Raw genomic sequence first — 55,903 nt, 5'->3', positions numbered from 1 at the left:
AGCGAAGGAGGAAAGATCATGAATTTGGTTGAGATGAGCTGGGTGCATGAACACCTGAACGACCCCCGGGTTTTGCTCGTTGATTGCCGGTTTACGCTCGGCAGTCCGGAAGCGGGAGAAAAGGCTTACCGGCAGGAGCATTTGCCGGGTGCCTTTGATCTGGAAAAGGATCTGTCCGGCAAAATCCAACAGCACGGAGGACGCCATCCCTTGCCGGACCCCGAAGACCTGGCCAAGACTCTGAGCGCGATCGGAGTGGACGAGAACATTCATGTCATCGCCTATGATGATCAGGGAGGATGTATGGCTGCCCGCTGTTGGTGGCTTCTGACATATCTGGGCCATCCGAAGGTCAGTGTGATGAATGGCACGTTTCAGCTGTGGAAAGAACGCGGTTACCCCGTTACCGCCGAGGTTCCCTCCCCCACACCGCGCAGCTTTAAACCGCACATCATAGCGGAAATGGCTGCGGATCAGGACGAGGTAAAACAAAAAATGAACCGTCAAGATACTCTGCTGATCGACTCGCGGGAACTTAACCGCTATCTCGGTCTGGAGGAACCGATTGATCCCGTCGCCGGCCATATTCCCGGGGCCGTAAACTTCTTCTGGAAAGATGTTTTGCGTCCGGACGGGCAATGGAAAAGCAAAGAGGAACTGAAACATCATTTTTCCTCTTTGCCCAAGGATAAGGAAATGATTGTTTACTGCGGTTCCGGTGTAACAGCCACGCCCAATGTGCTCGCACTGAAAGAAGCCGGATTTACGCGGGTGAAACTCTATCCGGGGAGCTGGAGCGACTGGATTTCCCATAAAGAAAATCCGATTGCGACAGGGCCGGAAAAAGGCAACGGTTGAGGCAGCCAATGAAAACGCCAAGAAGGGGCATGATCATTGCCCCTTTTTTACTTCATCATCTTTTTCAGCAACTTCAAGCCGCTTTGGCTGAAGTGGTAACGAAACGGGAAATCGATTTTCGTCGATTGTTTTACAATGCCCTTTTGGTGCGAAAAACAATCAAAACTGAATTTGCCGTGATAGCTTCCGATTCCGCTCGGGCCCACGCCACCAAACGGCAGGTACGGCGTTGCCAGATGAACCAGTGTATCGTTAATCGCCCCTCCGCCGAACGAAACGGATTCGATCACTTTTTTCCCGGTTTCCCTGTTTTCCGTAAAGAGATATAAAGCCAGGGGTTTCGGCTTCTCACGAATCACCTGAATAACCTCGTCAATCTCCTGATATGAAAAAACAGGCAAAATCGGCCGAAAATTTCTTCCTGCATCACCGGCATCTCCCATGTGACTTCGTCCAGTAAAGTAGGGGCGATCAAAAGTTTCTCTTCATCCTTTTGCCCGCCATAAATCACTTTCCCGTCGTTCAGGAAGCCGGACAGACGGGCAAAATGCTGCTCATTGACAATGCGCGTATAATTGGGGTTGACCAGGGGGTTTTCGCCGAAAGCACGGGAAATTTCCGTTTTCATCCGAATTATCAACGCTTCTTTCACTTTTTCATGAACATAGAGAAAATCCGGCGCGACACAGGTTTGCCCTGCGTTGATGAATTTCCCCCACACCAGCCGTCGCGCCGCCAGATCAATATGGGCGTCCTCCGTGACGATGACCGGGCTTTTTCCACCCAGTTCCAAGGTGAACGGAGTGAGCGATCGGGCCGCTTTTTCCATCACGATTTTCCCCACACGGGTACTGCCCGTAAAAAAGATATGGTCAAACGGCAGATCCAACAATGCCGAACTGGTCTCAACGCCACCTTCCACGACTGCGACGAACTCGCTCTCAAAAATGCCTGTCAGCATCTGGTTTATCACTTTGGCGGTATGCGGCGCCAGCTCGGAAGGCTTCAGCACGACACAGTTGCCGGCAGCGATGGCACCGATCAGCGGGGAAACCGTAAGTTGAAACGGGTAATTCCAAGGAGAAATGATCAGGCTGACCCCGTACGGTTCGGGACAGATATAGCTTCTGGAACCGAACAGCATCAAAGGAGTTTTGACCCGTTTCGGCTTCGTCCACGTTTTCAGATGTTTCATCACATACTTGATTTCTTCATAGATGACGCCCAATTCCGTCAAATAGGTTTCATACTCGGACTTATTCAGGTCTTTTCTCAGTGCGGTGATAATATCCGGTTCATAGCGGCGAATCGCATCACGCAAGAGGCGGAGTCGTTCATAACGAACCGGTGTCTCTCTTGTCTTCCCTTCGTGAAAAAAAGCCTTCTGTTTGGCAAGCAGCTCCCGCAAATGATCCACTGGCCGTACTCCTTCCCATTCCGAATTCTCTCCAACCATGCAAACGCAAACCGGAACTATGTTTCCTGCAAAAAATCGGAAATGCCGAATTTGCTCGACCATTCCCCCGCCAATCTCGTCCGGTAGGCGTCGCTGAGAAAGCGGGACGCTCCGTTGTAAATCAGCTGCAAATATTCTTTGCTCGGCTTGATCTCTTCCTGTTCTTTGTTCACAATCGTATAGGTCATTGCGCGAACCAGCTGCTCCTGAAAGCAAACGTGGACATCCATTCGCTTATATTTGCCGCTCGGAACCCCCTCCCGCTCATCCAACGGTTCCAATGCTTCAGGCGTGATCCGATATAAGACGCCTTCCACCTCTTCGCCCGGCGCAAAAACCAGATCGGCCACCCCTCCATTCCGTTTCTTGCTGAATGCACTAAAGACCAGCTGATAATCCTTCAGGACTGCTGCTCCCGCCACTTCATAATGATCCTTTCCGACCGTTTGGGCAAAGCTCTGCTCGTCCATGCACGAACCATAGGCAAAGTAATAAATCACCTGAATTCCTCCCTTGTAAAACAAACCATCATCGTTTAAATTTAAGAGAAGATTAAAAGGCGAACCCTATATTTTGAATTTTAATTCATTTCATTCGAAAGGTGAATCAAATGGTTACAACGGAAGATAAAATTTTTGCGGTTTTATGCCATGCCAGCCTTTTCTTCTTTCCTTTTCTGCTTCCTGTCATCTTGATGATGGCGAAAAAAAATTCGCCTTTTGTGCAGCACCACGCCAAAGAAGCGTTCGCATTTCATCTGTTCTCACTGGTCGCCGTGGCGGTGAGCGCGGTTCTGACGCTGGTGCTGATCGGATTTTTGCTGATTCCCCTCATCTCGCTCTTTGCCTTCTGCGCAACCATCATGGCCGTCATTCGCACGATCGGCGGGCAACTTTACCACTACCCCGTCACAAGCGGAATCGTGCATCGCCATTAGAAAAAAGCGGGCATTCCCAAATGGGTGCCCGCATGCTTCCACCGCCTTCAGGGACGGCCGGCAACCTTCTTTACCATTTCCCCCGTTCCGACAGGTACATGCCGGATGGCCAGCCAGGCCAACAATTGCGTAAATCCGATGATCAGCACAAACCAGCGAATCTGAAAAAGATTGGGGAAGGTACTCATCCACCAGATAAAAAAGAGAATCCCCGTGATCCGGCCAAGATTCAGGGCCAATTCCCGTGAAACCACACATTCAATCCGCCGCCGCGCCGCTCTCTCCGTGGCACCGATCACATCAAAGACGGAGGCCATGAGCGGAGCCGCATAAAAAGGATAGAAAAAGGCAGCGCCGACCCCCAAAATCCACAGGGATCCACTGCTGAGAGAGACGACGAGGGGAAGGATGAGAATCCCCATCATCGCCGCCCCGATCAGGAGAAAACGGTAACGAAGGGCCGGTTTCATATAACGGCTGACAATAAAAAATCCAAGACAGGAAACCGCCGATTGTACCGTAAAAAAACCGCCCAATTCCCATTCATTTTTCGTCACCACAAAAACGAGCAAACTGATCAAAAAGGTGAAAATGCCTTCGCGCAACCCTTGCGCCGCCATGGCCAAACTCACCCAGTACCAATTGCTGCCCCGCGTCCCGGCCAGTTTCAGAACGGGAAGCAACTGATACTCCCCGCGGGTGCGGCGGGATTTAAAAAAAAAGCTGACCATCACGGCACTGATGAAGATGGCTAGCGAAACCGCAAAAATGATGCGGTAACCCGCAAACTTCCCCATATGGCTGATGATGTAACCGGAAATAAACGGGGCCACGATCCCGGCAACCGATGTGAGAAAACCATTGACTCCGTTAAACACATCCCGATTCTTCCGGTCGGTGATTTCAAAATAGAGAACATTAAACGCCAGCCAGAAAAACCCCGATCCCACTCCCATCAGAATTCCCAGCCAGAATATATAATCGACGGCTTTCGTGCCCAACCATAAGACAGACAGATAAAAAACTGACAAACCGGCTACTCCCAAGCGAATTGCAATCACCCGCTCGATATGCTTGGTCATCCAGCCGGCCAACACAAAAGTGGTAGCGGCTGAGCCATAATGAATGGTATTGAACCAACTGATCAGAATCCAGTCGTTTTTTAGTTTCCATAAATAAATATTGACAAACGAACTGGACAGAGCGGATGCGATGGCAAACAGACCACTCATGAGCAAAAGCAACCAAGCTTCCCGATCAAGCCGGTCAGTTCTACCAAAGATGTGCATTGTCTCTCACCAGTCTTAGCTTAACCAAGAACTCTCCTGCACCATGCACTTTTTTTGTAAAAGCGGATGACGGCCAGGCATGTCCGGTTTTCACCACCATCATGCCGGCCGTCTTTTTTACTGCTCGGAATCTTGATTTTCTTTCATCTGCTTATATTGAATAAAGATCGCGGCAAACACAAACCCGCTTAAAAGGGCGAGGATATGGGCAAACAGAAAATGATAATCGAAGACCAGATTGATGATCAAGATGACGAGCAATCCCCTGCCGAGGAGCGGATGAATCATCCCGCGGATATACAAAAAAAGATAAACACCGACAAGGCCGTATATCGATTCAAAAGCGCCGGTGTAAACCCCTTCGGTTCCCATCAGATAAACGCCCAGATTTCCAAAGAAACCCGTCACCAAAAAAAGAAACAAGAAGGGCAGCTTTCCAAAAAACCATTCCAACTGCGGAGCCAATATGTATATGGAGAGCGCAACCACGAACAACTGCATGAAATCCACATGAACAAACAGTGAAAAAATTAACCGCCAATATTCCCCTTCATCAATCCGCCAACCGACAAAAGCCCCGTATCGTCCCCAGGTCGAGGGATCGTTCGCTTTTCCTGACAGGAGGATCATGACAAAAACAATGGTTTGAACAAGGATGATGCTGGTCACAACGGGGAAAACCTGCGGAAAGCGCTTAAGGGGAATCAACGTGTGGCGAAGCATCCCGGTCGTCCTCCTTTTTTTTGACCGCTTCTGCAATGGCCTGTCCCATCTTTAATTTGATTCCCGGCTCAGGCGAAATCATCCATTTGATGCTCTTTGGTTCAAACAGCAGAATGACGGTGGAGCCAAATTCAAACCGGCCCAATTCCGCTCCTTTGTCCAGCACTTGCGGTGACTGATAACACTTGTGGAAAGCCGCGCACTTGCAATCGGGGTTGGTGACGATATTGTCATCATATTCCACCTTGATGCTGCCGACGTTGGTTGCGCCAACCTTGACAAGCGCCATCCAGCCGAATTGGGTTTCTATGTAAGAAACGATTCGTTCATTGATCGTAAACAGACCCGGAAACAGGTTGACTCCTGTTTCATTCACCGGATATAATTCCCCCGGAATATAGGAGCATTCACGAATGACACCTTCAACCGGCATATGAATCCGGTGGTAATCGCGCGGACTTAAATAGATGGTAAGAAACTGTCCCCCTTGCAATTTGCGGACGAAGGAAGGGTGATCATTCAAAAGCTGATCAAGCGAATAGTCTACCCCTTTCGCCTGAATCAGAGTGCCTTTCTCAATCTGCCCGGCCTGGGAAACGGTTCCGTCAACAGGGCTCACGATCACGTCATCCCCTGCGGCAATCGGCCTGGCTTCAGGTGTCAGTTCCCTGACAAAAAAATCAAGCAGGTTTTGGAATTCATGCAACGGTTTGCGAACCGGCTCGAGATCAATATCAAAATAACGGATGTAGACAGGTATGAGATGGCGGCTGAGCGGATGCCGGGCAAACTTCCCCATCAGCCGGGATATTGCTTTTTTCGGTAAGCACCGCCAAAACATCGTTGATACCGTTTGCTTCATAAAAGCCTCCTTTGGTTTTGATGAGCTTGGCAAAAAAAGGGAGAAATAAATCACCTGCCCCCGGGCACTCTATCTAACAGGAGGTGATACGAATGGATCAACAAAGCAAAACCAATGCACAACAAGTTCGTGCCCAAAACCAGGCATCCAAACAAAGCCCGGGTGGATATCAAAGCTATAAAAATGAGTTTGCTTCCGCTGCCGGTACGAGCGCAAGTGCTGCAGGTGCTGCAAACAAGGGTTTCCAAAATGAGTTTGCTTCCGCTGCCGGAGCAAGCGCAAGCGCTGCAAACAAAGGTTTCCAAAACGAATTCGCTTCCGCTGCCGGACAAAACACCAAAGCAGCTGCTTACAAAAACGAATTCGCTTCCGAAACTAGCGCACAACAAGTTCGCCAACAAAACAGCCAATCCATGGCTCAAAAAAACAAACAATAATTGCGTATCACTTCTTTACAGATAAGTCCCATCTGCTCAGGTAGATGGGACTTATTTCTGCTTGTTGGCACCGTTCCATTTGCTCTTTTTGGCACGAATGCAAGTATCTCTGCGGCAAATAAACACCGCGTATTTTCCGTCTTTGCTCCGAAATTGCCGGTTGTTCCTCAATTTAAAAGCCCATCCGTTTCATTTCTCCCAGGTTGACCAAAGCAAATGTGTCAATCGACATTCATCACCGTTAAAAAGTAAGTCCCGAACGGGGAAACAGGCGAAGTCTCTTCTTCCCATACACCCCGCTTATTTTTTCATAAATTGTTCGTAATAGGAAGTGATCAGATACTTGGCGATCGGTCCGGCTGCAGTGGCTCCGTATCCGCCTTCCGGGACAACAACCGCCACCGCGATTTTCGGATCCTTTGCCGGAGCAAAAGCGATGAAGACCGAGTTGTTCACTCTTCCTCTGCCGGGAATGTCCTGCTCTGAAGTTCCCGTTTTGGCGGCAACTTCAAACGGCAGATCATCAAACAATCCGGCAGCCGTACCTCCGGCATGCGTGACATCCATCATCCCTTTTAAGACGGTATTGTAATCCTCCGGCTTGATGTTAACCTTATTCAACACCTTCGGTTTGATCACTTTCTCTTCATGGGTATTGGGGTTGACAATTTTATCCACCAGCTGAGGCTGAAGCCGCTCTCCTTTATTCGCCAGGGTTGCCGTATATTGGGCCAACTGCATCGTCGTATAGCGCTGGGCTTGACCAAATGAAGCCAAAGCCATCGCGCCCAAACCCGAATATTTTTTGGCCGTGAGCAGGTAGTCTTCCGAACCGTCCTGCTCTCCTGGGAGAGGAACACCTGTTTTAACCCCCAAGCCAAATTGATGTGTAAAGTTGCGAAACTCCTGAATCACCTTCATTCCATCCCGTTTGTACCACCGGGTTCCCAACCAGGCCATAAAGGTATTTGAGGATTTTTGCAACGCTTTTTCCGGTGTGAGATATCCGTAATCGTGGCCGCCCGAATTATGAATCGGCGGCGTCGCCTTAGCGTAATAAAATGAAACGGCATCCCGCCATACGGTTTCCGGGGAAATCAATCCCTTCGACAGCCCCATCAGCACCATCAGCGGTTTAAAGGTTGAACCCAAAGGAAGAACCGATAACGGATGTTTGGCATACTCTTTATCCGGATGACTGGAATTACGCGCATCATACGGTGCCTCGCGGATAGTGCCATTCCGGATCACATAGCTGAGATTGCGGTAATCTTTTTCCGTTACCCGATCATTCCATATGTTGGGGTCGTAATCAGGGTAACTGACCATGGCGCGGATTTTCCCGGTCTTGACTTCCATTGCGACAGCGTAGGCATTTTTGGCGTACGGAGCCCGGTTTGAACCACCAGACGTTTGCAGTTTCTTCAGTTGGTCGGCGATGAACTTCTCCGCCCCCAGTTGCATTTTCTCATCCAGGGTCAGATAAAGATTGTCTCCCGGCTTCGGTTCTACCTCTTTCAGCACATCGACCAGTTTGCCGGTCGAATTGACCCGGACCAGACGATAGCCGTTTTGCCCGCGCAATACATCTTGGTAACTGTACTCCAGACCGTCTACCCCGACCTGTTCCCAGTCCACATACCCGCCTTGATTTGACTTGCCATCCGCTTGTTTGTATTTGTCCATCGTTTCTTTCGCGCCGGCGTAGGGGCGTACATACCCGATCGTCTGTACAGCAAAGGTATCGTTTCGGTATTGGCGAAGCGGCTCGGTGAAGATATTGACTCCGGGGAACAGATCCGGATTCTCCGAGATTTTGACCACCTCTTCGGAAGTGAGCCGGTCCTTGATTTTTTTCGGATAATACGGCGGCTGTTTCCGCATCACATGCTTGCCGTGAGCATCCCGGCCGATATCCATTGCACTTAAGACATCGGCGAGCGGCATGTGCAGCGTTTGGGCCAGATGTTTCGCCGTGGCCATTTTTTCTTCGGGGCTGCTGTCCGGTTCCAGATAAATGGCGGAATAGAGCGACTGGTTTCCGACCAGAAGCTTGCCTGACCGGTCATACATTTTTCCCCGCGGAGCCACGATGGGAATCTGTTTGAAGTTATTTTCCACAGCCAACTGGTTGTACTTTTCTCCTGACCCGAGTTGAATCCAGCTCAGGCGCAGGGTAAGGATGACAAAAAGCAAGACGACGATCAACCATAAACTTTGCAAGCGCTGTGAAAACAGCCCATTTAAAGCTGATCTTTGCTTTAATTTCTTCATTGCAATGATCAACCCTTCATTTGTCTAATGCTTAATTTAGATACGAGTATTAGTTTATCACAAAAAATGCCGGGACAGAGAAGCGGTTTTCCAACCTTCTTTGACGATAATGTCCCGCAGTCACATATGGTGCAGGCTGCGGGACAAACGAATTTTTCAGCTCCAGAATTTCCGGTAAAACTTTATGGCCTGATATGAGTTGATCACACCGATGCCGATTTTTCCCGATTTGATTGAAGTTTGTGTCAGAATGTAGCGGATCTGTTCCGGATTCAGCGATGGATTGAGATGATATAAAAGTGCGATCGTTCCGGTAACATGCGGAACTGCCATTGACGTTCCACTCATTTCCCGTTTGGAATTGTTTAACCAGGCAGAGGGAATTCGATCTCCAGGAGCAGCGAGGTCAACCCCTTTGCCGTAATTGCTGAAAAAAGAGAGATTTCCGTCTTTTGAGACAGAAGTGACCGCAATCGTCTCCGGATAGCGCGCCGGGAAATCAATTTTCGCCGTCAATCCTTGGTTTCCGGTTGCGGCCACCATGATAATCCCTTTACGATGGGCAATTTGTATTGCTTGTTTCAGTGATTCGCTTAATTTGTCCATGCCGAAACTCATGTTGATGATTTGCATTTTATTTTCAATGCACCAGTTGATCGCGCTCAACAGATCGGACAAATTGGCACTTCCCTTGCGGTTGAACGCTTTGACCGCGTACAGATGCGTGCGCGGGGCCACGCCCACAATTCCTGTTTCCGCCATTCTGCCGGCGATGATCCCCGCCACATGGGTGCCATGGCCATTATAGTCTGTCGGGGAAAAATGCGGGGATAAAATATTGATTCCCCCCTTGTAGTTATCGCGGATTGCCGGATGATCGGCAGCAATTCCCGTGTCGATAACCGCTACTCGCACCCCGCGCCCCCGGCTGATCGGCCAAACCTTCGGGGCATCAACCATGGCTACCCCCCAGGGAATCTTTTGTTCATAGGGGGGAGTGACCGTCCCCACAATCGGTTCGGTTATGGTTATGCGAATATCCTGTTCTGTATACTCCACCGCCGGATGTCCATCCATCACATGCGAAGCGGAAGGCGTAAAATATTCACCGATGACGATCCCCAAATGAGTGAGAAAACGAATCGGCCGTATCCCTGACCGTTTCATATCCTCCACATAACGATCGAGCTGGGTTCCGTCCCGGAGATAAAAAATTTTTCGAACCCGCCGTCTCCGATGTATTGCTTGATCTGATGAAGGGAGCAGCCATTTTGGATTAGACATCGCTTTTCACTCCCATCTTCACTCATTGCCCAAAAAGTGAATATATTTTTTAACAGGCGGAAAGGGAGGTGGCATGAGATGGATAAAAAGAAGGAAATCCCCCCGTTGCCTGAAGAGCTCCTCAATCTGATCGCTGGCGATGATCCCGCCGATTATTGGACGCAAATCCACAAATGGGTGGGCAACCTTTCCAAAACGACAATGAACGTGGAAGAGATCTTGCATGCACTCCATTCTTTAAACACGGCGCTAAGTGACAAAGGTGCCTTCATGAAGATGATCCAATCTTTGGCGAATCTGAATCGGACACAGACGCAAAAAAGCACCAATTCTCAGGGAGGAAACGCCGGTTCAAACAAAAACAACGTTACGAAAACTCCGGCTAAACAAGGGCAAAACAGTAATGACAACAAGATGGAAAGCGGGCAAAACCTGACGGGGGACAGTCTCTACGATATTTTCAATTCCCCGGCGATGAGGGAAATTGTCAGAGAAGTGATGAAACAAAAAGGAAAGAAGAAGTGGTAAAAATTATTTTTTCTTGTTGTTTTTCTTGGTGGCCTTCCGGATCTCTGCCGGAACATTTAATTGAAATTCCTGAAATAATGCAGATGCTCCGTCCGGCGAACTGAGACGTTCAAGAATATGCTGCATGAATTCATCCGAGATCGGTAAACCCAGCAACTGGCGCATATACTCAAACAGACCATTCATCCCCTGTTTCTGCACGCTCTTTTTTGCATTAAACAAAATTTGATCCAGTTTCTTTTCGGTCATGACTTCGGAACCCGTCAAGGTATTGATCCAATCGGCAAACTCTTTTTTTGAAGGACGTGTAGCCAACTTGCTTCCCTCCCATCCCAGCGCACGTTTATCTTAGTAGTATGAAATGCGCAGCAACATTCACACGTTATTCACCCATGCAAATAAAAAAAGGGCAGAAACCCTGTCGGCTTCTACCCTTTTTTTATTCACACCCGCATTCTCTTGAACAGCCGGTCATCGTAAAATCGACATCCCGTCCGATGTCAATCACCTGCTGCCAAAATTCGGCCACGCAGGCAAGAGGCTGGCTGACCCCGTTGGCATCAGCGAAAAAATAACTTGTTTCCCTGTCCTCACCGTCTTCCAAAAAGGTGACATAAAGCACGCGGTAACCTGTGCGTCCCTTTTTCTCATCGATGATGTCGAAGTGGGCTTCCTGGCTTAACAGCAGCTGATCAAAAGGATGTTCCTCCATCCCTTCTCCCTGTTCGGAGCGGTAACGGAAACGGCAGCGGTCTCCATCCTCATTGATCACCGCTTCCTCCAAAGTGCCGTATACATAAATTTCGCTTTGTTCCAAATCAATTTTTCCAAACAGCAGCTCACGGTACTCCTGTTGGTACTCGTGAATCAGGCGTTCCAGTTCACTTCCGGTCATCTCCCGGGCCGAACAGGCAAAGTTGATATTGCTGCCGTGTGTAAACACTTTCATGTCTTTTTCTCCTTTTAAAGTCCAAGTCCCACTTATTATATCGAACTTTCAGATTTCCCATCAAGCCCCGGCATTCTTTCTCTGTTTCTCCAGTTCCCGCAACTCCACCCTGCGGATTTTTCCGCTTGTCGTTTTGGGCAGCGAGTCGACAAATTCGATTTCCCGCGGGTATTTATAAGGAGCGGTCACCGTTTTTACATGGTTCTGCAAGGTTTTGACCAATTCTTCCCCCGGTTCCACATTTTCCTTCAGAATGACAAACGCTTTTACAATGGAGCCGCGCACGGGATCAGGGCTGGCAACGACGGCGCACTCTTTCACGGCCGGATGTTTGACCAGCGCATCTTCCACTTCAAACGGCCCAATCGTGTAGCCGCTGCTGATAATAATATCATCGGCCCTTCCTTCAAACCAGAAATAACCTTCCTCATCTTTTCGCGCCCGGTCGCCGGTGATATACCAATCCCCGATGAATGCCGCTTCTGTGCGCTCGGGATCCCGGTAATACCCTTTAAACAACGCCGGGGAAGAACGATGCACGGCGATATGCCCCACTTCTCCCGCCTTTACTTCCTCGCCCTGATCATTGATGATTGACACGCGGTTTCCCGGAGTCGGTTTTCCCATCGATCCCAGTTTCGGGGGAATATCTTTCAATGTCGCGATGAGCAATGTATTTTCCGTCTGCCCGTATCCATCACGCACCCGTATACCGAAAACTTTTTCAAATGTGTCAATCACTTCCCGGTTTAAAGGTTCCCCTGCGCTGACGGCAACCCGCAGATGCGAGAGATCAAACCTTTCCAGCTTTTCCGTTTTCGCCATCATGCGATATTCTGTCGGCGTGCAGCAGAGTACATTCACCTTTTGATCCTGCAATAACCGGAGATATTTTTCCGGATGAAACGCTCCTTGATACACAAAAGCGGTCTCCCCCGCCCCCAGCGTCGAGACGAACGGGCTCCAAATCCACTTGGCCCAGCCCGGCCCGGCAGTGGCCCAAACAATATCCCCTTGGTGAAGATCAAGCCAGGATCCGGTCGCTGTCTGCTGGTGGGCGATCGCCCAGCTATGGTGGTGAATCACTCCTTTTGGTCCCCCTGTCGTGCCGGAAGTATAGGAAATGAAAGCGATATCATCCGGGCGCGTCTGCGGCAGCCGGATTTCGGAATCGCCTTGCAAACCGCTTAAGGAAATCCAATCTTTATGCGCCTGCCCGCGCACATACCGCTTAAAGGACAAACCAGTATCTGACGCAGCTTCATCAACTCTCTCCGTCAAGCTTTCATCGGCGATGACCGCTTTCACTTCAGCATGCTTCATCCGATACGCAATATCACCGGCCCTGAGCATTTCGGATCCGGGCAAAATCACCAAACCTGCTTTGAGACAAGCGAGATAGGCGATATACGCTTCGGGTACCCTCGGCAACAAAATATGAACCCGGTCGCCTTTGACCAATCCTTCCTTTATAAATGCAGATGCCAATTCATCTGACTTTTCTTTCAATTCCTGATATGTAACGATTCGCTTGTCCCCATTTTCATTCATCCAGCGAATGGCCACCCGGTCTTTGTCAGCATGCCGGTCAATATCATTTGCAATGTTATAAAATTCTGTCATCCTTACCCCTCCCGAGTAATAAAAATCTGTGATCATGACATCGAACAATCAAAATTATTCTATTAAAAAACCAAAAATCCCTTCTTGCAGCAAAATAATTGCGGTGACCGGACCGGCCACCGCATTCAGAAACCAGCTTATTCAATTGAGATTAACCAACGAAGCCTCCGCCAAGTTGTTGCTCAGCCATCGAAACGAGGCGTTTGGTGATTTCTCCCCCGACAGAACCGTTGGCGCGGGAAGTGGTATCAGGACCAAGTTGAACACCAAACTCTTGAGCAATCTCAAATTTCATTTGATCAAGAGCTTGAGCAGCACCAGCGACCAGCAATTGGTTGGAACTACGGCTGCGAGATTGTTGTGCCATGTGTTTTCACCTCCTTGGCTTTGTTGTTCTTATCATGCGTTTTTTGCTTCAATCAATACGTAGGAAAAATTGGATAAGATGGAGGAATTGCACCAGAAGGCCATCATTTGAAGGTGCTCCGCAAACGCTTTGCAAAAAAAGAAATCGAAGGCAATGGGTCAATTGAAACACAACCATTACGAATAAAATGCAATGTAAATCATATATTTTTGTAAGAAACTTTTCATATCGCCAGAAAGGTGGGTCGGAATGAGCAAATTCAGGCGCATTCCAAATCCTTTTACTCATCAGGAACGAGTGTGGTGCCCCTATGTCAGTCCCGATGACCCTTGTATCCCGATACGTAAAAAAAGGTATGTCGTACCTCCAAATCTGTTTTTAGGTTTCCAACCACCCTGCCTTCCCCAATTCCCTCCAAGTGAAGCACTCATCCACGGAACCCTATGGCCGATTCTGTACAGCCCCTACCATAAACCAAAATGGCAAAAAGGTGATGATTCATGAACCAAAAACACCAGCGTGAACTGCTGCGGCAGTTACAGGAGATCGATTTTGTTCTGGTGGAACTGAATCTTTATCTCGATACGCATCCCAGCGATCTGGAAGCATTGCAGCAATTCAACTGGTACGTGAACGAACGGAAAAAAATAGCACGTACATATGAAGAACACTACGGACCTCTGCGCAACTTCGGCCAAAGCATGAATCAGTATCCCAACGGCTGGAATGAAGGTCCCTGGCCCTGGGAAATCTAAGGAGGCTGATTTTTGTGTGGATTTACGAAAAAAAGTTGCAATATCCGGTTCGCGTTAGCAAATGCAATCCCCAACTGGCCAAGTACCTCATTGAACAGTACGGAGGGGCAGACGGAGAACTCTCAGCCGCCCTTCGTTACTTGAACCAACGCTATACCCTGCCTGACAAGGTGAAAGGGCTGTTGACCGACATCGGCACAGAAGAGTTTGCTCATTTGGAAATGATCGCCACCATGGTTTATAAATGAACGTATGCATTATGGATACCTTTGAAAACGCTTGTTTTTCCGCACACGGGGAAAAAATGCACAGACATCCGACATGTCATTCTGATCGCCTCAATCCAGATGGAACGATTTCAATTCCTGCCCCCACTGATTTTCATAGATCAATGACTTCAAATCCATCCGCGACTTCCAACCCAATTCTTCCAGCATCGGCTTTTCACGAAATTCCACCGGATATCCGATGCACAGATAGGCCACCAGCCTGATTCCCGGAGGAAGCCCTAAAATTTCTTCGACTCTCTCACGGTTGAGAATGCTGACCCAGCCAACGCCGACGCCTTCCACCCTCGCAGCCAGCCACATGTTTTGAATTGCCAAACAGGTGCTGAACAAATCGGTTTCCGGCATGGGCCCCCGCCCCAAAACAAACGGGGCATCCCGGTTTCGGTCACAAGTGACGGCCAGATTGACAGGCGCCTCCATGATTCCTTCCAGCTTCAAACGGCTGTACAATTCTTTTCGATCTGTTTCGGAAATCTGTTTAAGCTGATCAGCGTTCATCTCTTCAAATGAACTCTTAATCTGTTCGCGAATCTCTTTTGAATGAACCAGGATAAAATTCCACGGTTGCATAAACCCGACGGAGGGGGCATGATGGGCTGCTTGCAAAATCCGCAGGAGCACCCTTTCCGGAACCGGGCGGCCCGAAAAGTGGCGAATATCCCGCCGGGCACGAATCACCCGATAAACAACTTCCTGCTCCGCTTTGGAAAAAGTATCGCTCAAGAAAACGCCTCCCCATCCAAAACTGGTAATGACCGACAAACCCGGCTTTCTTGCAGAATACATTAAGCGGCATTAATGTCTCGGTTTTCATGAACACCTGCATTCCGGACATGTCCAATCCATCACCTGTTGCCAATTTTACAACGAACATTAGATAGATTCAAAAAAGGCGCAAAGCTCGCACCATAAGTGGAAAGCCCGGAAAACTTTGCGATAAATCGAACCATCCCGGGCTTTTTAGCTTGTATCCCTTATACGTTCTCCTTATTGGACAGGATGGCGGCAAAAGCAGTGCTTTCTCCCCAGCCGCTTAATGCACTCCTTGATTGAACTCATTGAGGCATTTTTGCAAAAGGGTGACTCCTTGGCTCATCACTGCCCCTCCACCGATGGCAGCCGCCACGCCAACTGCTTCCAATATTTCCTTTTCCGTGCATCCTTGATCAATGCACCCTTTGGAATGGTAAACCATGCAGTACTCATCCTGAGCATGGAGACTGATGGCCAATGCGATAAGATGCTTGTATTTCAGGGGAATTTCCCCCTCCTGAAAACAATGCGACGTAAATTCATTGTAAGCCCGTACAAGATGCGGCATCTTTTCCGCGAATTTGCCAAGCCCTTCCTTATAATGGATTAAATGCTGTTGAACCGAATCATGTTGAAATGTTGATTGGGCATTCATGATCTTCACTTCCTTCGCTTTGGTATCCTTATTTAATGTGAGAAATTAACCCTCTTTTTATCCTTTGAATTGGTCAGGACAGTACCGGACCATTATTCTTTTTCGGCATGGAAAACGAACTGTGCAAATGCCAAAAAACCTGCCTTTTGTTATAAAACAATTATGAAATTACCAGGAACAGCGTTGTACATTCGCGCAATCCAGTCCCCGTTTGTTGGGGTATAATAAAAGTAAGAAAGAATAAACCAAATTTTTTCAATTTTTTTATGGCAGATTGGTAAAACAAAGAATCTTAATTAAATTTTGCGGGAGGTAGAGCGGATGGGCGCATATGTGGTGATTGATCCCGGCCACGGCGGTAAGGATAGCGGGGCCACAGGCTTTGGTTTAAATGAAAAAGACGTCGTTTTGGAACTATCAAAAAAAATCAATGACCATTTCGGAAAGTATCAGGATGTAACGGTATCTTTAACCAGGTGGGATGACCGTTTCATAGAATTGAACGAACGAGCGGATTTTGCCAATAAACGCAATTGTGATCTGTTTATCTCGATCCACAATAACTCAGCCAGTCCATCAGCCAATGGCTTTGAATCTTATATTCATCCGAACGCCTCCAGTTCAACAGTGCGTTACCAAGACGAGATCCATAAACATATCATGCAGTATCTGACCCAATATCAAATTCATGATCGAGGCAAAAAACAGGCCAATTTTGCTGTATTGAGAGAAACATCGATGCCCGCCATCCTGCTTGAAAACTTATTTATATCCAATCAAAGAGAAAACGAATTGCTCCGGGACTCCTCATTTTTGGATGGTTTAGCAAATGCCATTGTTGAGGGTGTCGCTTCAGTATTTCAATTGAGAAAAAAACCGGCGATGTACCGGATTACCGTGGATGGCCAAGCTGTTTATGATACAGCCTATGAATCCAAGATCGTTGATGCCGTATTGGAAGCAGTTCGCAAACATGCACAAGAGATCCAGTTGAAAAAGCTGTAAAAACCGGTGTTGGTGGCAATCAAAAAAAAGCCGCCCGGAATCATTCTCATCCGGGTGGCTTTCTGCAATTCTTCTTGATTTCATGACGAAGGCAAAACCGGGGGCCGGATCCGGAAGATCACCAACATCGCGAAACAGAAGCAAACACTGTTCGGTTGCGCAGGATCCCGGCCGCAGATGGCACGCTTGCCGGCCTGTGAAGCAAACAGACTTTGTCAGCAAGCGATGGGCGTATTTCCCACAAGCGGAAAGAATCAAATCCCCTACTCTTTGTCAAGCAAGGAAGCTCCGGCGATTACGGGATGCGTCATCTCATAGGGGTCCAGGATCAGATCCAATTCTTCTTCAGTTAAGACATCATATTTCAAGCATAATTCACGAACGGATTGGCCGGTAAGGATGGCCTCCCGTGCAATTCTTGCGGCAACTTCATAGCCTATATGGGGATTGACTGCGGTAATCACACCGACGCTGCTTTCCACATATTCCCTTAGCTTTTCCTCATTCGCTTCAATTCCCGCCAGGCAGTAATCAGTGAAAACACGGAAAGCATTATTCATAATCGTGATGGATTGAAGCAAGTTAAATACGAGAACAGGTTCCATGACGTTCAATTCAAGCTGACCGGCTTCAGAAGCCAGACAAATGGTATGGTCGTTGCCAATGACCTGAAATGCCACCTGATTGATGACTTCAGCCATCACCGGATTTACTTTGCCGGGCATGATGGATGAACCGGGCTGACGGGCCGGCAACCTGATCTCGGAAAATCCCGCACGAGGTCCGGAAGCCATCAACCGTAAATCATTCGCGATTTTGGACATGTTCATCATACATACTTTCAATGCCGCAGAAACTTCCGTATAGGCATCCGTATTCTGCGTGGCATCCACAAGATGTTCAGCACTTACCAATGGGAACCCGCTGATTTCAGAGAGATGTTTCACTACACTCCCGATATAGCGGGGATCGGCATTTAATCCTGTACCGACCGCAGTCGCCCCCATATTCACCTCATATAAATGTTGTCGTGACTGTTTAATTCGCTTGATGTCACGCTCCAGCATCCGGCTGTACGCTTCAAATTCTTGACCCAGACGGATGGGAACGGCATCTTGCAGATGGGTTCGCCCCATTTTTATGACATGGTCAAATTCTTTTGCCTTGGATTTCAACACACCATGCATAGATTCCATTGTATCAAGCAGTTTTTCCAGGAGACTCAGTGTTGCAATCCGAATGGCAGTGGCAAATGCATCGTTGGTGGATTGGGACATATTTACATGCGTGTTCGGGCTTAATATAAAATAATTCCCCTTTTGCTCGCCCAAAAGTTCGAGTCCCCGATTGGCAATCACTTCATTGGCATTCATGTTGATGGAGGTTCCGGCTCCCCCCTGAATCGGATCAACCACAAATTGATCATGCCACTTCCCGTCGATAATTTCTTGAGCCGCGGTGAGAATGACTTTTCCCAAGCGCGGATTGAGCCGGCCGATTTCCATATTGGCGAGGGCGGCAGCTTTTTTTACCATCGCAATGGCGCAAATCAAGGAGTGGTGCAGGTGATATCCGGTGATCGGAAAGTTTTCTTTTGCCCGCAATGTCTGAATGCCATAGTAGACATCGGCGGGAATTTTCTTTTCTCCGAGAAAATCTTTTTCCGTTCGATAAAGCTCTTGATCACTCATCCGCCTATCAACTCTCTTCTTCGTATTTAAGGGTTATGTCATTTGCAATCGGCGATTCCATCATCCGCTTCACCTCTTGCAAATCATTTGTCTGACCAAGAACCCACATCATTTTCGGAACAATGGCCTCGGTATTCATATCTCCGGAAAGAATAATTTTATTTTGAGCCGCTTTTCTGTCGACTTCATACAGGGTCAAATCTTCCCCTTCTTCCAGACATTGAGTGGTGATCACAACCGCAACCCCTGAAGCGATCAGCTCCTGCAATTTCGGAAGAAGGTTTCTGCCCTGAAAGGGGATTCCCCCGCTTCCGAAACTCTCAATAATAACACCCTTGTATAAATGCTTCAGATAATCAAAGAGCTCCGGTTTCGCACCAGGAACCAATTTCATCAAAAACACATCCGGACACAGTGAAGGATTAAACTGAAGTTTACCGTGCCTTGGCGGACGAACAGGATTGTTATAAGTCACTTTTGATCCGTTTATATAAGCGATATAAGGATGATTAATGCTCTCAAAAGCATCATAACTCTTGGTTCTCAATTTAACCGCCCTGGTTCCCTGGATAACCCTGCCGTCAAAAACAACAAAGATTCCCCCGATATCTTCACAGGCGAACCGGATCGCATCGGCAATATTTTTCTTGGCATCGGTTCGATTAAAACTGATCGGAACCTGGGAGCCGGTGACCACAATCGGTTTTGCCGCGTTTTGCAACATATAGGAAAGGGCTGCAGATGTATAGGCCATTGTATCCGTTCCATGGGTGATGACAAATCCGTCGTAGTGATCGTAATGATCAGCGACGGCCTCTGCTATTTTCACCCAGAACTCAGGTTGCATGTTGGTACTGTCAATATTCATCAAAAGTTTGCTTTCAATATGGTAATCCGGGTGTTCTTTCGGCAAGAATCCCAAAAGTTCTTCAGCTTTCATTCCGGGAGCCAGCCCTTCTTCCCCTTTCAGGGAGGCGATGGTTCCACCGGTGGCCAGCAACAGCAGTTTTTTCATATCCTCCACCCCGATCTAAAAGACAGCGTTCAGGCTCCATCCTTAAAACAGGCAAAGATAAACTTTTGAATCGCAGTCTATAATGTACGCTAAACGCGAACTCCAAGAGTAATTATAGGGAGAGTATCCGGGAAAATCAACAAAACTTTATTCATTTCGCGTACTTTTGTGGTATCTTAACAAAAGAAGAAAATTATAATGAGGTTCGATATAAGGGGGAAGGCCATGATTTTAAACAGAGTGATAGAATTGAGAAAGCGAAAAAAGTGGTCACTGCAATATACGGCCGACCAGCTGGGAATCGCCAAAAGCACCTATGCCGGATACGAATCAGGATATCGCCGTCCCTCATTGGAAGCGATCAAATTAATGGCTGATCTGTTTGAAACCTCGGTCGACTATCTGCTCGGCCGTGTAGATACAGAAACTTTTCATCCCGAGAAAGAAAACATACAGGAACTCGAACTCACCCAATTATCCGAAATCAAACTGACAGTAGACGGCAAACCCCTTTCGGACGGGGAAATAAACCAGTTAATTGCCTTTATCAGATCAAAGCGGGAAATCGAAGGCTTGCAGACTCCTGATGCGCAAACGCAAAAAAATTGGTAAATCCCTCTGTCAAAGACGCATCTCCACCGCTAAGCAAGGGTTTTACTGCTCGCAAAAATCTAAATCGTTCGCTTTTGTCCGTCAATGATCCTTTCAAAAAATTCCGATGCAACGCAGCTGCATCCGCCCTGTTCAAGAAGCGGCGGTACAGGAACCCTTCCCGCGTATGTTCTCTGGAAATAAAAAAATGACTTGAGCCCAAAAAGGAGTCTCAAGTCATTTCGTGTTTATAACGGAAATCCAAGAGCGGTTTTACCGGAAAAACCCGGTGACCCCCCTGAAGGGGGCATCACCAACCTACGCGGATAATCAAGCCTTTGGGATCATTTACTTCAAGATAGGAAGCTTGTCCGTTCACATCGTCGTAGGCAAAGCCGTAGGCGAGATGATCAATGCTGTGATCATGCCAAAATTTGGCGTAGTAGTTGGCCGGAGCTGCCTGATAATAGCGGCTGACATTGTTCCAGTCGCTTTCCGTGTAGACATGGCGGTTGATGGCAGCACAGGTTTGCGCATCGGAAGCAGCTCCGTCGCACCGTAAAATATCTTGTGTGGGTAAGTTGGAATAGCCGGCAAAGTAATTGGCATTGGGCCCGCCCGCTGCAAAGGAGCCGTGAATGGGGGCCACGATCCGGTAAGGAGCTTGCACCGTAGCGAGCGACTTGAATTCAGAAGGAACTTCATTGACAAATTTTTCGAACAATCCTGAACGGGTTTCCGTTTCCAATTCGCCCACTGTCCGGTCATATGAGCCGGATTTGTTCACAAGGCGATGCTGAATGGGGAAGCCGAATCCATCCACCCGCGTTGTGTTTCCATGATATCCCGAATCATTGACGGTAAATTCGACAAAATCAAAATAAACATCACGGTTGGGATCAGTTGGATTGTTGATATCGGGACCGGCAAATCCGTTGTCATATGTTTTGATGTAGCAGGGGGAGCCAACACACAAGAACATTCTCCCGGAGGTGATTTTGGGTAGATTTATCCATTCTGCGTCACTGATTTTATGGTAAATGTTCGCATAATTGTTCCCATTTTTCGTCAAGTGACCGGGAGCATCATTCAAGGCAGTGGAAATAGGTTGCAGGTTGCCGTTTAAATCCAAGTAACTCCAACGGCCGGTGGATGGATCGATGCCCAGAACCCCCCAATAGATTTGGTCATCGGCATAAGCTCCGTTCGTTCCATTCATGACCTTGACGGACAGCACCCCGTTTCCGGTCGGGAACGGGATGGACGAGGCGGGAATCGAGTAGATGGAATTGGAGACAGCCGCGGTGGACTGCGGTATGGACGGGAATATTACCAGTGAAGTGATGATCGCACACAAAGCAACGATTTTTTTAACCATTCGCAAGACCTCCTGTCGGACATGGATTTAAGATGCATAACGAGGACGGCCGGGAAACTCTCAAATCCATAATGTTATTAGAAAAAAACGAACTTCCACACCCCCTTTCAGGTTGGAAAATTAAATTAATTAATAATATTATTTCATATAATTTTATTTATTTCAATAATTAATTTATGAATTTAACCCCAATTCGGTCTTTGTGCATTCATGAAGAGCTTAAACAAGCTGTCCTGACCCTACAGACAGCTTGTTTCCTTCCCGCACATCAAAAAAATGTTCAGGAAATCATTAAGGCATTTAAAGCGTCATTTGTTTATGTACAGGACATCCGGCACATTTTATTGAAAATTCACGATCATCCGGCCTTATTGATCTTCCCTGATGGGAAGCCATCCCGGAATTGCTGAAAAACCTTCCCACATGGGATCGGGAATGACCAATTTTTCTTTATCTTGAGCGGACAAGCTTTTACGAATTGCATTGACTCTCCCTTTTTGCACTTTTTGAACCCATTCAGGTTCGACAATCAGTGCACGGCCCAGCGCTACCAATGGAATCCCTTTTTCCAATGCTTGCAGGACCTCATCCGGATGCCAGACAGACCCCACGCCGATCAACGGGATCTTGTCACCAATGCGCTCATGGATACGAAGAAGCAAAGGTTCAGTTTCTTCTTTGTTGCGGATTGAACCTTTCCACAGTTCTCCGATCGAGAGGTGAATATAATCGAGATTTTCCTCTGCCAATTTATCAAGCAATTGAAAGGTATCTTCAATTGTAATCCCCGGCTCTTCCGCTTCCTCCGGTGAAATGCGATACCCGACAAGAAATGGATTTTTCGCATGTTTTTTTACCGTGTTTAAAACGGATTTCACGACGGCTAGCGGAAATCGCATTCTTTTTTCCAGCGTCCCTCCCCATTGATCTGTCCGTCGGTTTGAATACGGAGAAAAGAATTGTTGTATAAGGTACATATTGGCTCCATGAATTTCAACCCCGTCAAAACCCGCTTCAATCGCCCGACGTGTTGCTTCCCCGAAAGCTTTGATGACATTGTCAATTTCTTGTTCCGTCATTTCTCTGGGGGTAACGGTCCAATCCCTTGCTGCCCGAACAGCACTGGCACTTACCGGCGTTTCTCCTCCAATCGTCTGAGGTGAAACCATGCTCCCGCCATGAAAAATTTGCAAGATCGCTTTGGAACCTTTACCTTGAATGGATTTGGCCACTTTTCTCAGGCTGGGAATCATTTTGTCAGAATCCGCACTGAAACCTCCGGCAACGGCTTTTCCTATTTTTTCGACATAAGCACAGGCAGTAATGAGCGCGCCCGCACCGCCTGAACGTTTTTCATAAAACGCAAGCTCGTCCTGTGTAACCATTCCGTTTTCAAATGCCGAAGCAGTTGTCAACGGAGCCATCAGAATACGATTGCGAATGGTAATTCCGGAGGGAAAAGTAAAGGGTTTGAAAATCGGCTCGTATTTTTTTATCAACTGTTAAACCTTCCTTTCACGAGTAACGGAGTACATCCCCTGAGCAAACAATAAAGGGTTCAATGTACCGAACATTGAACCCGCAGCCTGTTGACAAAGATCCAAAGCAGGGGTCCCAATGTATTTGATGCTTCTCTTTTCTCCCGCTTCTTCGCCGCAAAGGTCGCAGCTGAAAAGCACTCGTCCCCTCTGCTTAATGGTGTCATCCTCCCCGCGGGGAAGCAGGGAACTTCCCCACAGGGAATTGAGAAAACCGGCAAAGGATTGGCCTATTTTTGCACGAAGTCAAATTGCTCCCATGTACTGGCCGTCGGACGGTTTGCCACCAGTACCGAATCCAGATTCAGATCCGCACTCAGATACTCGTTATTTCCAATATTTTTAAGTGCCTTTTTTCCGTTTGCCTGGGTTTCCACCTGGAAAGTTTCCCATGGTCCGACCGTTTCTTTATCGGCGTAGACGGAGCCATCCGGCTTGACGGAAACGTATTTGTAATCGGTCGAGGACAACAGCGCCACTTTGCCATTCCCCAGATCTTTGACTTCAAACATTTCCCACACGCTGGCACTATCGCGGTTGGCGCGGAGCTTGTGGTCACCGACAAACTTGTCCACTGTCACGAACTTTCCGTTGGCAGCCGCTTTCAAAGCAATGAAGTTTTTCGCGGGAGCTGGCTCATAATCATTGTTTTGGCGCTGATAAACCCGGACATAATCAATTTTGTAATCTTGCGGGAAGATGGTGGTGTTATCCGGGGAACCAGGCCAATCCCCGCCCACGGCCAAATTCAGGATGATAAAGAAATTATGGTCAAAGACCCACTTGCGTCCATCGAGATCTTGCGGCGTCCTTACCTGATACAATTGGCCATCCACATACCATCTGATCACATTTGGTTCCCATTCCACCGTATACGTATGGAACTGGGTGCTGATCGTGTCGGACGTGTCATGATAGGCGCCGATTCCCGTCGACCCGAAGTAATTGGGTCCATGCAGGGTTCCATAAACCGTGGATGGGGTTTTTCCCACGTATTCCATAATGTCCAATTCCCCGCAATCGGGCCAGCCTGCCTGACTGTAATTGCTGCCCAGCATCCAAAAGGCCGGCCACATTCCCTGCCCCTTCGGAAGTTGCGCTCTCATTTCGATTTTGCCGTATTTGAAATCAAATTTGCCTGAAGTGTTCAGTCTTGAGGAAGTATAGTTAAAGGTCCGACCATTGTATACCTGGTTTTCCCGTTTGGCTTCAATAACCAAATATTTGTTTCCGCTGTTGTTAGGATCACTTTCAAAATGAACGTTATTCGGGGTATAGAGTTGGAGTTCGTTATTGGGTCCGGGGCCGATTTCAAAATTCCACTTGGAACTATCAACGCTGTTGCCGTTAAATTCATCTCCCCAGACTTGCACCCATGAGCCGGCCGCTTCCGTCTGCTTGGGTGAAGTTGTCATAAACCCGCATGACAAGGTGGTTACCAGGGACAGGAAACATATTCCTGCAGAGAATGCCTTCTTCAAGAACATGCGTATACCTCCTTTTATGCCGGAAAAAATCAGAAAACAAGAAACAGGGTATTCCGAAAAGCGACTTGGATGTCAAACAGACGCATTCCCAAGTGGAGAAGCCTTCTTTGAAGATTGCAATTTCAGGTTGAATCGCATAAATATTCAAACAATCGCATCTGATCAACTTTCCGCGGGCATACGCGCTGCCACCCGTAAAACGTCTCTGACAAACGGATCATCAAAGCCTTACGGAGCCACCGTTATGGTGAAAGACTCCCAAGCGCCACCAACCGAACTGCGATTGGCGATCAACTCCGGCGAAGACTGGTTCAGATCAGCACATACATACATATTGTTCGCCAAAGCCCTCAGGGCATAGGTATTGTCACCCAGAGGCTCCAATTTGAATTTCTCCCACTGTTGAACGATATCTGCTGATGCGATCAGTTTTCCCTGCTGATTCAAATCCGCTTTCACATATTTATGGTTGGCCATCGACAGGAGGGAAACGGTTCCGTCCGGATTGTTGATGATTTTGAATTCTTCCCATTCCTTTACGGCATCGCGATTGGCAATAAGCGGATTGTTCCCGTAATTATCGGCACTCACATATTTGCCGTTGGCAACCGCTTTGATACTGTACACGGTTTCCGGAACGGGAGGTGCGGTTGTGTATTTTTTAACGATATTTTGGAGCGTTGTGTTGGGAGTGAAATTGTCTGTGCTGAATTTTTTCCATTTTTCGATGATGGTGCTTTTGCTGTCAGTATCCAAATTGGGAGACGGGTTGTTGTTGTTGATATAATAACCCCAGTTTCCGCCGCCCTTCACTTTATAACTCCAGTTGGTCCAAGATGCATTGAGGGCATTTAACCTGGAAAGCCATTTTTCATACAAATCGTTTTGACCGAATGAAAATTCACCGGCATATAAAGGTATGTTCCATTTGGCTTGGTAATTGGCCAGATCGGTCAGCCATCTCTCTATTTCAGAATTGGTCAAATTCCAGTCATCATAATTTGTAAAGTTATAATGATGTGTCTCGTAAACGACGTTGGTCCATCCATAGGTGGACGGCGGATAAGCCGCATACCAATCGAAGAAAGCCGCAATAATGAGAATGTGGTCCGGGTCGACCGCACGAACTGCTTGATAGAGCCGATTATAGAACTGCATCTTTTGCTGGATCTGGCTGGAGTTTTCTCCCTCCCCCATCGTGACCAGCGGTTCATTCAACAAGTCGTAAGCAGCTACAGTCGGATTTCCTTTATAATGCGCAGCCAGTCGCTGCCAAATTTGAACGGTCCAATCCTGGAAGGTGGCGTTCTTCCACAATTGATTGTAATTTTCGCGACCGCAGGATTGCCACGGACAATCGGCGCCGGGTGTACCATGAAGGTCCAGGATGACATAAATTCCGCGGCTTCCGGCTTCAGAAACAAGCCAGTCCAATTTTCTGAATGTGATGCTGTCCGGTTTCATCGTACCGTCCGTATTCATGAAATCTTCCCAATACATCGGTACGCGAACCACATTCATGCCCAAATTCTTGATATTGTCAAGGTCGCTCGCCTGAATCCAGGTGTCGTGGTATGCGTTCAGCAGCTCTTGCGTATCCGCCTCTCCGAAACGGCTAATCAGTTTGCGCCGCAAGGTGTACTCGTCAACCGCTCCTGCTGGCGACATCCAGTCTTCCCGCAACAGCCAACCTCCAAGGTTCGTCCCCCGCAAGTTGACTATGTCACCGGTACCGGAGTGATTCCGGATTACTTTCCCGCTGGCTTTCAGAAAGTCATCGGAATCAATTGCCGCGTTAGCCTTCGGGATTAAAGGCACTCCCATAAACGTCCCAATCAATATCGCCAGGCAAAGAATGCCCAATAGTGTTTTTTTCAACATTTTTCTCCCTCCCTTGTATAAGCTGGGCTGATGCTCTTTCCCATCGTCAATCTTTACCATGTGACGGTATAGCTTACTTTTTGATCACCAAACTGAATCGCATTTGGAACCGCTTGGGGATTGTTCTCATAGTCGAAAAAGATGTCAACCCAATATTGGGATTTTTGGGAAGCGAGATCCCCTCGCCCGGTTCTGTCCTGGTTTGACATGGAAATGGCGCTTCACTTTTACAATGACATCGGTTGAATCGAGCTGAATGAGTTGGGTGGGAATTAAAAACGCTTGATCCGTCTTTTCCGTGGAAGGTATTTCTTTTGTGATAAGGCCGTCGTGCATTGTGATGGCAAACGTTTGTTCAGAGGATAGATCTGCAAAGATGAAATTCCAATTTTTCCTTCTACCTTCAGACCCGGCTTTTTGCTTCTCGCCGTCATCCACGCTGGACATGACGAGGAGCTCCGCATGACGATCCCATGCTCTTGCCTTTTTCCGGGCAATTTGGTAAGCCTCTTTCAAGGAACACAACCCGTCCGTTGCACAAGGGTTCACTGACTTCTCCGCTTTCAGTTTTTGGCTGTACAGAAAACCGGCGGGAAGAACGGTCAGCGCCATTGCCGCCAACAGAATTCGTTTAACGCAACGCAATGCCCCCTCCTTTTATTTGTCTAGACAACATGATATTAGAATATTATCAATTATTATTATTTCAGTCAATATAAAATTATAAAAATTATAAATGTTAAATTCTGTGATTAATTACGAATCAAATTAATAAATGGTATTTGACCATTGACATCGGTCGTGCTTTATCATATTATTTGTTTGCGCAAACAAATATGCAGGAAGTGATGGTACATGATCGAGAACCTTTTAAATAGATGCCTCTACTTTACGACTCAAAGCCTGGCTCGCGAGATCAGAAAGATGGCGGAGGAAACTTTTGCTCCGATCGGCTTGTCCCCGACATACGCTTTTATCGTCCTTGTGGTGATTGAACAACCCGGTATTACCTCAACTGATCTGGGAAAAATATTACATGTCTCTCCTTCGACCGTCACGCGCTTTGTCGATAAATTGATTTTAAAAGGCCTGGTCGAGAGAAAAACGGGAGGGAAACTGTCGAAACTGTACCCTACCGAAGCCGGGGTGCAATTTCAAAGCAAAATTCAAGAATGCTGGGATGAGCTGCATAAAAGATATTCAGAAGTTCTCGGAAAAGAAACAGGCGATCTGCTGAGCAGTCAAATTGTGGAGGCAATGCGCAAATTAACCGAGTAAGATTTTTAATCACATATTTGTTTGTACAAACAATAAAAGATAGAAGGAGGAGACATAGATGAAAACGCTGGTGATCGTTGTTCACCCGAACATCGAATCCTCGCGAATCAATAAAAGATGGAAAGAAGCGGTTTTGAATGAACCGGGCATAACCGTTCACGATCTCTATGAAAAATACCGCAATCAACCCATTGATGTGGAATTTGAACAGCAATTACTCCTCGCCCACGATCGTATCGTGTTCCAGTTTCCGTTGTATTGGTACAGCAGTCCCCCGCTCTTAAAACAGTGGTTTGATGAAGTGCTTGCCTATGGCTGGGCTTACGGCCCCGGCGGAACCAAATTGAACGGTAAAGAATGGGTATTGGCCATTTCCGCCGGTGCACCTGAACATGCTTATCAAGCCGGAGGTTCCAATGCATTTTCAATGAGTGAACTGACCAGACCGTTCCAGGCATCTGCCAATTTTGTAGGCATGACCTTCCTGCCTTCCTTTGTCCAATATGACGCAAACAGAATCACTGACGAAGAAATTGCCCAAAGCGCAATCCGCTATGTACAGCATATTACCAATGTCGAATTAAACCCAAAGGCTCGCCTTCGCAACTAATAAAAATACTGAAGGAAAACCCGGAAATTAAGCTTACCAATCGAGCCCTCACCAGAGGGCTCTTTTCAACCAAATCATCTCAATAATCTCAATGATTTCACTCAACCGCCGATCCTTTTCTTCCTCCGTTTGCTTTGCGGCAACAATATGAATGGTCGTATTCCCGATCCGGTAAGTTCTGTCAAAGCCCGTTTCCCTCTCCCTCACATGGATCACCTCGGTAAATGGTATGCAAGAATGGCAAAGGGACAGCCATATAAATTAGAACAGAAAGGGAGGGAATCGTATGGATCGGGTTTGCATGTATCTTCGCAAGAGTCGCGCCGACTTGGAAGCCGAAGCCCGCGGAGAAGGGGAAACACTGGCGAAGCATAAAAAAACGCTGCTCCAGATCGCCGAGCAAAAAAGCCTGAACATCGTGAAGATCCGGCAGGAAATCGTATCCGGAGAAAGCTTGATCCATCGGCCCGAAATGATGGAACTTCTCAGAGAAGTGGAAAGCGGCTGCTACGATGCCGTTCTCGTCATGGACATGGACCGGTTGGGGCGCGGCAACATGCGTGAGCAAGGGATTATCTTGGAAACCTTCCAAAAGTCCGGGACAAAAATCATCACCCCCCGGAAAATATACGATCTTCAGGATGAATTTGATGAAGAATACAGTGAATTCGAAGCATTCATGGCCCGCAAGGAATTGAAAATCATTACCCGCCGGCTTCAGAATGGCCGGATCCGCTCTGTTCAGGACGGAAACTATGTGGGTACCCGGCCGCCGTATGGATATCAAATCAAAGAGGATCACTCCGGACGCTACCTTATACCAGATCCGGAGCAAACCCCCATTGTCAGGCAAATTTTTAATTGGTATACCGAAGATAGGCTGGGAACCGTAAATATTGCCAAACGACTGAATGAGATGGGCATTCCTTCTTACAACAAGACAAAGTGGAACTCAAACGGTGTTCTCAATATCATTCGAAATTCAGTTTACATTGGGAGAATTCAATGGAGAAAAATGGAGAGAAGAAAAACACCGGATCAGAGCGGTCGCAAATACCGGAAACGACCATATACCGAATGGATCGATGTGGAAGGAAAACATGAACCGATCGTTTCTATCGAAACTTTTAACAAAGCCCAGGAAATCCGGACCAAAAGAAGAAATTCACCCTATCATTATTCATTTAAAAATCCTTTGGCCGGTCTTGTTATTTGCGATCAATGCGGCGGTACGATGCTGTTGAAGTATTCGCGTTATAAGGTGGCTCATCTCATCTGCGACAATAAGAAAAGAGGAGGCGGTTGCAATAACAAAAGCAGCCGGCTCGATTATGTTGAATCCCGCCTGTTGGAGGCATTGTATGACTGGTTAAAGGCGTACAAGATCGAATTGAACCTGAACGAGGAATCTGCAAACCACGAAACGACGGCTTATGAACTGGCGATTCAAAACCTGTCACTGCAGCAAAGAAAACTGGAAACGCAAAAAAGCAACTTGCATGACTTATTGGAACAAGGCGTATATGATGTGCAGACATACATCGAGCGGTCAAACAGCATTGCTAAGCGATTGAAAGAAATCCGCGAAAAAATCCGGGAAAACAAAATGAAATTGGAAATGGAAAAGAAAAGGGAAAATGCAAAACAAAACGTTATTCCAAAAATCACTCATCTCCTGGATACGTATCATCATGTGGATGACCCGAAAGAAAAAAACATCTTGCTGAAAAGCGTCGTCGATCATTGCCTGTATCACAAGGAGAAGCATCAAAAAAACGATGAATTTACACTGATCGTTTATCCCAAACTGTAGTACCCATCGTACATACGTCAATAAACTCACGAAAGATGCAACGCCCGAGCAATTGCGGGAGGCGGGATTGGGAGAGCATTTTGTCGATCACGGCTATTCGCTTTTTTACCACAATGCGGCCGGCACCCCTTGGACAGCCACCATCCAGGCCAAAGGCGATCCGATCGCCGATTTGTACGAAGATATTGCGGCCGAGGAAAAGGCGCGGGCCACTTATCAGTGGTTGATCGACATCTCGGATGATCCGGATATCAACGACGCTCTCAAGTTTTTACGGGAACGCGAAGTGGTTCACTCGCAACGTTTTCGCGAAGCAGTAGAGCTGATTAAGGAGTATCAGGGGCAGAAAAAGTTTTTTTAGGTTCCTGTGCACACAGGTTCAAAAGAAATCCCCATCCGTTATGTGGATGGGGATTTGTTGTGTTCTGATTTCATCGTGCAAAATCATCCGGTCCACCAATTCATTTTTGGCCAACTGACATTAAAGGCGATTGCTTTCATTCATCACAGGTCAGTATTAGCAGTCATGATATCATAATATTCAGTAAATAAACAAGTTACGGCATTCCCTTGATTTGCCCTTCCATTCATCCTATAATAAAAAGGTAACAACGAAATGCAAAAACAATAAAAACCCAATATACATTATAATATATAAAATCTGCTGTGTCAAGGCTAAAAAGGTTAGAGAAAGGAAAGAAAAAATGGACAAACACGAGCAAGAATTGAGAGCCGAACAAAAACGTGTCCGCCATGTTGCAGAGAAAGCCGGACAGCGCCTCCGGCTTCTGAAAAAACAAATGGATCAGGTTAAGTCCAATGTGGTGGAAATCCGTAAAGGTTTTTGGGATGATGTGCGGGTTAACTTCGACGACCCGGAGGAAGCATTGGAAACAGCAACAGCCATCAAGCAGCAAGCTGAAGTGCCGGGACAAAGAGAGCGGTCGCACCAGCATATGCAAAAGGAACTGGATAAGCTGAAGCGGCTATGTTACTCCCCCTATTTCGGGCGCATCGATTTCCGCGAAGATGGAGAAAACGAAACCGATCGTGTATACATCGGCATCGGGTCGTTCCAAGACGAGAACAACCGTTTTCTCGTCTATGACTGGCGTGCCCCGATTTCCAGCCTTTATTACGATTTTTCCCCCGGGCCTGCCCAATATGAAACACCCGGAGGCATCCTGAAAGGCACGATGGAACTCAAGCGACAGTTCCTCATCCGGGACGGGGAGATCAAAGCGATGTTCGACACCGGTGTCATCATCGGAGATGAGCTTTTACAGGAAGTGCTGGGCAAGCAAGCCGATCATCAGATGAAAAGCATCGTCGCCACCATCCAGAAAGAACAAAACCGCATCATCCGCAATGAACGGAGCCGGCTCCTGATTGTTCAAGGTGCGGCGGGAAGCGGAAAAACTTCGGCTGCCTTGCAACGGGTTGCTTACCTCCTGTATCGGTATCGTGATCACTTGCGTCCGGAACAGATCGTCCTGTTCTCCCCCAATCCCCTGTTCCAGTTATGTTTCTACGGTTCTCCCCGAACTGGGTGAAGAAAACATGGCACAAACCACATTTCCGGAACTGCTGGAGAAGCGTCTGGGGCATTCGTTCCGTCTGGAAACCCCGTTCGAACTGATGGAATACATCCTGACCAAGGAAGGCGAGCCCGGCTATGCCGCCCGGATGGCAGGGATTCGCTTCAAGTCGTCGCTCCAGTTTATGGAATTGATTGACCGCTATGTTTCCCATCTCGGCCAAACCGATCTGCTGTTCCGGGATGTGAAATTACGCGGCGAAATCATTATTCCCAAAACGAAGATCAACGAGCATTTCACCTCACTGGATCCGAAGCTGCCCATTCCCAACCGGTTGCAGTTGGTAGCGGAACAGCTGCTCGCCGCATTGGCGGAAAAGGCGAAAGAGGAACGGCACAAACCCTGGGTGCAAGAAGAAATCAACTACATGAGCCAGGAGGAATACCAAAAAGCCTATAACCGTTTGCAACAGGCCAAACGTTACAGCGAAGATACGTTTGATGACTTTCAGCGCGAAGAGGAACTGTTGTCCACCCGGGTGGTCGACCAACATTTCAAACCCTTGCGCAAATCGATCAAACAACTGCAGTTCGTTCGCTTCCTTGATATTTACAGACAGTTATTCACAGACCCGGAATATGTCCGCTGCTTTTGGCCCGACTTTCAGCCCCCGCGGCACTGGACGGAGATTTGCCGGCAAACGTCCAGTCGATTGCAGAAGCGAACCCTGGCTTACGAAGATCAAACCCCTTTTCTCTATCTCAGGGAACAATTGTCAGGGTTTCATGTCAACCGCTCCGTCAAACATCTCTTTATCGATGAAGCGCAAGACTATTCCCCGTTTCAATTCGCCTATTTGAAAAAACTGTTTCCCCTGAGCAAAATGACCATACTCGGGGATTTGAAACAGGCCATCTTTTCTCACACTGACAGTGAACTGGAAACTTTCCAAAGTTTAACTTTCCTGTCGGACGGGGAGGAAATCGAGACCATTGTGCTGAACCGGACCTACAGATCAACAAGGCCGATCGTGGAATTCACCCGGGCGATGATTCCCGGAGGCGAGGCCATCGTTCCTTTCAATCGGGCCGGAAAAAAACCGACAGTCACCCAACTGGCTGACAAGGCTGCGCTTCGGGAAGCGGTCCGAACACAAATCCGGGAACTTCTGTTGGCACAGCATCAGACTATCGCTGTCATCGGAAAAACAGCCGCCGAATGCCAAGAGATTTATCAGTCGCTCAAACCGCACTTTGACATCCAACTCATCCGTGAGGAAACTGCCGCCTTCAAGCCCGGAATCATCGTCATCCCCTCCTATTTGGCCAAAGGGATCGAATTCGATGCGGTCATCATCTGGAACGCTTCCGAACAACAATATCATGCCGAAAGCGTGCGAAAACTTTTTTACACCGCGTGCACTCGGGCCATGCATGAACTGCATCTTTTCACACCCGGCAAGCCCAGCCCCTTTATCCTCGATGCGTCGCCGGAAACTTATGATCTGCGCATTAAGGCATAAAAAAGCAGGCTCCCTTGCTTCAAAGAGGAGCCTGCTTTTCCACAACACTCTTTTCTTATTATGTAAATACATGTTAAAATAAAATATCCAATTGCATATTTCAACCTGCGATGGAATGGTTCGTCGCTTTTTTTATCCTCTTAAACCAACTATCTTGATCGGAAAGGGTGAGAAAATATGTCAATGCCGCAAACTTCCCTAAAATCAGCACCATCCATCCACTCGCGCCTGCCCGGACTGAAAGCTCCGCTCGTTTGGATTGCGATCCTTGCCTTTATTGTCTTGGGAGCTTTCGTGTACAGGTACGGCTGGCAAAAGGAATTATTATTCATCATCGGCGTTTTGCTCGGTGTTGCGCTCTACCACGCGCGGTTCGGTTTTACTTCCGCTTTCCGCGAACTATTATCCGTCGGACAAGGGCAGGGATTGCGCGCACATATGCTTATGCTGGCGATCGCCAGCGTATTGTTCGCTGTCATTTTCTCGACCGGCACGACCCTGACCGGAGCAGCTCCGCAAGGAAATGTGGAACCGATCGGAATCAGCCTCGTTTTCGGTTCATTTTTATTCGGAATCGGAATGCAATTGGGCGGGGCATGTGCCTCCGGCTGCCTTTATCGTGTCAGCGGCGGGACTCCGTCTTTCATTTTAACCTTGATCGGTTTCATTGCCGGTTCGGTTTGGGCGGCTTATCACTGGCAGTTCTGGTCCAAAGACCTGCCCTCTCTTCCGCCCGTCTCGCTGGCAACATCCACAGGTCTGGGTTACGGAGGAGCCGCTCTTCTGCAACTGATTCTGTTTGCTGGCATCGTCCTCTTCACCTATTGGATTGCCAAAAGGAAAAATCCGCCGCCCCGTAAACCGGTGCCAACCGCTCAGGGCTGGAAACGAATTATCCGCGGATCATGGCCGCTCTGGGTTTCAGCCATCGTGCTGGCTGTTTTGAACGCACTTACCTTGTTCATCAGCGGCCAACCCTGGGGCATTACCTCCGCGTTCGCTCTATGGGGTTCCAAAATCCTGCAATCCTTCGGTGTGGACGTCTCTTCCTGGGTTTACTGGTCCGGTGCCAAAGCAAAGGCGCTGCAAAGCCCGATTCTGGCGGATAAAACATCCCTGATGGACTTCGGCATTATCATCGGCGCCTTTTTTGCCGCAGCGGCAAGCGGTACGTTCAAAGTGCAAAAAATCCCGTTCAAAATCCATCTCGCTTCGCTGATCGGCGGGATCATGATGGGCTATGGAGCACGACTCGCCTACGGGTGCAATATCGGCTCCTATTTCAGCGGCATCGCCTCTTTCAGTCTGCACGGATGGATTTGGGCCATTTTTGCTCTTCTAGGAACCTATGCCGGCCTGAAACTGCGTCCTCTGTTCGGATTAAAAAACCCGAAACAGAGCGATTCATTTTGCTGAAACGAAATACAATGATACAAACCCCAGGCTTGCATACCGCAACGGCCTGGGGTTTTTTCTTCATGTTGAAGACAGAAAACCTTTCTTTTTATCGTTTATCTATTTCAATTTAATCCAAGTTTCATTTTTAGCTCACGGCGCTTTTTGTTCAATTGTTTCAATTCTTCATAAAGGTCGTATTGCGCCAAAAATTCGTGACGTTCTTTCGCCAATAAATATTCTTGCTTAACGGAACAGAGCCGTTCTTCCAGTGCTTTTAACTGCTCTAACATAACGAAGCACCTCAATTCTTTTAAATTGATATCAAAATGCTCGTTCGGAGAATAGTTACCCTGATAGATTTCAATCTAAACCCAAAAAAATTGTCCCAACGCGCAAAAATATTTGCTGAAAAATTGTAAAACGGCGAATCTGAGTCAAAAAACTGACAAAAACTGGAGCATACTTCCTTTTATCAACATTGACCCGCGTCGAATTTTTGATAAAATGAAGGAAGTCTACCTTGAGCATCTCCTGGCGGCCGATCAGACAATCAACTATTGGCAGAATCACAGGGCGAAAGGAGTTTTTTCTGTGTCTGTTAATCCTCAATACATGCCATCTTTTTTGGAAGAATTTCGGTCGATGAAACTGGAAATGATGATCCGTGATCTCCATAAGTTAACCCACGAGGAGCTCATGCGAATTCAAAAGGAAATTGACCAATTACTCCATTCCGATAAAGAGTAGGATGAGCCGCGATGAGTCAACCGACAGAAAAGCTCTTAATCCAAACCTACAAACATATCAACGAATCCCGGAATCTGATTGAACAATTGATCAATCAACTCGGACAGCAGCAACAATTTATCCATCATTTACCTGACGACATTCAGCATCTTATTCATGTCGCCATGGAACTATCACCGGATCAGCGAAAGACGTTGCGACGGTTCCTGGAATCTTTGAAATTTGATTAACCCCAACCCTTTCAAATTGTATTGAAAGGAACTGGGGTTTTCATTTATTCCTGCGGCTTCTCAAGCTGAAACATTTTTCTGGCCAATACGGAAGCGCGAAAATAGCGGTACATTTTGGCGGCATCGACCGAAGCGAACAAACCGGTTCCAGGAATGATTTCCTCATTTCTCTTTATTCGTATGTAATCATGTTTTTGCAAACGCTTAAGTATCTTCAAGCACTGCTCGCGATCTCCCACATAATCCCGAAACAAACAGGTGAGTTGCTCTATATTTACCCAGTAAGTCCGTTTTTCCCGTTTCAAATCAGGGTCCAGTTGCGGATAGACCAGCAATCCCCATAAAATTACAATCGCCGCACGATCCCTTAATCCCCATGCGCGGTGAGGAGGTTCTTCCCGGGCTTGAGCCGCTTTTGGAACGGCAATTCGCGTCATTAAAAGGGAACTCATTTCTTTAACCGAAATACGGTTCAATGATAACTCCCCTTTCTGCTATTTCCTATCAAAAATATCCAATTTTTGATCTTAATAAGGGTTATAGTCAAAAATACGCTTTTTCATACACACTCCCCAGAAAATGATTTAATATATAATTTCATGATCATATCATTAAATTTTCTTATTCTAACGCTTTAATGTGACCTTTTTCGTTGTAAATATCATCAAATAAAAAAGTTTTTAAGAGGGATAGTGGAAAAGATTATGTCTTTTCTGTTATATTTATAAGTAAAGATTTTCAGGATAATTATGTTTAAGAAAGGAGTTTCTATCGAATGATTTTTGAAACAAAAAAAGGAAAATATACAAAAGAAGAAAATGAAACGATCATTCGTGCGCTGAATGAAGGGCTGAAGGAAGGAAAACGAGAACGTGAAATCCTTAAAGAATTATCGATTCAATTAAAACGAGGATATTCGGGAATCATGTCGCATGCGCGTAAGCTGAGATCAGAATACCCGGAGCGTTTCCATTCTTATGAAGATTCAGGGGAAAGTAGCAACCGGTTGAACAGTTGGAATGAGGAAGAGGAAGAAATCGTGATCAACACGGTAAATACATTTTTGGAAGAAGGCAAATCCCTCTCAGCGGCGATCATGGAATTGGAAAAAAAACTTTCCCGAACCCAGGGGGCCATCTATCAACGCATCTACACACTGCGCCGCAAACATCCGGAGCGGTTTAAGCACTTACCTGCCGAGCGCCCTCGCCGCCGCCGCAAATTCAATGAATGGGGCTCACAGCATCCCATGATCCGTTCTCTTGATGAAGCGTATCCAATCCATCCGAAAGAACTGGCATCGACCGCGGAAAAACAGCTGGCAGCGGCAATCGATCATTTACATAACTACGGTTCGACGCCCGACTCCTCCCTTTCATCCGGCAAAAGGGAACAGCCCAGCACATCTACATTGGAGGAAGAGATGCTGTTAAAAGCATTTGAGGAACGCTATGGCCGCCCGAGCGGGGAAGCGAGAAGCAAACTGATCGAGCTGATGAGAAAGTTTGGCTGCACCCGCGTTTCCATCGCCATTTTCACCTTGGCGGAAGACAAGGCATTTCCGGCGCATATCATTGAATTTTTGGAGCGCAGGCTGCATCATCACAAGTTTATCTGACAAAAAACACGAACCCGATCGGTCCGTGCATCAGAGAGGCTCTTTTAAGCGTACCGGAATACTGGCATTAATGATGGTAGTACGCTCTTTTGACTGTGGAATCACTTCGACATGTCCGACAACATCATAACCGAAGTCATCGCACAATTCAATCAGCCGGGCTCGAAACTGCTTCAGTTTTTTTTCGTCGATATCGGAACGTTGATAGCTGAGTACCAATGACAAACGGTCATCGGCGGTTACGGCGGTAGGTTCTTCTTTCTCACGATTAAACATATTTAAAAAGGCCACCTGATTCACCCCTGTCCAAGTTTAGGCGATGTGGAACAAACGCTTGATTCTTGTGATCAACGTAGTAGAATCCAATTCCAAAAACGGTACGTCTTCACCGGTCAGTCTGCGCGAAATATTGCTGAATGCTTTTCCAGCCAACGATTTGCTGTCAAGAATGACTGGTTCTCCCGTATTGGAGGAGCGAATAATTCGCTTATCTTCGGGAACCACTCCCAGAAGATTAATTGCCAGGTGGCTTTGCACTCTCTCAACGCTCAACATATCTCCGTCACGCACCATGCCCGGCTGGACACGATTCACGATCAAGTCGATCATTTTGACATTGGCTGATTCGAGGAGACCAATCACCCGATCCGAATCGCGGACAGACGGAATTTCCGGATTGACGACCAGGATGGCGCGATCAGCCGCGGCAATCGCGTTGCGAAACCCTCCTTCGATCCCGGCGGGGGAATCGATCAATATGTAATCAAATTCATTGCGGAGCTCATCGACGACAGCCTTCACCTGCGAAGGTGTCACCTCTTCTTTGTATCGCGTCTGTGCCGCCGGGAGCAGGGCAAGATCCGGATATTCCTTGTGCCGAACCAGAGATTGCCTTAATTTGCTGACTCCTTCGATCACATCGACCAAATCGTAAACGATGCGGTTTTCCAGGCCCAGCATCAGATCCAGCTTGCGAAGCCCGATATCGGTATCGACCAGGCAGACTTTGTAGCCAAGCTGAGCCAAGCCCAATCCGAGGGAAGCAACCGTGGTCGACTTGCCAACCCCACCTTTTCCACTTGTCACTGTAATTGCCACTGACATGCGGTTCATGCTCGATACCCCTTTCCTAACCCTCTTTTTGTTCTTATGTGTAAACGAGATGAAATCGGTGTTTCTCCTTTTTTTCGTGATATAATCCCCAGTCATTTTTCCGTGAAATCGTGTTGCAACGGGTTATGGAACCTCACTGACCTCCCGGTTTTCCAAATGGTCGGCCGGCAGAGTCCTCACGCCTTCCCGAATCTGCTATGTCTTTTTCGCCGAGTTGTGCCAAAAAACATAAATATTCAGGGTTGACCTTCCCAAAACCCGCGGTTTTCAACAAGTTTCACCATTATTGTAGCAAAACCGCAAGAATAAAAAAAGTAAGAAATCAGCTTTTTACCAACTTTATCCTAAAAAGCTGATTTCTTACCGTTTGGCAGAGTCATTTTGGATCGATTTTTGCGCAAAAAGCTCCAGTTCCTTCGAAAGCAAACGCCAAACTAAGAGGGCTGCCGTCATATCATCCAGGTAGCCAGCAACGGGAATCCAGTCTGCAACCACATCCGTCGGCAAAATAAAATACAAAAGGGCCGCACCCACCAGTCCCTTTTTCGTTTTGCTCACATGCGGATCCCGAAAATATTGATACATCACCTTCAGCTTCTCGATCAACGCTTCAATGCCACCGGCGCGCTCCACTTTTTGATTAAACTGATCCAGGACCGTCCGTTCCCCTTCATCGGTTAACGAACGCTGTTTTAATTTCTTGAGGGTTTGGACGATCTTCCGGTTCTTTCCCTGCAATCAATCCGCCTCCTTTGCTCAATAAAACCTCTCGTTGCAATGGTTGCAAAAAGTGGCCTCATCGGATACCTGATGGGCGCAAAACGGGCAAAGAAAGACAACCGCAGGGATTTTCCGTTCATCGGCGCTCGGCTGAATCGGAGAAACAGGCCCGAGCAAGATCGTTTCCTCATGAGGCCGTACAGCTTCAGGCCGTACAGCTTCCACTTCCGTTTCGGCGATCACCAGGTTCACTTTCTCTGCCTGTCTGCGCGGAACGATATCAGCCTTTTTCACTTCTTCCAGTTCTTTTTGCAGTTCAAAAAGCTGCTCTTGCTGACTGCGGATTCCCTGAAGCGAAAGATGAATCGACTCGTTCAGTCTCAGTTCCCCCGTCTTTTCCCAGTGTGTATACACTTCCCAGCCCAGCTTTTGAACCTGTCGTTCAATGTCTTCTTTTTTCCCTTTGATACGCAGAGCTAACCGGCTGATTTCAATCATTTTTTGCGATTTTTGGCCGGCGGTTTCCACACCTTTTTCCAGCTTTTGTTTCAAATCCTGTAAAAAACTCAAACGAATCGCTCCTTATCCAGACATCCCTGATGTCTATTTTAAGGACTCTTCGGCTGGCCCACAAGCAAAAATCAGGTGAACACTTCTTCAAGCTGACGACTTCATTAAATTTTTCTTCGACAGCGACATTTTTTCTTTAAATCCGTGCTTGAGCCATAGCGCATTTAACAGCAGGAGAATTCCCGTCAGCAGGAAAGTGGCTGGAATACCGATCGGCCCCGACAAAATCCCGTAGGTGACCGGACCGAGCATATTTCCAAGGGCTACCGCACTCTGGTAGAATCCGTACGCGGTGCTTACCTTCTCTTCCGGAGCATTTTTGCGGATCAAGGTATTGAGAGAAGGGAGCAATCCTCCGACGAACAGCCCCAACAGGAAGCGCAGGAGCAGCAATTCCCACACATTCTGTACGAACATATGCGGAATAAAGATAATCCCCGCACCGATCAGAGCGACAAACAAAACCCGTTCTGAACCGAACCTGTCGCCGAATTTGCCCAGGAATGGGGAGGACAGCATATTGGCAAATCCGGTCATCGCCGTCACCAAACCGGCAAAGAAGGAAATATAGCCTCCCGGAACCTTCAGCTTTTCAACGAACAAAGACATGAGCGGCGACGGACCGATCATGGCAAATTGCAACAGCATCCCAACAGAAAACAAAATCAGCAGCGGTTGCTGCCGCAAAATGAAGGCTCCGTCTTTAAAGAAGCTTTCATTTTTCTGTTTCGGACTTGCCTGGAACTCTTCTTTCACCTGGAAGAGAACCACAAAGCTGGCAATGGCCAGGACTGCCGAAGTCAGGAAGAAAATATCGCGGTAACCGATCAATTCTGCCAACAGGCCGCCGATAAACGGCCCCAGGATTGAACCGGCCACTTGCCCGGCCTGCATCATCCCCAATACGTAGCCCACTTTTTCTTTCGGTGTATTGGTGGCCATCAGAGATATCGAGGCCGGAATAAAGCCCGAAATCATCCCGTTGAGCATGCGCAGGAAAAAGAGCTGGATGGGTGAGGTGGCCAATCCCAGCAAAAAGATGGTCACCGCCATCCCAAACCCCGAGCGGAGAATCATCGGCTTGCGCCCGTAACGGTCAGCCAGACTCCCCCAGATCGGCGCGACAATAAATTGGGATAAAAAGTTGACTCCAAAAATGAAGCCCGCCCAAAGCTGAACGGTCTTCGGATCCTTTAGCCCCATTTGCTGCAGATAAAGCGGCAAAAAGGGCATAATCATGGAAATGGCACTCATCACGAGAAACTGCGACACCATCAAAATATATAGGTTTCTTTTCCACCAGGCCATGGAACCTTCATCTCCTCAAGTCACTATTATATATTTCGGTGAACGAAATATCAAAAGAAAAAAAACTGCCTTTGGAGTTGGCAGTTATCAACAAATTTATCAGGCCTTTACGAATGAACCGGCCTGCTGAACTCAAGCGAAATGTTCATGCGCTGTGACGGTTCCACGCGTTTAACAAACGGCAGTTTCTCGATCCGGCGGATCACTTGGTCTGACGTCTTTCCGTCCACATAAAGATAAACATATTTTAATCGTTTGGAGATATAATGAATATTTCCCAGGCGTCCCAACGAACGAGCTGCTTTTAAATCTTTTACCCAAACAGCTAAACCTAATCTTTCCACAATATCCATTGATTTTGTAGCTCCTTTTCTAAAAACATGTCCGAAAGGGCGCTTACACGTTGGTTTGGGGTAACAGGCGAAAAATTCACCCAATATTATCGTACCATTCCGGAAAACGGAATTCAATCAACAGACCACCAAAATTAGAATGGACAGGTGAACAGGAGCGGCCATTTACCGGCCGCATGCGCGCCGCAGTTTCTTTACACCCGGTTCGGGATCATTGCCCGGAACCTTGATCGACGGGGAGACTGAGCGGGCGATCGTCAGGGAAACCGCGTGGAGCAATTGATCCAATCGTTCTTCCGCTTCGAAACAGTCGCGAACAACGGGGTACTGGCGCAGTTTCTTCTGGTAAGAAAGCGCCGCCTCCTTAGCTTCATGATAATTGGGATGAAAAATGCCAAAGCGCTGTGCTTCTTCGTATCGGTCTTTCAGTTTCTGAAACTCCCTGATCATTTTTTGCGCTTCCGGATCCTCTTCCATCCTCTTTTTGCATTCCAGGTAATGCTGCACTTCTTGGGAATTATTTATCTGATCTGCCAAACGATAGGCTGCCAGCAATATTTCCGTCATGTCCAGTGTATTCATCATCGATTCCCTCCACCTTTATTGTATAGCAGTTTCCGGATGAATCCCACTGTTTGGCAGAAGGAAAAAATAGAACGGCTTCCCTGCCCGGCCATGAACGGCAACCTGCCAACTGCCGGACAGCTCACATTTCACAAGCACGCAAAGGGACAAATCCATCCATTCACTGCTCCACCATGACTTGTACGCGGGAAATCCTCCCAAGCGGATAGAACTTTTTTTCCTTTCCCACTTTTGCGTGCATCAGCCAATCTCCCCCGCAGTACTCAACCTTTTGCGGACTGACTGTGATCAGGTCGCCCTGATATTCCATCTTCAGCGCAAAACCATAATGAATGCTTTGTTTTACCATCTCTTTTACCATTTCGCGCCCGTATGCCCGCAGGCCGCTCGTCCAAATTTTGGGCAGTTTGTCGGCATTTGAGCGCATATCCAGCCCGGAAGGCCAATGCGTTTCCACACGCCACTCCTTTAAGGGAGACAATAACCGGCCCCAATCCACATGCTTGATGTTTCGTTCATCGTTGCCGTGGAGGGAATGGTGCATTTGTTGCACTTCCTGCCCGCTCTCCTGCAAAGCAGCCTGCGCCGCAGCAAAATCGGCAGCGGAAATGATCAGCCGCTCCCCGGTAAACTCCGGTATGTTGATTCCTTTTTTCTCCAATATCCGGCGGCATCGGTCCAGTCTCTCCGGCGATCCATGCAGCAGGAAAGCAGACTCAGCCAGAATCGACGGAGCTTGGCGAAACCAGTGAATCACCTGTTCCTTTACAGGTTCGGGCACCTCCGTCCCGCTCCAGGCGGCCAGCAAGCTGAGCAAATCCTCTCCGGTCAGGCCATACCGCCTTGCCCGTTGAACGGAACGCTCATTCAACTCATAGATGAGCATCCGGTCTCCGCCCATGAAGTCAGCGGCCTGAGCCAAGACATAACGTTGCGGAAGAGGAAAGTAATAAGGAAGGTATATTTCCATGTGGGGTTCAATGTAAAAAGGCACTTCATCCGGCACCTGACCCTTCGGCGGGAGTTCCAGCCAGCGAAAATAAGTTTCGCCTGAGCCTGATTGTCCTTTTTCCATCCAGCCCATGGCCACGAGCGGATCGATCAATTGCTTTTCCAGATGCTCCAGGAGCGCAGGAGAAAAAAAGGGGAGATCCCATTCGGACAAAAAGCAAATGATCTCTTTCAAAGCGTACCAGTTCTCCGCCTCCAGGCATTCGAGCAGTTGCAAATAACCATGCAAGCCGTTCCTTTCGGCGGTGAGCAGATTAAAAACAGCCTGATAGAGGATTCTCATCATTTGGTCAAAAGAGAGCTGAAGCCACTGTTGCCAGTTCATCTGCCGCACTCTGACGGATTGGCTTGTTCGCTCTGTCAAACCGAGCAGCTGACTAAGTTCGAGCAAAAAGGAGATCCATGGCGGCAACTCATCCTGTTTCCCCCATTTTGTCTCCTTCAGGGAAGATGCATCCAAATCCAGCTCCACATCCAGCTTTTGCGCCTCTTTTTTGGGAATCTGCCCCGTTTTTGTCAACAACAGCGGTTCCTGTTCCAGCATAAACAAAAAGTGGAAAAACGCCTGCCAAATCCCTGCCGACGGTTCGGAACAATGCATAACGGAAGCGGCGTTTACCGGCTTTGGCAGGGAGCCGGCAGCAAGCGCCGCAATCCATGCCCGCCTCAGCTCAGCCGGAAGATAGTACAACCGTTCGTGAAACTGATTTCGCACGGGAAATATCCAGCCTCCCCGAAAAAATTCCGATATTTTCCTCCGGCAGGCTTTGAGCCCGAACTTCTGCTGCTCCCTGGGAATCTCCCTTTCTCTGATCACCCCGTTTTGGCTGGCGAACAAAAAATAAAGCAAAACGGCCCGCTTCTCCGACGGCATCTGCTGGAAACAGCGGCGCAAATAAGCCGGATCAGTCATGCGCCCGGCGAGAGCCCCGGGGTCAGGATCGGCCACCGAATGGAGATTGCCGATCCGCCTGATTTCTTCTTCGTTCAGCGATTCCAAACAAATCCGCAAATCATCTGACATGCCGGCACTCCCTTTCCATATCGATCACCTCATACCGGTATCCCTGCTCGGCAAGATAGCTCTGCCGGCGCCAGGCATATTCCTGGTCGACCGTATCCTTCGTCACCAAATGATAAAAATAAGCTTTACTCCCTGTTTCCTTGACGCGCAATATGCGTCCAAGCCGTTGTGCTTCCTCCTGCCGGGAGCCGAATGTGCCGGAAATTTGAATCGCGACACTGGCATCGGGAAGATCAACCGCCATATTGGCCACCTTGGAAACGATCAGCACCCGGATACGTCGCTGGCGAAACTGGCGATACCACGCCTCCCTTTTATCTGCGGGCATACTCCCCGTAATCAAAGGAAATCCGTACCGTCTGGAGATTCTATCCAGTTGACGCAAATACTGTCCGATGATCAGGATCTGCTCATCCCGGTGCCGGTTGATAATCTCCTCGATCAACGGAATTTTTCGCGGATTTTCCGCCGCCAATCGCACCTTCTGCCGCTGGTCCGCCTTTTGATAAGCGGTTTCCCAGTCAGGGTCAAAGGGAATGCGAATCTCCCGCAGCACCGCCTCAGAGATCCATCCGTTTCTCTCCAATTCTTTCCATGATCCTTCGTAAAGCTTCGGCCCGACCAGGGAAAACACATCCTCTTCTTTCCCATCTTCCCGCACGAGTGTCGCCGTCAGTCCCAACCGGCGTTTCGCCTGAAACTCGGCGGTCAGGCGAAAAACCGGAGCCGGCAGCAGGTGAACCTCATCATAAATCACAAAGCCAAAATCACGCGAACGCAACAGTTCCATATGCGGAAATGATGCATCCTTTCCATCCCGATGAGTCAACATCTGGTAAGTTGTCACCGTCACCGGGCGAATCTGTTTGACCGTCGCCGTATACTCCCCCACCTCATCCGCCCGTAAATCCGTCTTATCCAATATCTCACGCACCCATTGTTTCGCCGACGTGCCATTCGGCGTCAATATTAGAGTCGCCTTCCCGACCCGCTGCATGATCGCCAGCGCGACAACCGTTTTTCCCGCACCGCATGGCAATACGATTACTCCCCCGCCATACCAGTCCGCTCCTTCGGCAAAATACGCTTCGAGCGCATCCTGCTGATAGGGACGCAAACCGCGAAAACGATCATGTTCAGAAAGCGAAAAGGAAAGCGATTCCCCTCCGGCAAAGCCGGTTTCGTCCAGTGGCGGATATCCGGCGGCAACACATGCCTGCTTTACGGCTCCAAGTGAATGCATGGGAAATATGAATGCCCGCTCACTTTCCGGTACGGGTACAGTTTCCCGCTTTAAATGCGTCAGGATTTGTGGGAAAATGGAAGGAGATGCACCAACCAGTGCAAAGGTGTGCTCTTTTCTTCGTTGCAGTCGAATCTGCCCAAACCGGTTGATCGTTTCTTCCACCCGCCGCTCAAATGCACCAGTCAACGGAAATTTGCTGTGCGAGCGCAGCCATTCCAGCAGACTTTTGGCCGACATCCCGGAGGCTGCCGCTTGCCACAGGGTAAACGGCGTTAAACGAAAAGTGACAAGCTGCTCCGTTTCTCGTACCTTTTGCGCAAAGCGGTTGAGTTTCAAACTCAGTTCACTTCCGCTGTCCGCTATTTTTTCCAATAAAACGGTACCGTCGTGCTGAATGATCAGCCCCTTTTTCAGCAAACTTTTTTCTGACATTCTTTTCCCTCCATCTCTATTTTTTCCTAACGGCTGAAAAGCTATTGATATTGCAAAATACTCTGTCGAATCATGCAACTTTTTCTCTTCTTCATCGTCTATTTCATACAACAAACCAAGCTTGGAGGAGAAAGGATGCGCAAGCTGATCGCTCTGATGCCGATTCTTTTGCTCATGACCAGTTGTCAAATCGCAGATGCCCCCGGACTAACAGGAGGACTGAAAATGGAAGAACCCAAAGAAAATATAACTTTTCATACCATCGAACCTTCCGGGCTGCCGGAAGAGATTCAGAAGCAAGTGAATCAAAAACTGGCGACACCGAAGAAACAGGCTGTTCTGTTTCACGAAGATAGCCGACATTTCGCTTTAATCACCCTGGGCGAACGGAAAACGGCCGGGTACACCATCACCGTTGACCAAGTTGTCCGCCGGGGAAATACCGTAACGGTATATGCCACGGAAAAAACTCCGGCGAAAGGAAGCTTTGCCGCACAGGTGATCACCCACCCTTCGATTATCATCACTTTTTCCGCCAAACAGCCGGTGCAGCATTTGGAAGTGAAATGGACACAAAGCTGACAAAAAAAGGAGGCGAATTCCCTGTGAAAAGGGTTCCGCTTCCTTTTTTCAAGCAGTTTTATATCCCTTGCATCCCTAAAAAAGCGATAAGTACAAATGATCGATGATGTCATTTTTTCGGCTGTTCAGGCTGATGCGGTTGTTCATATGGATCCTTGACCGGTTCATATGGTGTCATGATTTCCGGAAAATACGGCTGGGAAATTTCAGGTTCGTGTGTTGGATACGTTACATCCGGTATCTTAAAACAAATCATTTCAGCTTCCCTCCTCGTTATCCGTATTGTTCCCACTCCTTCCGGTTTTACGTTTTCACTTTTTCCCATTAAAAAATCCCTCCGACCGGCAGCCGGGGGGGGAACAGTTGGGAGGGGAGGAAGCGTGCATGCTTCCCGTATGATCGATCCATGCATCGCAAACGGTATATATCTCTTTCCGAAAAACGGAATTCGGGTCAACCTGTCACTTTCCGGCTGGAGCCCGTTTGTTGCGACGATCCATCATGACCGCTTTTGATTTTCATAAGCTCTCAGCCATGGGGACTCCGGCGATTCCGGCGACTCCCATACCGGTTTTTCCGTGCCGGAATACGCTGGTTGTGGAGGAGGAGGCATCATCCCCGGGCCTTGCGGAGGGATCGCCGCTCCCGGAAAACCTTGTGCGTGAACCGGAGGTGTGGGAATCATCCAGGGATGCCATGCACCATAAGGCGGCAGATAAGCAGAGGTCATGCTTTGCCCTCCGCAACATCCGGAACCGGCAGGCGTATAATGGTAATGATAATACGGGATAAACCCGTATGTGTAAGCAGGATAATTTCGGAAGCCAACCGGACCCGGTTGGTAATATCCGTAATCCATGTCTGTCCCTCCTTTGATCTGACGATACACCACCAATATATGCCCGCCCGGCCTGCCTTATGAGAGAAACCCTCTTCCTACAGCCCCTGCACCAGTCCTACTCCGGTAAGCGGATCCCGCCCCGCCGGCGGCAGATCGATCGCCCGGTGATACAGCATGGCTTTCAACTCGGCCGAAGTCGCCCTGGGAAAAGCAGCCCGATAGATGGCCAGAACTCCCGTCACATGGGCTGCGGCTATCGAGGTTCCGCTCAACACCGCATAACGGCTGTAGAAATAAGTGCTCAAGATCCCCGTTCCCGGCGCTGCGATATCCACTTTTCCGGTGGCTGAATACGAGTCCCGACGGTTTAACTTATTCAGCGCCGCCACGGAAATCACCGGGGATATCCTTGCCGGGATCGAAACGGTATCGCCTTTTCCGGACGCATTTCCATTGTTCCCTGCGGCAGCGACAATCAAAATCCCCCTGCTTACGGCCGCCGCAATCGCTTGCGCCAAGGCCGGGTGAATCGTTTGCCCGCCGCTGATGCTGATATTCAGGATATGCATCCGATTGGCAATCGCCCATTCAATTCCCTTAATCAAATTGGAAATCGTTCCGTGTCCTGCAGAATTCAATACCTTGATCGCGTAAAGAGATACCTTCGGGGCGATCCCGACCACGCCAAAGTGGTTGTTTAATGCCCCGATGATTCCGGCAATATGGGTCCCGTGGCCGTTATCATCTTGCGGAGGCAGAAAAGGTGAAAGAACATTTACGCCGCCTTTAATGTTTGAAACCAGATCCGGATGATGAAAGTCGAGCCCGGTATCAATGACCCCCACCCGCACTCCCGTACCGTTGTTCAATCTGCGTTTCCCGAGGACCCTTGCGACATTCCAGGTCAGCACCTGGCTGTTGACGGCCCTTTTGTCATTGATCCTGCGGGAGGCTGAAAACACTTTTTCGATCTTGAAAAAAGGCAGCCGCAGCAAGCGGTCTTCCTGTATACTGATTAAATCCGGGTCCTTTTTCAATTTGAAGGCATTTTTCGGGGATTTAAACGATGCCGTAACGGTGGAAGAATATTTTCCGACATGGTGAACCTGTCCCCCGGCTTGTTTCACGATTTCAGGTTTGGCAACTGAACGAAAAACAAACGTATAACGTCCTTCCGGTGAAACAGCTGACATAAAATCACCCCTTTATTCTAGTTATGAATAAAAGGGTGATTTTGCTTGGACTAGATTGGTAAGTATTTAGTTGATTTTAAGTTTCGCCATCCGGCTTCTTTGACTTGCTTGAGGGAATTCTGCCCGCCCTCTTCACCGCATCTTTTAATAGAAATTCAATCTGTGCATTTACACTTCGAAATTCATCGGCCGCCCATTTTTCTATCATATTGTAAAGCTCTTGATCGATTCTCAGCAAAAACCGCTTTTTGTTGGTACTCATGTAAACAAGGTTCCGGTATTAATTACCGGAGTCGTCTCTCCTTCAGATACCAAGGCGACCATCAGATTATTCACCATCGCAGCTTTTCTTTCCTCATCCAGTTCGACGACGCCCTTCTTTTCGATGTGGTCCAACGCCATTTCCACCATGCCGATCGCACCTTCTACGATTTTCTGCCTGGCTGCAATCACCGCCTGCGCCTGTTGGCGGCGAAGCATCGCCTGGGCGATTTCGGGAGCATAAGCCAAATGGCTGATCCTCGCCTCCAAAATTTCCACTCCGGCGATTTTCAGCCGCTCTTGCAGCTCGGTGCACAGATTTTCCGCCACTTCCTCCGGCGCTCCCATCAACGAAGGAAGCGACTGGTCATGGCGATCATAAGGGTAACGGCTGGCCAGGGAGCGGATGGCGGTTTCGCTCTGGATCGCCACAAAAACGTTAAAATCCTCCACATCGAAAAGCGCTTTAGCGGAGTCGACCACTTTCCATACAATCACAGCGCCGATCAGAATCGGGTTTCCATCAGCATCGTTTACTTTCAGTTTATCACTGTGAAAATTGCGTACGCGCAGGGAGATTTTCTTTTTTGATGCGAAAGGATTCGCCCAAAAAAACCCATCTTCCGCAATCGTACCGGCATACTTGCCAAAAAAGGTGAGAACGCGGGCCTCATTCGGCTGAATCATAACGAATCCGGGGAGAAGCAGAACGGCCACCACCAGAAAAATGATCCCAATCCCGTAGATGACGAGTCCGGCTCCGGCCAAAAGCAAGAAAATTTCGAGCAACAAAAACAAAAATCCATTTGCCTTCCATGCAACTCTCTCTTCAGTGCGTGTCATGCGCTGCCCCCTTATCAATTTGTTATCTATATGATATCATTATGATAATAAAAAATCCATTCCTGCGGCCGAAAAAAGCTCGGCGAAGGAATGGAAAATGGTCATTGAGTAAGCGGTGTCAGAGATGGCAATGCATCAGTGCGGGTTTGGACAGTTGAGATGAAGAGTTTGGCAAGCTCATCATATCCCGTCTGGTTCGGGTGTACTTCATCGCTGAAATATTCTTTGCGATTTAAAAAAACATCAAACGGGTTGATCAGTTTGGCTCCGAACTGGTTGCAGATTTTCTCCAAGGCACGGTTAAGGGATTGGATGAGAAATGAGGCTTTGCCAACGCCGATTTCATAAGCTGGCAAAGGAATATAAAATCCGAGCACACGAAGCACCGCCGCCGGATTTTCTCTGCGCATCAGCGTAAGCATCTTCCTGACATTATCCTGAAGTTTATGGGTTGTCTTCATAATTTTTCTCAGAGTCAACTCATTATTTTCATAAAGCGAAATGAAATCGCATCCCCCGGTGGTGATGGTAATGTGCGTCATTCTAGGCAACAGGCGAATCATCGCAGGGTTGCTCACCAAGGATAGCAGTTCGTCAGAGGTCATACCGGAAATTCCAAAATTCCGCACATAACATTGGTTTGAATGCCGCAAATGCTGAAAATATTGGGCAACAAAATGTGCGGAAGGGTTACTGGCTCCAATCCCCTCCGTGAGAGAATCTCCCAGGGCCAGATAAGCGACAGGTGAGATCCGCTGTTCGTTCATGCCTTTCCTTCCTTCCCTTCTTCCATTTCAAAAGCCACCGCATGCGCTATACAAGGAATGGCTTCCCCCTGTTGGTATGAAACGGTACTCAATAAGGCACCGGTCGCGACTACCAGGATGCGCTTCCACTTGTTCCGCATCATTTCTCTCAACAGATGCCCATAGGTTACGACAGCACTGCATGCACACCCGCTGCCGCCGGCAAATGTTTCTTGCTTCTGGGTATAAATCATCAACCCGCAATCCGCAAAATGTTCCCCCATCTCAAAGCCAGCATTCTTCAGCAGCTCCCGCGCGATGGGCAATCCCACTTTGGCAAGATCCCCGGTGACGATTAAGTCATAATCTTCAGGGGATCGGCCGGTATCGGCAAAATGCGCTTGAATCGTCTGCGCGGCCGCCGGCGCCATGGCAGAACCCATATCCATCGGATTTTTCACGCCCAGGTCGGTTACTTTGCCAACGGTGGCATAGCGAACAACCGGGCCGTCACCCGAACGCCCCAACAAGCAGGCGCCTGCCCCTGTCACGGTCCATTGGGCCGTCTCCGGCTTTTGTCCGCCATACTCTGTCGGATAGCGGTACTGCTTTTCTGCTGTACAATTGTGGCTGCTCACACCGGCGATCACATGACGGGCATAGCCGCCATCGACCAATACCGCCGCCAAAGCCAAAGACAACATCGAAGTGGAACAGGCGCCGTATACGCCGAGAAACGGAATCTGGTTCGTTTTGGCGGAAAACGAGGCGGAAATGTTTTGGTTCAGCAAATCGCCGGCAAGATAAAAATCGATTTGTTCCGGGGTCAGGCCTGCCTTTTCTATGGCAAGGGAAACGGCATCCTCAAGCATTTTGCGTTCCGCCTTTTCCCATGTTTCTTCCCCGGCATACAGATCCGGATAAATTTTATCGAAACTCTCCCTTAACAATCCTTCCCCTTCCATCGGGCCGACTGTGGCAGCACTGGACAGGACGCGAACATCATTTTGAAATTCCCATGTGCTTTTTCCAATCAGCTTGGTTCCTGTCATTTCGTCTCCCCCATGTCATCTCACCAGTCCGGTCAAGGTATAGATCAAACCGATCACAAAGGCGGACAGCGTTCCAAACACAATCACTGCCCCTGCCAGCTTAAACATGTTTCCGCCTACTCCGAGAACATAGCCTTCAGCCCGGTGTTCCAGCGCCGACGAAGCAATCGAATTGGCAAATCCCGTGACCGGTACGGCCAATCCGGCGCCGGCCCATTGACCGATCCGGTCGTAAACTCCCAGCCCGGTCAAAAGGCAGGAAATAAAGATCAGTGTGGCTGCGGTCGGATCGCCGGCCTTTTCCGGTTTAAACCCAAACCAGTGAATATACATCAGCATGAGCGCCTGGCCAAGTACGCAGACCAATCCGCCGATCACAAAAGCTTTCAGGGAATTCATCCATATTTTAGGCTTGGGCCGATGTTTGTTTGCGATTTTTTCATAAGCCAATTCCTTTTCCTTCTGTCTGTGCTTTTCCATCGCCATCGCCCCCTTTTTTCGATCTGTCCGTTTTTAGAGTGCGCCTTCCCACTCTCTTTATGCATCATAAAAAATGCCTCCCTGCTATTCTGACTGCACTCCGTACGCTTCGCCGAGCAAGGTCTGCGCTTCCCGCATGCATTCGACTTTGATCCACTCGTTCAGCAACTTTTCTTTATAGAGAAACCCGTGCAGTTCCGCTTCAATCTCACGATGGTCCGGTGTTTGTTTCACCGCAATGATTCGCCCGCCCATTCGCCTCAGCGCTTTTCTGCTCTCGCTTTCTTTTTCCGCCAGACGTTCTGACATTTTCCTTATTTGTTCCAACCAAATTTCCTTCAGTTTGCAGGGGAAACGGGCCACGGTCCGGTAATCGGCCTGCAAGACAAGGGCAGGCACCTGCAAAATGGCCGTTTTTTTGACCAAGGTCAGGAAAGACTCATATTCTTCGCCGGAAATCATCACAGCACACGTCCTTCCCTTGACGTAAAAAGCCGCCGGGTCAACCGGCAGCTTTTTACCTTTCGGGTTATGACTTGAGATCATTTGATGCATTCGGATTATGCGTTTCTGAAATTTCGTTGAGAGCCTGGCTCGCTTCATCTTGATGTTGCTCGCGTACAGCCATGTCCCCAATCGACACGACACCGACCAGGCGGTTGTTTTCCACGACCGGCAACCGGCGAACTTGTGCTTCAGCCATTATTCTCGCCGCTTCATCCACCGTCATGTCCGGAGTTCCCGTCACCAGGGAAGTGGACATAATGTCAGCCACCGAACCGGAATTGGGCTGTTTGCCGGCGATTCCGCGCACAACGAGGTCGCGGTCGGTAATGACTCCTTTCAAGACGCCGTTTTCCACTACGGGAACCATCCCAACATTCGATGCCCGCATTTTGGAAGCTGCCTCAAAAACATTGTCCTGCGGCGTAACGTATTCCACATCAGTCGTCATAATCTCACGCAACGTGTGCATCAAAGATCCCCCCTGAGCCTTATGGTAACCAAACGGGGGATTCTCATTCTCCCTTTCCGCTTCCAAGAAACCGCATAGCCGTCCGAACCCACAATTCCGCCCCGATTTTCATCGCTTCTTCATCGAAATCAAAAAGGGGATGATGGTGGGGAGCCGTGATATTCCGCTCCGTGTTGCCGGCGCCCACAAAGCAAAATGCTCCCGGCCGTTGCTTCAGGTAATAGGCGAAATCCTCCCCTGCCATCACCGGATCGATTTGCCAGACCCCCTGCTCCCCGACAATCGCCTTGGCGGACTCGGCCAATATGTCAGTGGCGGCAGGCTCATTGACAACCGGAGGGTATCCCCAGGTATAATCAAACCGGTAATCTGCTCCAAACATCCGGCAAACCCCCTGAATCACTTCTTCCATCCTGGCCACGATCGCTTCGCGCGTCTCTTGCTTAAAGGCACGGACCGTTCCCCAAAATCGGCAACGCTCAGCAATCACATTAAACGCATTGCCGGCTTCGATTTGACCGACCGTGATGACGCCTGAATCCAGGGGATTGAGACAGCGGCTGATAATCGTCTGTAACTGGACAATTACATGGGATGCAATCACCACTGAATCAACCGCTTCATGCGGCAGTCCGCCATGTCCGCCTTTGCCGATGATCTCCACTTCAAAGGAATCGGCGGATGCCATCAGTTCCCCGCTGCGAATCCCAATGACCCCGCAAGGCAGAGGAGTCCACAGATGGACGCCGAAAATGGCATCAACCCCGTCCAGCACACCAGCGTCGATCATGGACACCGCACCGCCCGGCAACAACTCCTCCGCATGCTGAAACAAAAACAAGATGGAACCGTCCCATTGCTCCCTGAGCTCTGTCAAGACGGCAGCTGCCCCGAGCAAAGTGGCCATATGCCCGTCGTGTCCGCAGGCGTGCATCACTCCCGGAACCTGTGACCGGTAGGAGCAATCCTTTTCATCCTGAATCGGCAGTGCATCCATATCAGATCTTAAGGCGACAGTTCGCCCCGGCCCTTTTCCGCGGAGAAGTCCGACAAGGCCATGCCCGCCGATTCCCGTTCTCACTTCCAGACCGAGGCTTTTCAAAATGGAAGCCACTTTTTGCGCGGTTTCCTTTTCCTTAAATGAAAGCTCGGGGTTACGGTGAAAATCCCGGCGCCACTCAACCATCCGTGGATAAATTTCCGCAATTCGCTCTTTTATCCTCTCCATTTATCTCTCCCCTTTTCATTGGCACACGAACTGAAGCGGCAGCGGATATTTTTTGAATACTCATGTTTCTCTAATTTCGGACTTCTGTCACCCCCGATCGGTTGCGCTTACATGGGTAATCGTACTATCATAAATAATGATTCAATTCGGTGTGAAATGCAAAGGGAGGCGCCCAGATGATTTTTAACCACATAAAAACCAAAGGTATCAAGAAAGAATTCGGCGAAATGGAAAAAATCATGAAAAAATTGGGGTTTGTCCGCTGGTCCTGGGATTATGAGAAAGTCACTTATGATTTGAAATATACGTCTGATCAAATTGATTATTTCTTGCGCTTGCGGGCAGATGTAATCAATGACAAACGTCTCGAACACCCGAAAGCACTTCTGGAAATCGGAACCCCGGTCTTTGTGCGCCACTTTTTCCCGCACGGTATCGATGAAACAGCAGAGGTTCCCGAATCGTTACGGCAACAGGTAAACGCCAAACTGGAAGAACTGGAAAAAGCGTTAAACGGCTGACCATCGTTGCTGCAAAACGATGACGGTCTGCCGGCACCCCCGGGATGAAAACGGAGTGAAATACCGGGGTGGCAGGAACCGCAGGGATGCCGCCTGCTGCACCAAGGCAAAAAAAGAGGGTGCTTTCGATCCTCACCCTCTTTCCTCATTTTATTTTGTTTTCCGCAGCCTTCGAATCGTGAAATTCCCCCAGCTCCACCCCGTCCACTTTGATGTTCACCTCTACCACTTTCAGGCCGGTCATCATTTCAACGGCTTCTTTCACCCTTTGTTGCAGATTCCGGCACACCTCGTCAATTTTCACCCCGTATTCCACAATCACCCGAAGATCGATTGCCGCCTCCAATTTTCCAACCTGAACGTTGACCCCTCTAGTGATGTTTTTGCCGCTGACGCGTTTGGCCAGTCCCTCGGCCATCCCGCCTGACATGCTGGCAATGCCGTTTGTCTTGCTCGCCGCAAACCCGGCGATCACAGCGACCACATCATCGGCAATGCGCAGCGTTCCACCTTGAAGATCTGCCATTTGTTTTCCCCCTCGTTGTCATAAAATCGCATCGGAACATCACACGGAAGACAAGCAGTCCCAGGCCTAGCTCACTTTGTATCCTGCGATTTTCACCATCGTTTGTACCTGAGGATGGGTCAGATTCACTTTGTACCCGTAATATGTTTTGGAATCCATCTCAATTTCCACAGGTATAATATATTTCCCTTTTAACAATTTTGAAAACAATTGGTTGGCTTCCAGCTCATCCAAATGAAATTTGCGAATAAAATCATTCTTTATCCAAGTGCTTCCATAACTCTTCCCAATATTATTGGGATCGTGATACCACTCATAAATTTGCACGACCGCGTTATGAATGAGCCGGTCGACACGGGAGAGATTTTGGAATTGGTGAATATTGAGAAATTCAAATAAATTGTGGGTGTTATCGCAGAATTCATGCAGCCCGGCCGAACGGGACAAACTTTCATCACAGAGGCAAAAAAGTTCCACCCGTTTTCCCTTTGACCATAGCCGGTCCAGGAGGGGGATCATGTCTTGATCTGCACTGACGATAATGTAGGTGCTGATCTCCGGGATCTGGTAAAGCACTTCCATGGCGTCAAGGCAAAGCTGGATATCTGCCGCGTTTTTCCGGTCCCTGCCGTCTCTGCCGTTTCCGTATACCTGATGCACATGAACTCTTTTTTTCTGGAGGCTCATCATGGACAAATCCAACTGCTCAAAATCGGCATATGCCTCAATCATCCGGATCGATTCTCTGCCATAATGGTCTTGCAGGCGCAAAAACAGGTTGTGTGATTCATCGGGATGGTCAGGATCCATGTGATATTTCTTCAAACCGTAGTAAACATTCTCTAAATCAATAAAGATCGCTGTATCTTTTACCCTGCCATTCAACCATTCTACCTCCCTCAATAAATTAAG

62 protein-coding genes and 4 pseudogenes are annotated in these 55,903 nt (G+C 48.3%); 21 read left to right on the top strand and 45 right to left on the bottom strand.

The window, feature by feature from the left end; translation table 11 throughout:
* The first annotated feature begins 15 nt into the window (after positions 1-15).
* Positions 16-858 carry a sulfurtransferase gene (locus tag JG50_RS0110225; RefSeq protein WP_033101168.1) on the top strand — a complete coding sequence of 281 codons (843 nt, stop codon included), beginning with the start codon at positions 16-18 and terminating at the stop codon, positions 856-858.
* 47 nt (positions 859-905) lie between these two features.
* Here JG50_RS0110225 and JG50_RS18220 read toward each other — a convergent pair.
* Both JG50_RS18220 and JG50_RS0110215 read right to left on the bottom strand, forming a co-directional pair.
* Positions 906-2,314 (bottom strand): annotated as a pseudogene (locus tag JG50_RS18220) (aldehyde dehydrogenase).
* A 17-nt stretch (positions 2,315-2,331) separates the two neighbouring features.
* Complete coding sequence (locus tag JG50_RS0110215) at positions 2,332-2,814, bottom strand: gamma-glutamylcyclotransferase family protein (protein ID WP_052154189.1); 483 nt, start codon at positions 2,812-2,814, stop codon at positions 2,332-2,334.
* A gap of 110 nt (positions 2,815-2,924) precedes the next feature.
* On the opposite strand from JG50_RS0110215, the gene JG50_RS0110210 reads away from it, so the two are divergent.
* Complete coding sequence (locus tag JG50_RS0110210; RefSeq protein WP_033101020.1) at positions 2,925-3,251, top strand: DUF4870 domain-containing protein; 327 nt, start codon at positions 2,925-2,927, stop codon at positions 3,249-3,251.
* A gap of 47 nt (positions 3,252-3,298) precedes the next feature.
* Here JG50_RS0110210 and JG50_RS0110205 read toward each other — a convergent pair whose 3' ends face one another.
* The 3 genes from JG50_RS0110205 to asd form a co-directional block, all read right to left on the bottom strand.
* Positions 3,299-4,540, bottom strand: coding sequence for an MFS transporter (locus JG50_RS0110205; RefSeq protein ID WP_052154188.1), 1,242 nt, complete (start codon positions 4,538-4,540; stop codon positions 3,299-3,301).
* A 117-nt stretch (positions 4,541-4,657) separates the two neighbouring features.
* A complete protein-coding gene (locus tag JG50_RS0110200) occupies positions 4,658-5,263 on the bottom strand; it encodes a rhomboid family intramembrane serine protease (protein ID WP_033101019.1) in 606 nt (201 codons plus the stop codon).
* The gene (asd, locus tag JG50_RS0110195; protein ID WP_052154187.1) at positions 5,235-6,125 is read right to left on the bottom strand and encodes an archaetidylserine decarboxylase; all 891 of its coding nucleotides are present in this window, start codon (positions 6,123-6,125) and stop codon (positions 5,235-5,237) included. Before asd ends, JG50_RS0110200 begins: the two co-directional genes overlap by 29 nt.
* Before the next feature lie 92 nt (positions 6,126-6,217).
* Between asd and JG50_RS20990 the strand changes: the two genes are divergently transcribed.
* Entirely contained in the window at positions 6,218-6,562 is a 345-nt protein-coding gene (locus JG50_RS20990) for a hypothetical protein (protein ID WP_033101018.1), read from the top strand.
* Positions 6,563-6,862: 300 nt separating this feature from the next.
* Here JG50_RS20990 and JG50_RS0110185 read toward each other — a convergent pair whose 3' ends face one another.
* Together JG50_RS0110185 and JG50_RS0110180 are read right to left on the bottom strand one after the other, a co-directional pair.
* Positions 6,863-8,836 (bottom strand): peptidoglycan D,D-transpeptidase FtsI family protein, encoded by a 1,974-nt coding sequence (locus tag JG50_RS0110185; RefSeq protein ID WP_052154186.1) that lies wholly within the window; start codon positions 8,834-8,836, stop codon positions 6,863-6,865.
* Between the two features lie 156 nt (positions 8,837-8,992).
* Complete coding sequence (locus JG50_RS0110180; RefSeq protein ID WP_052154185.1) at positions 8,993-10,120, bottom strand: S8 family peptidase; 1,128 nt, start codon at positions 10,118-10,120, stop codon at positions 8,993-8,995.
* A 78-nt stretch (positions 10,121-10,198) separates the two neighbouring features.
* Here JG50_RS0110180 and JG50_RS0110175 point away from each other — a divergent pair, with 78 nt between their 5' ends.
* Positions 10,199-10,648 (top strand): hypothetical protein, encoded by a 450-nt coding sequence (locus JG50_RS0110175; protein ID WP_033101017.1) that lies wholly within the window; start codon positions 10,199-10,201, stop codon positions 10,646-10,648.
* A 3-nt stretch (positions 10,649-10,651) separates the two neighbouring features.
* Here the strand turns inward: JG50_RS0110175 and JG50_RS0110170 are convergent, their stop codons facing one another.
* The 4 genes from JG50_RS0110170 to JG50_RS0110155 form a co-directional block, all read right to left on the bottom strand.
* On the bottom strand, positions 10,652-10,963 hold the full coding sequence (locus tag JG50_RS0110170; RefSeq protein WP_033101016.1) for a hypothetical protein: 312 nt from the start codon (positions 10,961-10,963) through the stop codon (positions 10,652-10,654).
* A gap of 124 nt (positions 10,964-11,087) precedes the next feature.
* On the bottom strand, positions 11,088-11,597 hold the full coding sequence (locus tag JG50_RS0110165) for a hypothetical protein (RefSeq protein WP_033101015.1): 510 nt from the start codon (positions 11,595-11,597) through the stop codon (positions 11,088-11,090).
* A 60-nt stretch (positions 11,598-11,657) separates the two neighbouring features.
* Positions 11,658-13,220 carry an acyl-CoA synthetase gene (locus JG50_RS0110160; RefSeq protein WP_033101014.1) on the bottom strand — a complete coding sequence of 521 codons (1,563 nt, stop codon included), beginning with the start codon at positions 13,218-13,220 and terminating at the stop codon, positions 11,658-11,660.
* A 151-nt stretch (positions 13,221-13,371) separates the two neighbouring features.
* Positions 13,372-13,587 (bottom strand): alpha/beta-type small acid-soluble spore protein, encoded by a 216-nt coding sequence (locus JG50_RS0110155; protein WP_033101013.1) that lies wholly within the window; start codon positions 13,585-13,587, stop codon positions 13,372-13,374.
* 249 nt (positions 13,588-13,836) lie between these two features.
* Between JG50_RS0110155 and JG50_RS19350 the strand changes: the two genes are divergently transcribed.
* The 3 genes and pseudogenes from JG50_RS19350 to cotJC form a co-directional block, all read left to right on the top strand.
* On the top strand, positions 13,837-14,091 hold the full coding sequence (locus JG50_RS19350; protein ID WP_081943843.1) for a spore coat associated protein CotJA: 255 nt from the start codon (positions 13,837-13,839) through the stop codon (positions 14,089-14,091).
* Positions 14,088-14,342: a spore coat protein CotJB gene (locus JG50_RS0110150; RefSeq protein ID WP_033101012.1), complete on the top strand. Its 255-nt coding sequence runs from the start codon at positions 14,088-14,090 to the stop codon at positions 14,340-14,342. The genes JG50_RS19350 and JG50_RS0110150 overlap by 4 nt, the downstream gene beginning before the upstream one ends.
* 14 nt (positions 14,343-14,356) lie before the next feature.
* Positions 14,357-14,587: pseudogene (gene cotJC / locus JG50_RS0110145) on the top strand (spore coat protein CotJC); the annotation flags it as partial.
* Between the two features lie 93 nt (positions 14,588-14,680).
* Here cotJC and bluB read toward each other — a convergent pair.
* Together bluB and JG50_RS0110135 are read right to left on the bottom strand one after the other, a co-directional pair.
* Positions 14,681-15,355, bottom strand: a complete 675-nt coding sequence (gene bluB / locus JG50_RS0110140; protein ID WP_033101011.1) for a 5,6-dimethylbenzimidazole synthase — start codon at positions 15,353-15,355, stop codon at positions 14,681-14,683.
* Between the two features lie 310 nt (positions 15,356-15,665).
* Positions 15,666-16,040, bottom strand: a complete 375-nt coding sequence (locus JG50_RS0110135; protein WP_033101010.1) for a carboxymuconolactone decarboxylase family protein — start codon at positions 16,038-16,040, stop codon at positions 15,666-15,668.
* Positions 16,041-16,361: 321 nt separating this feature from the next.
* On the opposite strand from JG50_RS0110135, the gene JG50_RS0110130 reads away from it, so the two are divergent.
* Positions 16,362-17,045 (top strand): N-acetylmuramoyl-L-alanine amidase family protein, encoded by a 684-nt coding sequence (locus tag JG50_RS0110130; protein ID WP_052154184.1) that lies wholly within the window; start codon positions 16,362-16,364, stop codon positions 17,043-17,045.
* Between the two features lie 263 nt (positions 17,046-17,308).
* Here the strand turns inward: JG50_RS0110130 and aspA are convergent, their stop codons facing one another.
* Complete coding sequence (aspA, locus tag JG50_RS0110125) at positions 17,309-18,736, bottom strand: aspartate ammonia-lyase (RefSeq protein WP_033101009.1); 1,428 nt, start codon at positions 18,734-18,736, stop codon at positions 17,309-17,311.
* Between the two features lie 7 nt (positions 18,737-18,743).
* On the bottom strand, positions 18,744-19,751 hold the full coding sequence (locus JG50_RS0110120) for an asparaginase (RefSeq protein WP_033101008.1): 1,008 nt from the start codon (positions 19,749-19,751) through the stop codon (positions 18,744-18,746).
* A gap of 225 nt (positions 19,752-19,976) precedes the next feature.
* Between JG50_RS0110120 and JG50_RS0110115 the strand changes: the two genes are divergently transcribed.
* A complete protein-coding gene (locus JG50_RS0110115; RefSeq protein ID WP_052154183.1) occupies positions 19,977-20,363 on the top strand; it encodes a helix-turn-helix domain-containing protein in 387 nt (128 codons plus the stop codon).
* 289 nt (positions 20,364-20,652) lie between these two features.
* Here the strand turns inward: JG50_RS0110115 and JG50_RS0110110 are convergent, their stop codons facing one another.
* From JG50_RS0110110 to JG50_RS0110090, 5 genes are all read right to left on the bottom strand, one after another.
* On the bottom strand, positions 20,653-21,720 hold the full coding sequence (locus tag JG50_RS0110110; RefSeq protein WP_081943841.1) for a glycoside hydrolase family 64 protein: 1,068 nt from the start codon (positions 21,718-21,720) through the stop codon (positions 20,653-20,655).
* 368 nt (positions 21,721-22,088) lie between these two features.
* Positions 22,089-23,219: an NADH-dependent flavin oxidoreductase gene (locus JG50_RS0110105; protein WP_033101007.1), complete on the bottom strand. Its 1,131-nt coding sequence runs from the start codon at positions 23,217-23,219 to the stop codon at positions 22,089-22,091.
* Positions 23,220-23,488: 269 nt separating this feature from the next.
* Entirely contained in the window at positions 23,489-24,745 is a 1,257-nt protein-coding gene (locus tag JG50_RS0110100; protein WP_033101006.1) for a family 16 glycosylhydrolase, read from the bottom strand.
* A 228-nt stretch (positions 24,746-24,973) separates the two neighbouring features.
* Positions 24,974-26,626, bottom strand: coding sequence for a cellulase family glycosylhydrolase (locus tag JG50_RS0110095; RefSeq protein WP_033101005.1), 1,653 nt, complete (start codon positions 26,624-26,626; stop codon positions 24,974-24,976).
* A gap of 144 nt (positions 26,627-26,770) precedes the next feature.
* Complete coding sequence (locus tag JG50_RS0110090) at positions 26,771-27,271, bottom strand: hypothetical protein (protein ID WP_033101004.1); 501 nt, start codon at positions 27,269-27,271, stop codon at positions 26,771-26,773.
* Positions 27,272-27,481: 210 nt separating this feature from the next.
* On the opposite strand from JG50_RS0110090, the gene JG50_RS0110085 reads away from it, so the two are divergent.
* A complete protein-coding gene (locus JG50_RS0110085; RefSeq protein ID WP_033101003.1) occupies positions 27,482-27,904 on the top strand; it encodes a MarR family winged helix-turn-helix transcriptional regulator in 423 nt (140 codons plus the stop codon).
* 58 nt (positions 27,905-27,962) lie between these two features.
* Entirely contained in the window at positions 27,963-28,514 is a 552-nt protein-coding gene (locus JG50_RS0110080; RefSeq protein ID WP_033101002.1) for an NAD(P)H-dependent oxidoreductase, read from the top strand.
* A 48-nt stretch (positions 28,515-28,562) separates the two neighbouring features.
* On the opposite strand, the gene JG50_RS20085 is transcribed toward JG50_RS0110080, so the two are convergent.
* The gene (locus tag JG50_RS20085; protein ID WP_160173847.1) at positions 28,563-28,721 is read right to left on the bottom strand and encodes a hypothetical protein; all 159 of its coding nucleotides are present in this window, start codon (positions 28,719-28,721) and stop codon (positions 28,563-28,565) included.
* A gap of 79 nt (positions 28,722-28,800) precedes the next feature.
* On the opposite strand from JG50_RS20085, the gene JG50_RS0110075 reads away from it, so the two are divergent.
* The 4 genes and pseudogenes from JG50_RS0110075 to JG50_RS0110060 all read left to right on the top strand — a co-directional run bounded on the left by JG50_RS0110075 (position 28,801) and on the right by JG50_RS0110060 (position 34,803).
* A complete protein-coding gene (locus JG50_RS0110075; RefSeq protein WP_033101001.1) occupies positions 28,801-30,327 on the top strand; it encodes a recombinase family protein in 1,527 nt (508 codons plus the stop codon).
* Positions 30,328-30,337: 10 nt separating this feature from the next.
* Positions 30,338-30,688 (top strand): annotated as a pseudogene (locus JG50_RS0110070) (manganese catalase family protein); the annotation flags it as partial.
* Positions 30,689-31,031: 343 nt separating this feature from the next.
* Positions 31,032-33,387 (top strand): annotated as a pseudogene (gene helD / locus JG50_RS21085) (RNA polymerase recycling motor HelD).
* Positions 33,388-33,564: 177 nt separating this feature from the next.
* Positions 33,565-34,803, top strand: a complete 1,239-nt coding sequence (locus JG50_RS0110060; RefSeq protein ID WP_370589194.1) for a YeeE/YedE family protein — start codon at positions 33,565-33,567, stop codon at positions 34,801-34,803.
* Positions 34,804-34,907: 104 nt separating this feature from the next.
* On the opposite strand, the gene JG50_RS20080 is transcribed toward JG50_RS0110060, so the two are convergent.
* Positions 34,908-35,075: a hypothetical protein gene (locus JG50_RS20080; RefSeq protein WP_160173846.1), complete on the bottom strand. Its 168-nt coding sequence runs from the start codon at positions 35,073-35,075 to the stop codon at positions 34,908-34,910.
* 301 nt (positions 35,076-35,376) lie between these two features.
* Between JG50_RS20080 and JG50_RS20075 the strand changes: the two genes are divergently transcribed.
* Together JG50_RS20075 and JG50_RS0110050 are read left to right on the top strand one after the other, a co-directional pair.
* The gene (locus tag JG50_RS20075; protein ID WP_160173845.1) at positions 35,377-35,532 is read left to right on the top strand and encodes a hypothetical protein; all 156 of its coding nucleotides are present in this window, start codon (positions 35,377-35,379) and stop codon (positions 35,530-35,532) included.
* An 11-nt stretch (positions 35,533-35,543) separates the two neighbouring features.
* Entirely contained in the window at positions 35,544-35,762 is a 219-nt protein-coding gene (locus JG50_RS0110050; RefSeq protein ID WP_033100999.1) for a hypothetical protein, read from the top strand.
* 44 nt (positions 35,763-35,806) lie between these two features.
* On the opposite strand, the gene JG50_RS0110045 is transcribed toward JG50_RS0110050, so the two are convergent.
* On the bottom strand, positions 35,807-36,238 hold the full coding sequence (locus JG50_RS0110045) for a hypothetical protein (RefSeq protein WP_033100998.1): 432 nt from the start codon (positions 36,236-36,238) through the stop codon (positions 35,807-35,809).
* 299 nt (positions 36,239-36,537) lie between these two features.
* On the opposite strand from JG50_RS0110045, the gene JG50_RS0110040 reads away from it, so the two are divergent.
* Positions 36,538-37,380, top strand: coding sequence for a hypothetical protein (locus tag JG50_RS0110040; RefSeq protein ID WP_033100997.1), 843 nt, complete (start codon positions 36,538-36,540; stop codon positions 37,378-37,380).
* Positions 37,381-37,410: 30 nt separating this feature from the next.
* Here the strand turns inward: JG50_RS0110040 and JG50_RS0110035 are convergent, their stop codons facing one another.
* The 9 genes from JG50_RS0110035 to JG50_RS0109995 all read right to left on the bottom strand — a co-directional run bounded on the left by JG50_RS0110035 (position 37,411) and on the right by JG50_RS0109995 (position 45,742).
* Entirely contained in the window at positions 37,411-37,656 is a 246-nt protein-coding gene (locus JG50_RS0110035; protein WP_033100996.1) for a hypothetical protein, read from the bottom strand.
* Between the two features lie 36 nt (positions 37,657-37,692).
* Entirely contained in the window at positions 37,693-38,484 is a 792-nt protein-coding gene (gene minD / locus JG50_RS0110030; RefSeq protein ID WP_033101156.1) for a septum site-determining protein MinD, read from the bottom strand.
* Positions 38,485-38,853: 369 nt separating this feature from the next.
* Positions 38,854-39,231, bottom strand: coding sequence for a YkvA family protein (locus JG50_RS0110025; protein WP_052154182.1), 378 nt, complete (start codon positions 39,229-39,231; stop codon positions 38,854-38,856).
* 18 nt (positions 39,232-39,249) lie between these two features.
* Entirely contained in the window at positions 39,250-39,783 is a 534-nt protein-coding gene (locus tag JG50_RS0110020) for a zinc ribbon domain-containing protein (protein ID WP_033100995.1), read from the bottom strand.
* Between the two features lie 87 nt (positions 39,784-39,870).
* Positions 39,871-41,091 (bottom strand): MFS transporter, encoded by a 1,221-nt coding sequence (locus JG50_RS0110015; RefSeq protein ID WP_033100994.1) that lies wholly within the window; start codon positions 41,089-41,091, stop codon positions 39,871-39,873.
* Between the two features lie 107 nt (positions 41,092-41,198).
* Positions 41,199-41,444, bottom strand: a complete 246-nt coding sequence (locus JG50_RS0110010; protein WP_033100993.1) for a YlbG family protein — start codon at positions 41,442-41,444, stop codon at positions 41,199-41,201.
* Between the two features lie 165 nt (positions 41,445-41,609).
* Positions 41,610-42,026 (bottom strand): YlbF family regulator, encoded by a 417-nt coding sequence (locus tag JG50_RS0110005; RefSeq protein WP_232330819.1) that lies wholly within the window; start codon positions 42,024-42,026, stop codon positions 41,610-41,612.
* Positions 42,027-42,189: 163 nt separating this feature from the next.
* Entirely contained in the window at positions 42,190-44,064 is a 1,875-nt protein-coding gene (locus JG50_RS0110000; RefSeq protein ID WP_033100991.1) for a hypothetical protein, read from the bottom strand.
* Positions 44,054-45,742: a DNA repair helicase XPB gene (locus tag JG50_RS0109995; RefSeq protein ID WP_033100990.1), complete on the bottom strand. Its 1,689-nt coding sequence runs from the start codon at positions 45,740-45,742 to the stop codon at positions 44,054-44,056. Before JG50_RS0109995 ends, JG50_RS0110000 begins: the two co-directional genes overlap by 11 nt.
* Before the next feature lie 135 nt (positions 45,743-45,877).
* Here JG50_RS0109995 and JG50_RS0109990 point away from each other — a divergent pair, with 135 nt between their 5' ends.
* Entirely contained in the window at positions 45,878-46,324 is a 447-nt protein-coding gene (locus JG50_RS0109990; RefSeq protein ID WP_033100989.1) for a protease complex subunit PrcB family protein, read from the top strand.
* Positions 46,325-46,433: 109 nt separating this feature from the next.
* On the opposite strand, the gene JG50_RS20070 is transcribed toward JG50_RS0109990, so the two are convergent.
* Complete coding sequence (locus JG50_RS20070; protein ID WP_160173844.1) at positions 46,434-46,580, bottom strand: hypothetical protein; 147 nt, start codon at positions 46,578-46,580, stop codon at positions 46,434-46,436.
* A gap of 124 nt (positions 46,581-46,704) precedes the next feature.
* Between JG50_RS20070 and JG50_RS20890 the strand changes: the two genes are divergently transcribed.
* Positions 46,705-46,839, top strand: a complete 135-nt coding sequence (locus JG50_RS20890) for a hypothetical protein (protein ID WP_255517803.1) — start codon at positions 46,705-46,707, stop codon at positions 46,837-46,839.
* Here the strand turns inward: JG50_RS20890 and JG50_RS0109980 are convergent.
* The 10 genes from JG50_RS0109980 to JG50_RS0109935 all read right to left on the bottom strand — a co-directional run bounded on the left by JG50_RS0109980 (position 46,824) and on the right by JG50_RS0109935 (position 53,944).
* Complete coding sequence (locus JG50_RS0109980; protein ID WP_033100987.1) at positions 46,824-47,183, bottom strand: hypothetical protein; 360 nt, start codon at positions 47,181-47,183, stop codon at positions 46,824-46,826. The genes JG50_RS20890 and JG50_RS0109980 overlap by 16 nt on opposite strands.
* Positions 47,184-47,260: 77 nt before the next feature.
* On the bottom strand, positions 47,261-48,358 hold the full coding sequence (locus JG50_RS0109975) for a S8 family peptidase (protein ID WP_052154181.1): 1,098 nt from the start codon (positions 48,356-48,358) through the stop codon (positions 47,261-47,263).
* 76 nt (positions 48,359-48,434) lie between these two features.
* Positions 48,435-48,620, bottom strand: a complete 186-nt coding sequence (locus JG50_RS0109970) for an Arc family DNA-binding protein (protein ID WP_033100986.1) — start codon at positions 48,618-48,620, stop codon at positions 48,435-48,437.
* A complete protein-coding gene (locus JG50_RS0109965) occupies positions 48,617-49,462 on the bottom strand; it encodes an SPFH domain-containing protein (protein ID WP_033100985.1) in 846 nt (281 codons plus the stop codon). Before JG50_RS0109965 ends, JG50_RS0109970 begins: the two co-directional genes overlap by 4 nt.
* Positions 49,463-49,563: 101 nt before the next feature.
* Positions 49,564-50,229 carry a GDSL-type esterase/lipase family protein gene (locus tag JG50_RS0109960; protein ID WP_033100984.1) on the bottom strand — a complete coding sequence of 222 codons (666 nt, stop codon included), beginning with the start codon at positions 50,227-50,229 and terminating at the stop codon, positions 49,564-49,566.
* Complete coding sequence (gene spoVAD, locus JG50_RS0109955) at positions 50,226-51,260, bottom strand: stage V sporulation protein AD (protein WP_033100983.1); 1,035 nt, start codon at positions 51,258-51,260, stop codon at positions 50,226-50,228. Before spoVAD ends, JG50_RS0109960 begins: the two co-directional genes overlap by 4 nt.
* Before the next feature lie 15 nt (positions 51,261-51,275).
* A complete protein-coding gene (gene spoVAC / locus JG50_RS0109950; RefSeq protein ID WP_152568543.1) occupies positions 51,276-51,740 on the bottom strand; it encodes a stage V sporulation protein AC in 465 nt (154 codons plus the stop codon).
* Positions 51,741-51,824: 84 nt separating this feature from the next.
* A complete protein-coding gene (locus JG50_RS0109945; protein WP_152568542.1) occupies positions 51,825-52,202 on the bottom strand; it encodes a hypothetical protein in 378 nt (125 codons plus the stop codon).
* A gap of 67 nt (positions 52,203-52,269) precedes the next feature.
* A complete protein-coding gene (locus JG50_RS0109940) occupies positions 52,270-52,716 on the bottom strand; it encodes a CBS domain-containing protein (RefSeq protein WP_033100980.1) in 447 nt (148 codons plus the stop codon).
* A gap of 43 nt (positions 52,717-52,759) precedes the next feature.
* Positions 52,760-53,944, bottom strand: coding sequence for a M20 metallopeptidase family protein (locus tag JG50_RS0109935; RefSeq protein ID WP_033100979.1), 1,185 nt, complete (start codon positions 53,942-53,944; stop codon positions 52,760-52,762).
* A gap of 176 nt (positions 53,945-54,120) precedes the next feature.
* Here JG50_RS0109935 and JG50_RS0109930 point away from each other — a divergent pair, with 176 nt between their 5' ends.
* Positions 54,121-54,465, top strand: a complete 345-nt coding sequence (locus JG50_RS0109930) for a YugN family protein (RefSeq protein ID WP_033100978.1) — start codon at positions 54,121-54,123, stop codon at positions 54,463-54,465.
* Between the two features lie 145 nt (positions 54,466-54,610).
* On the opposite strand, the gene JG50_RS0109925 is transcribed toward JG50_RS0109930, so the two are convergent.
* A complete protein-coding gene (locus tag JG50_RS0109925) occupies positions 54,611-54,991 on the bottom strand; it encodes an Asp23/Gls24 family envelope stress response protein (RefSeq protein ID WP_033100977.1) in 381 nt (126 codons plus the stop codon).
* Between the two features lie 66 nt (positions 54,992-55,057).
* Positions 55,058-55,903: NYN domain-containing protein (locus tag JG50_RS18810; RefSeq protein ID WP_052154180.1), on the bottom strand; the 846-nt coding region annotated here is incomplete at its 5' end.

The sequence above is a fragment of the Thermoactinomyces daqus genome, from assembly GCF_000763315.1.
Taxonomy (GTDB): Bacteria; Bacillota; Bacilli; order Thermoactinomycetales; family Thermoactinomycetaceae; genus Thermoactinomyces_A; species Thermoactinomyces_A daqus.
The sequence above is the reverse complement of the archived record's forward strand: the minus strand, read 5'-3'. Positions and strand labels throughout refer to the sequence as shown.

Excerpts from the sequence above, each read along its gene's own strand:
- JG50_RS0110010 (WP_033100993.1), bottom strand. The coding sequence starts at position 41,444 with ATGGATATTGTGGAAAGATTAGGTTTAGCTGTTTGGGTAAAAGATTTA.
- JG50_RS0110210 (WP_033101020.1), top strand. The coding sequence starts at position 2,925 with ATGGTTACAACGGAAGATAAAATTTTTGCGGTTTTATGCCATGCCAGC.
- JG50_RS0109945 (WP_152568542.1), bottom strand. The coding sequence starts at position 52,202 with ATGATTTCCGGCGAAGAATATGAGTCTTTCCTGACCTTGGTCAAAAAA.
- JG50_RS0110015 (WP_033100994.1), bottom strand. The coding sequence starts at position 41,091 with ATGGCCTGGTGGAAAAGAAACCTATATATTTTGATGGTGTCGCAGTTT.
- JG50_RS19350 (WP_081943843.1), top strand. The coding sequence starts at position 13,837 with ATGAGCAAATTCAGGCGCATTCCAAATCCTTTTACTCATCAGGAACGA.
- JG50_RS20070 (WP_160173844.1), bottom strand. The coding sequence starts at position 46,580 with ATGATTTGTTTTAAGATACCGGATGTAACGTATCCAACACACGAACCT.
- JG50_RS0110135 (WP_033101010.1), bottom strand. The coding sequence starts at position 16,040 with ATGAATGCCCAATCAACATTTCAACATGATTCGGTTCAACAGCATTTA.
- JG50_RS0109975 (WP_052154181.1), bottom strand. The coding sequence starts at position 48,358 with ATGTCAGCTGTTTCACCGGAAGGACGTTATACGTTTGTTTTTCGTTCA.
- spoVAC (WP_152568543.1), bottom strand. The coding sequence starts at position 51,740 with ATGGAAAAGCACAGACAGAAGGAAAAGGAATTGGCTTATGAAAAAATC.
- JG50_RS0110100 (WP_033101006.1), bottom strand. The coding sequence starts at position 24,745 with ATGTTCTTGAAGAAGGCATTCTCTGCAGGAATATGTTTCCTGTCCCTG.
- JG50_RS0109980 (WP_033100987.1), bottom strand. The coding sequence starts at position 47,183 with ATGGATTACGGATATTACCAACCGGGTCCGGTTGGCTTCCGAAATTAT.
- JG50_RS0110150 (WP_033101012.1), top strand. The coding sequence starts at position 14,088 with ATGAACCAAAAACACCAGCGTGAACTGCTGCGGCAGTTACAGGAGATC.
- JG50_RS0110005 (WP_232330819.1), bottom strand. The coding sequence starts at position 42,026 with ATGAATACACTGGACATGACGGAAATATTGCTGGCAGCCTATCGTTTG.
- JG50_RS0110155 (WP_033101013.1), bottom strand. The coding sequence starts at position 13,587 with ATGGCACAACAATCTCGCAGCCGTAGTTCCAACCAATTGCTGGTCGCT.
- JG50_RS0109960 (WP_033100984.1), bottom strand. The coding sequence starts at position 50,229 with ATGAACGAACAGCGGATCTCACCTGTCGCTTATCTGGCCCTGGGAGAT.
- asd (WP_052154187.1), bottom strand. The coding sequence starts at position 6,125 with ATGAAGCAAACGGTATCAACGATGTTTTGGCGGTGCTTACCGAAAAAA.
- JG50_RS0110000 (WP_033100991.1), bottom strand. The coding sequence starts at position 44,064 with ATGTCAGATGATTTGCGGATTTGTTTGGAATCGCTGAACGAAGAAGAA.
- JG50_RS0110080 (WP_033101002.1), top strand. The coding sequence starts at position 27,963 with ATGAAAACGCTGGTGATCGTTGTTCACCCGAACATCGAATCCTCGCGA.
- JG50_RS0110060 (WP_370589194.1), top strand. The coding sequence starts at position 33,565 with ATGTCAATGCCGCAAACTTCCCTAAAATCAGCACCATCCATCCACTCG.
- JG50_RS0110110 (WP_081943841.1), bottom strand. The coding sequence starts at position 21,720 with ATGGTTAAAAAAATCGTTGCTTTGTGTGCGATCATCACTTCACTGGTA.
- JG50_RS0110160 (WP_033101014.1), bottom strand. The coding sequence starts at position 13,220 with ATGACAGAATTTTATAACATTGCAAATGATATTGACCGGCATGCTGAC.
- JG50_RS0110130 (WP_052154184.1), top strand. The coding sequence starts at position 16,362 with ATGGGCGCATATGTGGTGATTGATCCCGGCCACGGCGGTAAGGATAGC.
- JG50_RS0109935 (WP_033100979.1), bottom strand. The coding sequence starts at position 53,944 with ATGGAGAGGATAAAAGAGCGAATTGCGGAAATTTATCCACGGATGGTT.
- JG50_RS0110050 (WP_033100999.1), top strand. The coding sequence starts at position 35,544 with ATGAGTCAACCGACAGAAAAGCTCTTAATCCAAACCTACAAACATATC.
- JG50_RS0110185 (WP_052154186.1), bottom strand. The coding sequence starts at position 8,836 with ATGAAGAAATTAAAGCAAAGATCAGCTTTAAATGGGCTGTTTTCACAG.
- JG50_RS0109965 (WP_033100985.1), bottom strand. The coding sequence starts at position 49,462 with ATGACACGCACTGAAGAGAGAGTTGCATGGAAGGCAAATGGATTTTTG.
- JG50_RS20990 (WP_033101018.1), top strand. The coding sequence starts at position 6,218 with ATGGATCAACAAAGCAAAACCAATGCACAACAAGTTCGTGCCCAAAAC.
- minD (WP_033101156.1), bottom strand. The coding sequence starts at position 38,484 with ATGTCAGTGGCAATTACAGTGACAAGTGGAAAAGGTGGGGTTGGCAAG.
- JG50_RS0110180 (WP_052154185.1), bottom strand. The coding sequence starts at position 10,120 with ATGTCTAATCCAAAATGGCTGCTCCCTTCATCAGATCAAGCAATACAT.
- JG50_RS0110095 (WP_033101005.1), bottom strand. The coding sequence starts at position 26,626 with ATGTTGAAAAAAACACTATTGGGCATTCTTTGCCTGGCGATATTGATT.
- JG50_RS0110165 (WP_033101015.1), bottom strand. The coding sequence starts at position 11,597 with ATGAAAGTGTTTACACACGGCAGCAATATCAACTTTGCCTGTTCGGCC.
- JG50_RS0110175 (WP_033101017.1), top strand. The coding sequence starts at position 10,199 with ATGGATAAAAAGAAGGAAATCCCCCCGTTGCCTGAAGAGCTCCTCAAT.
- JG50_RS0109930 (WP_033100978.1), top strand. The coding sequence starts at position 54,121 with ATGATTTTTAACCACATAAAAACCAAAGGTATCAAGAAAGAATTCGGC.
- JG50_RS0109970 (WP_033100986.1), bottom strand. The coding sequence starts at position 48,620 with ATGAGTACCAACAAAAAGCGGTTTTTGCTGAGAATCGATCAAGAGCTT.
- JG50_RS0109940 (WP_033100980.1), bottom strand. The coding sequence starts at position 52,716 with ATGCACACGTTGCGTGAGATTATGACGACTGATGTGGAATACGTTACG.
- JG50_RS0110120 (WP_033101008.1), bottom strand. The coding sequence starts at position 19,751 with ATGAAAAAACTGCTGTTGCTGGCCACCGGTGGAACCATCGCCTCCCTG.
- JG50_RS0110085 (WP_033101003.1), top strand. The coding sequence starts at position 27,482 with ATGATCGAGAACCTTTTAAATAGATGCCTCTACTTTACGACTCAAAGC.
- JG50_RS0110200 (WP_033101019.1), bottom strand. The coding sequence starts at position 5,263 with ATGCTTCGCCACACGTTGATTCCCCTTAAGCGCTTTCCGCAGGTTTTC.
- JG50_RS0110075 (WP_033101001.1), top strand. The coding sequence starts at position 28,801 with ATGGATCGGGTTTGCATGTATCTTCGCAAGAGTCGCGCCGACTTGGAA.
- JG50_RS0109925 (WP_033100977.1), bottom strand. The coding sequence starts at position 54,991 with ATGGCAGATCTTCAAGGTGGAACGCTGCGCATTGCCGATGATGTGGTC.
- JG50_RS0109995 (WP_033100990.1), bottom strand. The coding sequence starts at position 45,742 with ATGTCAGAAAAAAGTTTGCTGAAAAAGGGGCTGATCATTCAGCACGAC.
- spoVAD (WP_033100983.1), bottom strand. The coding sequence starts at position 51,260 with ATGACAGGAACCAAGCTGATTGGAAAAAGCACATGGGAATTTCAAAAT.
- aspA (WP_033101009.1), bottom strand. The coding sequence starts at position 18,736 with ATGAGTGATCAAGAGCTTTATCGAACGGAAAAAGATTTTCTCGGAGAA.
- JG50_RS0110040 (WP_033100997.1), top strand. The coding sequence starts at position 36,538 with ATGATTTTTGAAACAAAAAAAGGAAAATATACAAAAGAAGAAAATGAA.
- JG50_RS0110035 (WP_033100996.1), bottom strand. The coding sequence starts at position 37,656 with ATGTTTAATCGTGAGAAAGAAGAACCTACCGCCGTAACCGCCGATGAC.
- JG50_RS0110205 (WP_052154188.1), bottom strand. The coding sequence starts at position 4,540 with ATGCACATCTTTGGTAGAACTGACCGGCTTGATCGGGAAGCTTGGTTG.
- JG50_RS0109990 (WP_033100989.1), top strand. The coding sequence starts at position 45,878 with ATGCGCAAGCTGATCGCTCTGATGCCGATTCTTTTGCTCATGACCAGT.
- JG50_RS0110115 (WP_052154183.1), top strand. The coding sequence starts at position 19,977 with ATGATTTTAAACAGAGTGATAGAATTGAGAAAGCGAAAAAAGTGGTCA.
- JG50_RS20080 (WP_160173846.1), bottom strand. The coding sequence starts at position 35,075 with ATGTTAGAGCAGTTAAAAGCACTGGAAGAACGGCTCTGTTCCGTTAAG.